The organism is Mesorhizobium sp. M2A.F.Ca.ET.043.02.1.1 (assembly GCF_003952405.1).
GTDB lineage: Bacteria > Pseudomonadota > Alphaproteobacteria > Rhizobiales > Rhizobiaceae > Mesorhizobium.
This window is the reverse complement of the sequence record NZ_CP034445.1, coordinates 2,592,873-2,650,543: the sequence shown is the minus strand read 5'-3', so window position 1 is coordinate 2,650,543 and position 57,671 is coordinate 2,592,873. Positions and strand designations below refer to the sequence as shown.

General features: G+C 58.7%; 42 protein-coding genes and 12 pseudogenes (1 of these 54 only partly in view). 35 read left to right on the top strand and 19 right to left on the bottom strand.

What is annotated here, in order from left to right:
- Positions 1–1,219: 1,219 nt before the first annotated feature.
- Positions 1,220–1,420, top strand: a pseudogene (locus EJ068_RS12605) (SMC-Scp complex subunit ScpB); the annotation flags it as partial.
- A gap of 117 nt (positions 1,421–1,537) precedes the next feature.
- Here the strand turns inward: EJ068_RS12605 and EJ068_RS32585 are convergent.
- On the bottom strand, positions 1,538–1,819 hold the full coding sequence (locus tag EJ068_RS32585; RefSeq protein WP_164748801.1) for a hypothetical protein: 282 nt from the start codon (positions 1,817–1,819) through the stop codon (positions 1,538–1,540).
- Positions 1,820–1,991: 172 nt separating this feature from the next.
- Between EJ068_RS32585 and EJ068_RS32940 the strand changes: the two genes are divergently transcribed.
- Both EJ068_RS32940 and EJ068_RS33650 read left to right on the top strand, forming a co-directional pair.
- Complete coding sequence (locus EJ068_RS32940; protein ID WP_095488156.1) at positions 1,992–2,210, top strand: hypothetical protein; 219 nt, start codon at positions 1,992–1,994, stop codon at positions 2,208–2,210.
- 134 nt (positions 2,211–2,344) lie between these two features.
- On the top strand, positions 2,345–2,470 hold the full coding sequence (locus EJ068_RS33650) for a hypothetical protein (RefSeq protein ID WP_281059020.1): 126 nt from the start codon (positions 2,345–2,347) through the stop codon (positions 2,468–2,470).
- 123 nt (positions 2,471–2,593) lie between these two features.
- On the opposite strand, the pseudogene EJ068_RS12590 reads toward EJ068_RS33650, so the two are convergent.
- The 4 genes and pseudogenes from EJ068_RS12590 to EJ068_RS12575 form a co-directional block, all read right to left on the bottom strand.
- A pseudogene (locus EJ068_RS12590) lies at positions 2,594–3,588 on the bottom strand (tyrosine-type recombinase/integrase); the annotation flags it as partial.
- Between the two features lie 219 nt (positions 3,589–3,807).
- A complete protein-coding gene (locus EJ068_RS12585) occupies positions 3,808–7,341 on the bottom strand; it encodes an autotransporter domain-containing protein (RefSeq protein ID WP_129554562.1) in 3,534 nt (1,177 codons plus the stop codon).
- A gap of 704 nt (positions 7,342–8,045) precedes the next feature.
- Positions 8,046–8,672, bottom strand: a complete 627-nt coding sequence (locus EJ068_RS12580) for a hypothetical protein (RefSeq protein ID WP_129554561.1) — start codon at positions 8,670–8,672, stop codon at positions 8,046–8,048.
- The gene (locus tag EJ068_RS12575; RefSeq protein ID WP_129554560.1) at positions 8,666–8,947 is read right to left on the bottom strand and encodes an AlpA family phage regulatory protein; all 282 of its coding nucleotides are present in this window, start codon (positions 8,945–8,947) and stop codon (positions 8,666–8,668) included. The genes EJ068_RS12580 and EJ068_RS12575 overlap by 7 nt, the downstream gene beginning before the upstream one ends.
- Before the next feature lie 972 nt (positions 8,948–9,919).
- Here EJ068_RS12575 and EJ068_RS12570 point away from each other — a divergent pair.
- From EJ068_RS12570 to EJ068_RS12540, 7 genes are all read left to right on the top strand, one after another.
- Positions 9,920–11,839 carry a potassium transporter Kup gene (locus EJ068_RS12570; protein WP_129554559.1) on the top strand — a complete coding sequence of 640 codons (1,920 nt, stop codon included), beginning with the start codon at positions 9,920–9,922 and terminating at the stop codon, positions 11,837–11,839.
- A gap of 194 nt (positions 11,840–12,033) precedes the next feature.
- Positions 12,034–12,567, top strand: coding sequence for a DNA polymerase-like protein (locus EJ068_RS12565; protein ID WP_189512617.1), 534 nt, complete (start codon positions 12,034–12,036; stop codon positions 12,565–12,567).
- A 780-nt stretch (positions 12,568–13,347) separates the two neighbouring features.
- A complete protein-coding gene (locus EJ068_RS12560; RefSeq protein WP_129554558.1) occupies positions 13,348–14,022 on the top strand; it encodes a helix-turn-helix domain-containing protein in 675 nt (224 codons plus the stop codon).
- Entirely contained in the window at positions 14,012–14,419 is a 408-nt protein-coding gene (locus tag EJ068_RS12555; RefSeq protein ID WP_129554557.1) for a UvrD-helicase domain-containing protein, read from the top strand. Before EJ068_RS12560 ends, EJ068_RS12555 begins: the two co-directional genes overlap by 11 nt.
- 339 nt (positions 14,420–14,758) lie before the next feature.
- A complete protein-coding gene (locus EJ068_RS12550; protein ID WP_129554556.1) occupies positions 14,759–16,114 on the top strand; it encodes an NAD(P)-dependent oxidoreductase in 1,356 nt (451 codons plus the stop codon).
- Positions 16,111–16,818, top strand: a complete 708-nt coding sequence (locus tag EJ068_RS12545) for a class I SAM-dependent methyltransferase (RefSeq protein WP_129554542.1) — start codon at positions 16,111–16,113, stop codon at positions 16,816–16,818. The genes EJ068_RS12550 and EJ068_RS12545 overlap by 4 nt, the downstream gene beginning before the upstream one ends.
- Complete coding sequence (locus EJ068_RS12540; protein ID WP_127295856.1) at positions 16,815–17,744, top strand: 2-oxoglutarate and iron-dependent oxygenase domain-containing protein; 930 nt, start codon at positions 16,815–16,817, stop codon at positions 17,742–17,744. Before EJ068_RS12545 ends, EJ068_RS12540 begins: the two co-directional genes overlap by 4 nt.
- Positions 17,745–18,167: 423 nt before the next feature.
- On the opposite strand, the gene EJ068_RS12535 is transcribed toward EJ068_RS12540, so the two are convergent.
- The 6 genes from EJ068_RS12535 to EJ068_RS12510 form a co-directional block, all read right to left on the bottom strand.
- Complete coding sequence (locus EJ068_RS12535) at positions 18,168–18,512, bottom strand: SMR family transporter (RefSeq protein ID WP_129554555.1); 345 nt, start codon at positions 18,510–18,512, stop codon at positions 18,168–18,170.
- A gap of 136 nt (positions 18,513–18,648) precedes the next feature.
- A complete protein-coding gene (locus EJ068_RS12530; RefSeq protein ID WP_210212046.1) occupies positions 18,649–19,704 on the bottom strand; it encodes a betaine/proline/choline family ABC transporter ATP-binding protein in 1,056 nt (351 codons plus the stop codon).
- On the bottom strand, positions 19,701–20,660 hold the full coding sequence (locus tag EJ068_RS12525) for an ABC transporter permease subunit (protein ID WP_245463406.1): 960 nt from the start codon (positions 20,658–20,660) through the stop codon (positions 19,701–19,703). The genes EJ068_RS12530 and EJ068_RS12525 overlap by 4 nt, the downstream gene beginning before the upstream one ends.
- Before the next feature lie 230 nt (positions 20,661–20,890).
- Positions 20,891–21,862, bottom strand: coding sequence for a glycine betaine ABC transporter substrate-binding protein (locus tag EJ068_RS12520; RefSeq protein WP_129554552.1), 972 nt, complete (start codon positions 21,860–21,862; stop codon positions 20,891–20,893).
- Between the two features lie 153 nt (positions 21,863–22,015).
- The gene (locus EJ068_RS12515; RefSeq protein ID WP_129554551.1) at positions 22,016–23,101 is read right to left on the bottom strand and encodes a mandelate racemase/muconate lactonizing enzyme family protein; all 1,086 of its coding nucleotides are present in this window, start codon (positions 23,099–23,101) and stop codon (positions 22,016–22,018) included.
- 27 nt (positions 23,102–23,128) lie between these two features.
- Positions 23,129–23,989: a LysR family transcriptional regulator gene (locus EJ068_RS12510; RefSeq protein WP_050580551.1), complete on the bottom strand. Its 861-nt coding sequence runs from the start codon at positions 23,987–23,989 to the stop codon at positions 23,129–23,131.
- 143 nt (positions 23,990–24,132) lie between these two features.
- On the opposite strand from EJ068_RS12510, the gene EJ068_RS12505 reads away from it, so the two are divergent.
- From EJ068_RS12505 to EJ068_RS12495, 3 genes are all read left to right on the top strand, one after another.
- Positions 24,133–25,041, top strand: a complete 909-nt coding sequence (locus EJ068_RS12505; RefSeq protein ID WP_127295375.1) for an NAD(P)-dependent oxidoreductase — start codon at positions 24,133–24,135, stop codon at positions 25,039–25,041.
- Between the two features lie 25 nt (positions 25,042–25,066).
- Positions 25,067–25,840 (top strand): class II aldolase/adducin family protein, encoded by a 774-nt coding sequence (locus EJ068_RS12500; RefSeq protein WP_127295373.1) that lies wholly within the window; start codon positions 25,067–25,069, stop codon positions 25,838–25,840.
- Positions 25,841–25,976: 136 nt separating this feature from the next.
- A complete protein-coding gene (locus EJ068_RS12495) occupies positions 25,977–26,903 on the top strand; it encodes a glyoxylate/hydroxypyruvate reductase A (RefSeq protein ID WP_129554550.1) in 927 nt (308 codons plus the stop codon).
- Between the two features lie 80 nt (positions 26,904–26,983).
- Here the strand turns inward: EJ068_RS12495 and EJ068_RS12490 are convergent, their stop codons facing one another.
- The gene (locus EJ068_RS12490; RefSeq protein WP_129554549.1) at positions 26,984–28,015 is read right to left on the bottom strand and encodes a GlxA family transcriptional regulator; all 1,032 of its coding nucleotides are present in this window, start codon (positions 28,013–28,015) and stop codon (positions 26,984–26,986) included.
- Positions 28,016–28,188: 173 nt separating this feature from the next.
- Here EJ068_RS12490 and EJ068_RS12485 point away from each other — a divergent pair, with 173 nt between their 5' ends.
- The 14 genes and pseudogenes from EJ068_RS12485 to EJ068_RS12425 all read left to right on the top strand — a co-directional run bounded on the left by EJ068_RS12485 (position 28,189) and on the right by EJ068_RS12425 (position 40,616).
- Positions 28,189–29,169: a GlxA family transcriptional regulator gene (locus EJ068_RS12485; protein ID WP_245265426.1), complete on the top strand. Its 981-nt coding sequence runs from the start codon at positions 28,189–28,191 to the stop codon at positions 29,167–29,169.
- A 704-nt stretch (positions 29,170–29,873) separates the two neighbouring features.
- Positions 29,874–31,460 carry an ABC transporter substrate-binding protein gene (locus EJ068_RS12480; protein WP_129554548.1) on the top strand — a complete coding sequence of 529 codons (1,587 nt, stop codon included), beginning with the start codon at positions 29,874–29,876 and terminating at the stop codon, positions 31,458–31,460.
- A 20-nt stretch (positions 31,461–31,480) separates the two neighbouring features.
- Positions 31,481–32,419 carry an ABC transporter permease gene (locus EJ068_RS12475; protein WP_129554547.1) on the top strand — a complete coding sequence of 313 codons (939 nt, stop codon included), beginning with the start codon at positions 31,481–31,483 and terminating at the stop codon, positions 32,417–32,419.
- A 1-nt stretch (position 32,420) separates the two neighbouring features.
- Positions 32,421–33,314, top strand: a complete 894-nt coding sequence (locus tag EJ068_RS12470; RefSeq protein WP_210212045.1) for an ABC transporter permease — start codon at positions 32,421–32,423, stop codon at positions 33,312–33,314.
- Positions 33,311–34,330, top strand: a complete 1,020-nt coding sequence (locus tag EJ068_RS12465) for an ABC transporter ATP-binding protein (RefSeq protein ID WP_129554546.1) — start codon at positions 33,311–33,313, stop codon at positions 34,328–34,330. The genes EJ068_RS12470 and EJ068_RS12465 overlap by 4 nt, the downstream gene beginning before the upstream one ends.
- Positions 34,327–35,370 (top strand): ABC transporter ATP-binding protein, encoded by a 1,044-nt coding sequence (locus EJ068_RS12460; RefSeq protein WP_129554545.1) that lies wholly within the window; start codon positions 34,327–34,329, stop codon positions 35,368–35,370. Before EJ068_RS12465 ends, EJ068_RS12460 begins: the two co-directional genes overlap by 4 nt.
- A gap of 117 nt (positions 35,371–35,487) precedes the next feature.
- Complete coding sequence (locus EJ068_RS12455) at positions 35,488–36,618, top strand: serine hydrolase (RefSeq protein WP_024505677.1); 1,131 nt, start codon at positions 35,488–35,490, stop codon at positions 36,616–36,618.
- Between the two features lie 273 nt (positions 36,619–36,891).
- Positions 36,892–38,220, top strand: coding sequence for an FAD-binding oxidoreductase (locus tag EJ068_RS12450; protein WP_128244157.1), 1,329 nt, complete (start codon positions 36,892–36,894; stop codon positions 38,218–38,220).
- 221 nt (positions 38,221–38,441) lie between these two features.
- A pseudogene (locus EJ068_RS33245) lies at positions 38,442–38,940 on the top strand (DDE-type integrase/transposase/recombinase); the annotation flags it as partial.
- The gene (locus tag EJ068_RS33830; RefSeq protein ID WP_024505894.1) at positions 38,917–39,222 is read left to right on the top strand and encodes a transposase; all 306 of its coding nucleotides are present in this window, start codon (positions 38,917–38,919) and stop codon (positions 39,220–39,222) included. The pseudogene EJ068_RS33245 and the gene EJ068_RS33830, both read left to right, overlap by 24 nt.
- Before the next feature lie 31 nt (positions 39,223–39,253).
- Positions 39,254–39,634 (top strand): annotated as a pseudogene (locus tag EJ068_RS12440) (ATP-binding cassette domain-containing protein); the annotation flags it as partial.
- Positions 39,559–40,127 (top strand): annotated as a pseudogene (locus EJ068_RS33235) (helix-turn-helix domain-containing protein); the annotation flags it as partial. The pseudogenes EJ068_RS12440 and EJ068_RS33235, both read left to right, overlap by 76 nt.
- Positions 40,128–40,155: 28 nt before the next feature.
- A pseudogene (locus tag EJ068_RS12430) lies at positions 40,156–40,396 on the top strand (transposase domain-containing protein); the annotation flags it as partial.
- On the top strand, positions 40,383–40,616 hold the full coding sequence (locus EJ068_RS12425; protein WP_129554544.1) for a hypothetical protein: 234 nt from the start codon (positions 40,383–40,385) through the stop codon (positions 40,614–40,616). The pseudogene EJ068_RS12430 and the gene EJ068_RS12425, both read left to right, overlap by 14 nt.
- Positions 40,617–40,633: 17 nt before the next feature.
- Here EJ068_RS12425 and EJ068_RS12420 read toward each other — a convergent pair.
- Positions 40,634–42,287, bottom strand: a pseudogene (locus EJ068_RS12420) (MFS transporter).
- Positions 42,288–42,518: 231 nt separating this feature from the next.
- On the opposite strand from EJ068_RS12420, the pseudogene EJ068_RS33230 reads away from it, so the two are divergent.
- Positions 42,519–43,069, top strand: a pseudogene (locus EJ068_RS33230) (DDE-type integrase/transposase/recombinase); the annotation flags it as partial.
- 105 nt (positions 43,070–43,174) lie between these two features.
- Here the strand turns inward: EJ068_RS33230 and EJ068_RS12415 are convergent.
- The 4 genes from EJ068_RS12415 to EJ068_RS12400 all read right to left on the bottom strand — a co-directional run bounded on the left by EJ068_RS12415 (position 43,175) and on the right by EJ068_RS12400 (position 48,446).
- A complete protein-coding gene (locus EJ068_RS12415) occupies positions 43,175–44,371 on the bottom strand; it encodes a hypothetical protein (protein ID WP_189512611.1) in 1,197 nt (398 codons plus the stop codon).
- A 716-nt stretch (positions 44,372–45,087) separates the two neighbouring features.
- The gene (locus EJ068_RS12410) at positions 45,088–46,191 is read right to left on the bottom strand and encodes an enolase C-terminal domain-like protein (RefSeq protein ID WP_127295381.1); all 1,104 of its coding nucleotides are present in this window, start codon (positions 46,189–46,191) and stop codon (positions 45,088–45,090) included.
- 621 nt (positions 46,192–46,812) lie between these two features.
- Entirely contained in the window at positions 46,813–47,742 is a 930-nt protein-coding gene (locus tag EJ068_RS12405) for a 2-oxoglutarate and iron-dependent oxygenase domain-containing protein (RefSeq protein WP_127295856.1), read from the bottom strand.
- The gene (locus tag EJ068_RS12400) at positions 47,739–48,446 is read right to left on the bottom strand and encodes a class I SAM-dependent methyltransferase (RefSeq protein ID WP_129554542.1); all 708 of its coding nucleotides are present in this window, start codon (positions 48,444–48,446) and stop codon (positions 47,739–47,741) included. The genes EJ068_RS12405 and EJ068_RS12400 overlap by 4 nt, the downstream gene beginning before the upstream one ends.
- A gap of 769 nt (positions 48,447–49,215) precedes the next feature.
- Between EJ068_RS12400 and EJ068_RS12395 the strand changes: the two genes are divergently transcribed.
- The 3 genes and pseudogenes from EJ068_RS12395 to EJ068_RS12385 all read left to right on the top strand — a co-directional run bounded on the left by EJ068_RS12395 (position 49,216) and on the right by EJ068_RS12385 (position 52,928).
- The gene (locus tag EJ068_RS12395) at positions 49,216–50,454 is read left to right on the top strand and encodes an acetyl-CoA carboxylase biotin carboxylase subunit family protein (RefSeq protein WP_127294575.1); all 1,239 of its coding nucleotides are present in this window, start codon (positions 49,216–49,218) and stop codon (positions 50,452–50,454) included.
- 162 nt (positions 50,455–50,616) lie between these two features.
- Positions 50,617–51,368: pseudogene (locus EJ068_RS12390) on the top strand (IS5 family transposase).
- A gap of 217 nt (positions 51,369–51,585) precedes the next feature.
- Positions 51,586–52,928: pseudogene (locus tag EJ068_RS12385) on the top strand (IS5 family transposase).
- Positions 52,929–52,988: 60 nt separating this feature from the next.
- On the opposite strand, the gene EJ068_RS33225 reads toward EJ068_RS12385, so the two are convergent.
- Complete coding sequence (locus tag EJ068_RS33225) at positions 52,989–53,216, bottom strand: hypothetical protein (RefSeq protein WP_245463519.1); 228 nt, start codon at positions 53,214–53,216, stop codon at positions 52,989–52,991.
- A gap of 622 nt (positions 53,217–53,838) precedes the next feature.
- Between EJ068_RS33225 and EJ068_RS12375 the strand changes: the two genes are divergently transcribed.
- Positions 53,839–54,177, top strand: a complete 339-nt coding sequence (locus EJ068_RS12375; RefSeq protein WP_024505831.1) for a helix-turn-helix transcriptional regulator — start codon at positions 53,839–53,841, stop codon at positions 54,175–54,177.
- On the top strand, positions 54,167–55,483 hold the full coding sequence (locus EJ068_RS12370; RefSeq protein ID WP_128364392.1) for a HipA domain-containing protein: 1,317 nt from the start codon (positions 54,167–54,169) through the stop codon (positions 55,481–55,483). The genes EJ068_RS12375 and EJ068_RS12370 overlap by 11 nt, the downstream gene beginning before the upstream one ends.
- A gap of 582 nt (positions 55,484–56,065) precedes the next feature.
- Here the strand turns inward: EJ068_RS12370 and EJ068_RS12365 are convergent.
- Positions 56,066–56,338 carry a hypothetical protein gene (locus EJ068_RS12365; RefSeq protein WP_095486041.1) on the bottom strand — a complete coding sequence of 91 codons (273 nt, stop codon included), beginning with the start codon at positions 56,336–56,338 and terminating at the stop codon, positions 56,066–56,068.
- Positions 56,339–56,924: 586 nt separating this feature from the next.
- On the opposite strand from EJ068_RS12365, the pseudogene EJ068_RS33220 reads away from it, so the two are divergent.
- Positions 56,925–57,458, top strand: a pseudogene (locus tag EJ068_RS33220) (IS21 family transposase); the annotation flags it as partial.
- A 10-nt stretch (positions 57,459–57,468) separates the two neighbouring features.
- A pseudogene (locus EJ068_RS12355) lies at positions 57,469–57,671 on the top strand (ATP-binding protein); its annotated part runs 111 nt beyond the window's last position; the annotation flags it as partial.

Genomic DNA, 57,671 nt, shown 5'->3' with positions numbered 1-57,671 from the left:
AGGGGAGCTCGGGCTCGGTAGTATCTCAGCGAGACGGCTAATGGTCGACGAAGTCTTCCTGACGCCACGCATTGGTATGCCGCAGCAACAGGGGCAGTGCGGGCGCAAGTCTGGTCGTGAAATCGGCTGCTACAGGGGCATGCCGCGCTTCATCTCCATACCGTCCGCGAAGAAAGCGCGGCGCGAGCATCACCAAAGAGAAGCGGCGCGCCGTTCGTTTTGCGGTCCACTGACCAGTCGGCTTCACCTGTACAATACGGGCTGGCATAGCGTGAAACTTAGCCTCCAATGGCGGAAATTTCCCCCAGGAGACCTAGATGACTAAGCTTATAGCACCCGGGCTACGACAACCTGCCCACAACCAGCGTCGAAGCCACCGCCACGCCACCAGGTCTTCAGGGAACGTCCTGAACGGAACCCAGCCGGGCACTCCTATCAAAGCGACTCCCTTCGCATGCTCAGGCCGCGCTTGCTGTCGCTGCGCGGGACCGACAGCCTGCTTCTGCCCTGCACAGTGCCGACGACACATGCTTCGACGAAATGGTGTCGTCGAGGTCGGGTGGCTTCGGCGCCGGTGCTTTGCAAAATTGCATGATGTTTGGACGTCCGTGGGGGCGGGCAAGGGGGCACAGTCGTGCCTGCAGTTCTCGTGACTGGCGCGGTCGAGGCTGATTGGCGGGATGAACGATCATATGACTGCACCACTGGTATGACGCCGCGCGAAAGGGCATGGGAGTTTTTGCGCCGCAATCCAGCATTCCAGCGTGAGGTGACCGCTGCAAGCCAGCAGGCCAATAGCTGGTCTTACCAACCCTTGCTTGACCTGGTCGCGTCGGCCGGCGACCTGTTACGCTGGGGTGTTCTGTTTCGCCGAGTCTTATGGGCTAAATTCGATCGTTTCTGGTTCCGCTCTGGTGCGTCCATGTGTTGCCAGTCATTGCAGAACATCTGCCAGCATCGTCGGAGACAACGCCGTGCGAACTCTTGGCATTGCCATGTCGTGCGACGGTCCTGCCTGGCGCCCGGCAAAGGCCAACATGTTCTTCTTCGCAATGCCGAGCATACGCTCCAGCTCGCCGTCTCTGGCGTGGATATCTTGAGCCTGTCTGTCTCCGAACCGAGGCGATCTGGCCCGCGAGCTTTTGAGGCACCGCCTGAGGGCGGCTCGAGTGCCTCAATGCTCTAAGTGTGGGTCAACGTCTGCCTGCCCGCTGAATCTGGCACGCCTTACACCTACGTCACGACCAAGACCTTCCTGTTGCACTTCGGCCTCGACACACTGCGGGATTTGCCCGATTTCGAGGCGATTGAGGTTGCCGCGCTGCTCAGCAAGGAGAAGCTGCTGGCGGGCGATACTCCCATCGGGCTGGTGAGTGGTGGAGGAGGTGAGGAGCGACACTCCAAGGCCAGGACGGGCTAGCGCAGCAGATACATGGAAGTAATCGCTTGATATGAGCGGTTGAGAGTCGAATCAGGGAACTATGCGATCACTATCGATAAGAGGTGGCAATATCGATCGTGATTGTATCGGGCCACTCTACGGCGAAGGAGGCGGCAACTTGTGTCTCCGACCCGAAACGATTACCTTGCGGCCATTATGAGCAAGCATTTGGCATCCGTCTTGACGACCGTGAACGCGCCCTGCAGCGTACAGCTGGACGACGCGGCGCTGGCCGATTGCTTTGCGGATCTCGATTTGGCCAAGCAGCATCCCGCTCATGTCAGCGCCTTTCTCGGCGAGGTCCCTCTCGCCCAGCAAGTCGAGTTCGCAACCGCGCACCACATTCGCGGTCGACGAGATGAAGGCTTTTGCCGCCAAGTTCTCTGCCTGGTCCGGCGAAAGCTATCCGCTCGCCCCGTAATGGCTGGACATGATAGCCGACGCCCGTCCGAATGGCGGCGGCTTTTTCGTATTATATCGACCTTATCGACCAGCTTCGCGGGAATGCCGGGGCTACGACTTTGAATGGTCATTTGGCGGCGGAACGGCTATGATGATCCAGATCGGCCATCGCGAAAGCCACGACATCGATATTTTCCTCGACGACCCTCAATTGCTCGGTCATCGACCATCCAAAAGCCACCTGCACTTTGAAACGATGCCGTCCGACTATTTGGGGGACGGGCTTCGGTTCCAGAAATTCGCCTTCGAAGACGTTGGCGAAATCGACTTCATCGTTGCCGGAGCGCTAACAACGAAGCCGTTCTAGACCCGCGTGGTGGAAGGCAGGACCGTGCGGCTCGAGACCATCCCGGAAATCATCGCCAAGAAGGTCTATTACCGGGGATTTCGGAAGCCAACCCGCGCGACATCTTCGACATCGCCGCCGCAGCCCGGTCGCAATTGGACGAGGTCGTCAACGCTCTGCGTGCGCTCCCAGAACAGGTCGCTCGAACCAGACAGCGGATGGAAAAACTCAACAATGAATTCCTCGGCCGCGCCATTGCACAGCTGATGATCATGCCCTGACTACGAAGCGTCGGCCGCCGACAGTCTGGACGCAGCGTTCGCTGCGCTCGACGAGGTGTTGTCATCACTCAAAGAACCTGACCCCCACGACCTAGCGCCCAACCGAGGGAGGGGAGGGGTTTCTCAGAGCCCGGACGCCTTGGTGAGGTTGGTCCGGTATCTGCCGCGCCTCCGCTGATATTTGCGGGTCATCTCGGCCGAGGCATGGCCGAGCTGCTTCTGCACGTAACGCTCCTCGACGTCGGCCGACGAGGCAAGTCCGGCGCGCAGCGAGTGGCCCGAGAACAGCAGCGCCCGTTACCCTTCCGGGAGATCGGAGGGGACGCCGGCGGCGATCGTCACCTGCTTGACCAGGCGGGCGACGTGCTTGTCGGAGAGCCGTTCGACGTCGACGGTCTTGTTGTCCTTGAAGATGCGGCGAACAGGGGTCCACGTGCGATGCGGCCAAAGCGGATCCAGCTCTCGAGCGCGACTACGGGGTAGGTGTGGTCGCTGGAGCCGCAGCCGACCTCGACCTCGCGCCAGCCGGTCTTGCCGCGCAGGGTGACCAGCAGCCCTTGCCGTCAAAAATCTCGATCCAGCCGGCGCCATCGCTGTTGTCGTCGCGCATGACGTCGAGACCGACGATCTCGGAGCGCCGCAGGCCGCCGCCACAGCCCAGGAGCAAAATAGCGCGGTCGCGCAGGCCCTGAGGTCGTGGCCGAGCGTGGCGATCATCGCCAGCAGATCGTCGCCAGGACCGCCTCTTTCTGCCGCGGTGGCTTTGCGTGCTTGCGGCGAATGCCGGCAAGAACCGTATAGATATGCCGCTCCGCGCGGTCCAACGGCCGGCCGCGCTGGGTAAAGTTCCAGGCGAGGCCGGAAAGCCGCCGCTCGATGGTCGCAACCGAAAGGGCAGGGGCGCCACGCTTCGGATCGCCGGCGGCGGTGCCCGAGGCACAGGCGCTGATATTGAGCCCGATCACCTTCGAGCCCGGAGGCAGGGGATCGAAGCCAGCGCGCCGGCACCAGGAGGAAAAATGCCGCCAATCCTTGGGGTAGGCGTCGCGCGTGTTCTCCGAGGTGGCGTTGTAGCCCCTCGCGGTCTCGACCAGTTCCTGGACATGCGCCGGGACTCTTTGAGCCGGGTCTCCATCTCCTTGTAGAGCTTGTCAAGCTCGCCATCGACTGGCTTCAGGTCGTCGATTGAACATTGCGTCATCATAGGCTTTGTGCCTTGTTGTAGCAGGCATCGTCCGTTCGCGCGGCGGACACAGACATCACCGTCGCTGAGCCGAGAACGACGGTAAAAGAAAATGCACTCACTGACTTCATAACCAATCTCTTTTGCGGGTGATTTAGAAACGGACGCCGAGCTTGGCGCTGAACCCGTGTGTCTGGGCATCCGAGGCGATCTGTCCCTGATAGGCGATGCCGAACGTCGCGTTCTCGGTGATGTTTACGTCCAGCCCAGCTTCGAGCAGAGCTGCGTTCTTTGCGATCGGCACGCCCTTGATGGCGAAGGAGGAACCGCCAGCAAAGGCAAGAGCGGTATCCGGCCTGACGTCGCCGAAGGCGTGGCGCCAGCCAAGACCGCCGCGCGCGGTAGCAGTCACGGTGCCGAGGGTCAGTACCGTCGACGCACGCAGACCTAGCGTGGTAAACGCCGTGTCGCTCGAGCGATCCCCGCTCGACAAGGCGGCTGCGCCGCCCTTCTCGGTGAAGCCATCGGCGTCAAAATTCACATAAGCGAGATTAGCGTAGGGCTCGAAGGAAGCCGAAGCCGTATTGATACGGTAGCCGAGCTCGCCAAAGGCCTGGAACGTGCCGGCGTCGTAATCGGCCGAAAGGCTGTCGGCGAAGCCTGGAAAGACCACGGACCTGCCGGTCTCGATGCTGTGCCAGGTATAGGCAAGGCCGGAACGAAAACCGAGATTGCCGTTCTGCGTGCCGGCAAAAAGACCGAGATGGTAATTCTCGCTCGAGCCCGACGAAGCGCGATCGTCCGCCTCCAAGGAGGTATGGCTGTAGCCGCTGATGAGGCCGAGCCGCCAGCTTTCGCCGACAGCCGCGTCACCGCCAGCCAGAAAGCCGCCTGTCGAGTGATCGAGACCGGCGGCATTGCCGTCGCTGTCGAGATGACCCCAGGCGCCGAAGCCACGGCCCCATACGGCGAAATTCTCACTCGTTGCCGGGGCCAGTTCCAGACCACCCAGCCCATAAGTCATCACCGGAACGCTGGAGGCACCGACGCCGTCGAACGCCGCACGGATCCGTTCGCTCGCGGCATCGCGTACAGAATGACTGTCCTCGATGAGGCCGCTATGAATGGAAGCATGAACCTCGCCTGATAGCATATCGAAAGCGTTGCGGGCTTCCGGCGCCGTCAGGAACAGGATGTTGTCCTGGATCGGATTACCGCTTCCAAGCGCCTGAGCCGCTGCGGCGACCGAGCGTTGATTGAAGGTGCTGGCTACATCGGCAAACGCCGTCGATGTGCGGCTGATATCGAGATAGACATTGTTGGCATCGTAGACGAGCTGGAAATCGACGAAGGGCGTCGCGTCTGTCGCCAGAGCCCCCGTCAGCCCGCCATAGGTGCCGCTTACGCCCCCTGCTGCGGAGAGCAGAGTATATCGGGCATCGACCGATAGCGTTCCCTGCCGCAGGAGCTCGATCTGCGCGCCGCTGTCGATCGCCGCTGCTCCGCCAACATCGATGAGATCGGACGACCTTGCGAGGTCGACCTGATAGATCGATCCGGACTGCTGCGCGAAATCGCCCGTGACAGTCAGTGTGGTGACGATCCTGCTCGGATCGGTCGCACTGCCAGGAGCGACCGTGCCGCCCTCGGAAATGGTGACCGCACCGTAGGTGCCGCCGCCTGCGACGACACCGCCGCTGTTTGCGATAGCCGTGCCCCCGATCTGCCCGTCATTCCCGAGAAAGCCGGACGTGGTCGCATCATGGGAAAGCACACCTGTATCGGCAAGCAGCAATCCCGCGCCGGAACCGACCGTCGTCATGCCGGAAAAATTGTTCTTTCCGCTCAGCGTTTGCACGCCACCGGCAACGAATAGTTTGCCGCCCATATTATTGTTATCAACGTCGAGGTCGTTGATGCTGCCGGCGAAAGTGTCGTTCGAAGCCGTTAGCACCAGGGTACGCTTGCCCAGTTCGACCGTTCCGCTGCCACTCAGGCTACGAATACGGGCATCGTTGTAGGCGTCGGAGATTCCCCAATAGTCGCTGCCATTTCCATGTTCGGAGATATCGAGCGTGCCGTCTGCAACGACTTTCGCTGACCGTTGGATGTTGCCGAGCCCCGCAAGCGAGAGATAGGCATCCTGAGCAATATTCGTCTCGCCGGTGTAGGTGTTGACATTCGTCATCCGGACCACCGTCTTTGTATCAAGCGTCAGCGATCCGGAGCCGGAGACGACACCCGCTATGCCGAACCCGCCCTCATTCCCCATGCTCGTCGTGATCCTGCTCAGACCGGTCCCTTCGGGTGCGGATGAATCGGTAGAGAAGTTGCTGGCAGTGACGAAATGTGACGTATAAGCGGTATACTTCTTCTCCAGATCGAAAATGACCGATCTGTTTTTGAAGAAGTCAAGACCGGCAACAAAACTGGTCTGGTCGTTGGGTTGTTCCGTCGTGCCGCTGGTGTAGGTGAAGTCGATATTGTCCAGCCTTACCGGATCGCCATCCGTTCCTGCGATTGTAACGCTCGGGATGTTGCCCGATGCGCTTACGATCTCGCGCTGCTCATTTCTCCGAACATTTTTAAGTTCGACGCCCGCATCCTGAAATTGCTTCAGCATCGCATCACTGATCTCCAGACTGCCACCGCCCGGTGTGCCGGTGTCGAGCAATACCGCGGTCTTGTTGGGGTCGGTGATTGGTGGGGCTCCATCCTTAACCGTGTACTGCAGATTGTAGCTGCCTTCGTATTCGGTCGAGGCATTGGCGCCAGAGCCAGGAAAATTCTGATAAGAATCCTGATCTTTTTCCTCGGGTTCTCCCCATGGCATGGCATTAGTATATTGGGCCCGGAGGCTTGGATTGAGGTTGACAATCGTGCAGGGGGAACAGCCAGGCGTTTGATCGCTCTCGGAATCCGGATTCACATTGGCGGAGACCACGTAGCCAGACCTGGTGACACTGCCCATCATGCCCCAGACACTTGTCTTGCCAAGAAAATCGCCGGCCCCGAATGTACCTGCGAAATCGCCGCCTTCGTCTGCCATCTTGCCAGCGGTCATTTTCGCCCGCTGCTCCTTATCGGCGTGATAAGGTTCTTGGAGATCCTGACCATACATATCTTTAAGTCCATCCGTCACGGATTCCGGCGTGCACTTAAGATTGTTGTACTCGCAATACGCATGCGTATAGACAAAATCGAGAATGCGAGCAGCCCGGTATTTCTTATCGCTTACAGACGGCCCGTCGATCGTTATCTTTTGATCTGGATCGACATATGTAAATTTATCAATTTCCACGTTCTGAAGCTTATTACCATACGTTCCGTCCCCGTACGTATATACGTAAGGCGTGTCGGCAATCGGGCGGACCCCGGTCACCTCTGACCCGATCTGCGTGTTGAGCTGGTCCGAGCCCGTGTCGAATACGTATCGCTGCGCGTTGCCATTGTTGATCTTGGCCCAGATGCCCAGGCGGTCATGGCCTTCCCCGACATACTCCAGCGGGATCGAAATCGGGTCGTCGGCCAACGCTTCTCCAGTTGGAAATGCTACCAGACCCACCCCGAGAGACACAGCCGGCAGGAATACCGTCGTCATCGCGGTGGTTGCCGCCAGAAAGTTCTTTGTCCTGAAACAAGCCTGCATACCTGGTCCTCGAAAAAGTCTCGCAAACTGATTGATCATTGGAACGGCCTCCTGAATGTTGTTTAACGAGACCCTTTATGGCGGCCCTGGCTGACAACAGCCTGAAAGCTGCAAGCGGCCTGCGAGAATGGGGCGATCCTGAATGACGACAGATGCTGTCAACAATGGATGAGTGCTCGGCCTGAAAGCTGAGCACGCGTTATGCTCAGGCTGCTGACAAGGCCAAAGCAGCGTAAGTGCGGAGTGAAATCCAGGGTCCACATGGGTCGTCGCGCTTCCCGTGCGCCTGGGAAGGCGCCGGCCCGGCCAAGCTTTCCCAGATCGTCCGGATGGCGCACAAGATACCGGTTCAGGTCGATCGAGATGGAGGCCGAGGCGTATGCCAAGGCGGTCGACTGCCTGAGAAAGATCAGAATGCGTCGCTGGCGCTCTACGATTTCCGCCGGCAGCGAGCTCAGTCTCCTGCCGGGCATCCGTGTTTACTGGCGACGAGACACAAGATGTGCCCAAATTGCCACCAGACCGTCACCTGCGATGAGTTTCGGCAACTGATTTTGTCCTTTCAATCGTCGCCACTTCCTGGCCGCGGCCAACATGGGCCACTCGAAGGCAGCAGACTGGCGGCTATATGGACGGGCTGTGAGCCCGAACCGGAGACATTGGCGAAATCTACAATCTCTATAGCAACGTCAAGGAGAAGCGCGAGGTGTTGCAGATGTGGTCAAATCACATCGAATGGCTGATCAAGCAGGCTGCGGATGACGCTCTGGCGGCGTAGCTGCTGGCATGGGCGGAAGATGCGGCGCAACAATCGTCAGAGCCTCATCGAATTGGAGATCATGCTTGACCAGCAAATGCGCGGCCAATGCTTCGATGGCTGACCAGTGATCGAGTACTAGCCGCGCCGTGCGATCTTCGATCCGCCCCCAATCGGGGCGGCGCGGCATCAGGAACCGCAACTCACCATAGATTCGCTTGGCATCCGCGTAGTCGCTGCTCCCCTCATTCCCATCGGACGCATTCATCGCCATATCGCGCGGGTCCAGATAGCCTTCGAATGCGGATTCTGCAAAAGGACCTGCCAGACACGCAACTATCTCTTGGATCGCTTCATCGCGTTGGAAATGTCGATCCATATCGTTCTCGAAAATCGGCTTTCGCTCCGAGGTGAATCCTTGCGCTGAATAGAAAACCGTGCCTTCGACAAAACCACCGCACTCTCCGTCACCGGCGTCGGGGTAAATACTAACACTTGAGAAAGCAGGGAGTTCACGGTCGTCGTCGAACATCTGACGGTGCAAAACGATGGCGGCCACCGCGTGCCCGGCTTCGTGATGCGCCACAAGCGGCAGATATTGGGAGGCTACCATGCGGTGCGGCTCTCAGATCTAGTTTCCATCCAAGCCCTGATATCGGATTCAAGACATGCGACTCGGCCGGGGGAGATGCGACGCCGCTTAGGGAACAGGCCTGCCTTCAGAGTCGCGCGGTCGCGCTCGAACTGCGTTCCACTGAAGTGCTTCAGGGTCTTTGCCGACTGGCCGGCGGCCCAGGCAAGTGCCCGCTCGCCTTCCACATCTTCAAGCCAAAGATAGAGATCGTCGTCGGGAGCATCCAGCGTTGGACGGACATCAAATGCGTTCATGTCCGGACAGCCTTCAGAAAGAAGGGATAGAGGCTTCCGTTTGATCGGGAACGCTTAGTGTTGGTAGCGGCGCCCACATGTTCGAAAAGCGTGATCATTGATGAGTTCTTCCAGTCGGTGCGGCATCGCAGTGCTTTTGCGCATAGGACCGCAATTGTCGTGCCAACTGGGAAAATCGTTTCGGAACAATGCGATCGCTCTGGCAGCGTTGTGTCAGATGTCCGACATCGTCGAGAATCCGACAACGAGTGCTCCTCCTAATCACCGGATCAACCTCCGGCGCCAGTCGGTGACACCGCATTCCTCTGTCTTTCCAGGAGACGGCGTGGACATCAATGCCGTTCCTCACCGAACCCGCCTCCTAGCCCTTCGCCCATACGTCACGGCCGCCCCCCGGTTTGGCTTCAACCTGAAGGATTACGGCGTCCTCTTCGCAGAGAAGACCGGGTTGTTCGTGGCGCGCGCAGCGGAGCCGAAGGAGCTTTTCTGGGTTGCGGATACTGGCATGTCGATATTACGACCGTGTGTCCTTCGACAAGCTTGGTGGCTTCTTCAACCAGAATCTCGCCGCGGAGATCGAATCGTTATCTGCGCCGCAAAGTGCGGCCGGTGAGCGGCGTGGCCCTGCGTTCCAGTTGGCCACGGTCCTCGCTGGGACGAGCAAGTAAATGGCTTGCGCAGCAATGGTGCGATCACACCTGGAGCACGGCGTCATCAGGAAAGCGCCATCCTTGTGCGCCCACGAGACCCTGGTCGCCATCGGCCGCATCGCGGGGGGCACTGTGGGCGATAACCATTCATTGATCTGGGCGATTGAGGGTTCTGCCGGGGCTATTGCTGCTGGGTAGGGCTGCGGGCTGGCGAGTCTACCAAGGCGAGCAACGACAGGCGAGACGGCAGACATTACGTGACGGAACTTGATATTGCAGTGCAGCAAGCGTAGAGCACCGCGCGCTTATCGGAGTGTCGTCCATGGCCCTTACCAATGCTGGTAACGAGGCAGAACCTGTCCAACAATCGAGCCATTCTGAGGTCGAGCAGCACAGCACCAAGGCGCTGATGTTGGGCGCACTAGGTGTCGTTTATGGCGATATCGGCACCAGCCCGATCTATGCATTTCGCGAGGCGTTGCACGCATCGGCCGGTGGCAACGTCGCCAACCGTGGCGACATCCTCGGCGTACTCTCGCTGATCATCTGGTCGCTGACGATCACCGTCACCATCAAATACATCATGTTCGTGCTCCGTGCCGACAATCGCGGCGAGGGCGGGGTGCTGTCGCTGATGGCGTTGGCGCGCAACAGTTTCCCGACCCGCTCGGCGGTGATCCTCGGCATCGGCATCGTCGGCGCGGCGCTTTTTTTTGGCGACGCCGTCATTACGCCGGCAATCTCGGTACTGTCGGCGGTCGAAGGTATGAATGTCGTCACGCCGACGTTCCAGCCCTATGTGGTGCCGCTGACACTGGCCATCCTGGCGATCGTGTTTGCGGTACAGCGGTTTGGCACCGGCGGCGTAGGATTGGTGTTCGGACCCGTTACCGCGCTGTGGTTCCTGGCCATCGGCCTTTTCGGGCTCAACCACATCATGGACGACCCGGAAATCCTGCTGGCAATCAGCCCGCATTACATCGTGTCGTTCCTGGTCAACTCGCCTGACGTTGCCTTCGTTACGGTTGGTGCAGTCTTCCTCGCCGTCACCGGAGCCGAGGCGCTCTACGCCGACCTCGGCCATTTCGGCCGCAAGCCGATCGTGCTCGCCTGGCTGGCGATCGTGTTCCCTTGTCTGTTGCTCAATTATGTCGGGCAAGGCGCCTTCGTGCTGGCAAATGGCGGCGTTGTCGGTCATCCGTTCTTCGAGATGAACCAGGGCTGGACCCTTATTCCGATGGTCGTGCTTGCCACGGCGGCGACCGTGATCGCCTGCCAGGCGGTGATCTCCGGCGCCTATTCGCTGACCAGGCAAGCGGTACAGCTCAACATGCTGCCGCGCCTGGAAATCCTGCATACGTCGGAAAGACAATCCGGCCAGATCTATATGCCGCGCGTCAACATGCTACTGGCGCTCGTGGTGATGCTGCTGGTGGTCGGCTTTGGCGAATCCAGCAAGCTTGCCTCGGCCTACGGCGTTTCGGTGACAGGCAACATGCTGGTGACGAACATACTGCTTTATGTCGTCATGACGCGCATCTGGAAATGGCCGCTCGGCGTCGCGATCGCCTTAATGGCGGTGTTCGTCTTGATCGATACCGGCTTCTTTGCAGCTAATATCGTCAAGGTATTCGAAGGCGGCTGGGCCTCGCTTGCCATTGCCGCAGTGATCGTGATGACCATGTGGACTTGGATAAGAGGCAGCAGGTATCTATTCGACAAGACGCGCAGGAACGAGATTCCGCTCGATTTCCTTGCGGGCAATCTGTTGAAGAAGAAACCGCAGCTGGTGTCCGGTACGGCCGTGTTCCTGACCAGCGATCCCGCCAGTGCGCCGACCGCGTTGATGCACAGCCTGAAGCACTACAAGGCGCTGCACGAACAGAACGTCATCCTCTCTGTGGTGACGGCGCAGCAGCCCCTGGTGCCCGACAGCGAGCGGATCAAGATGGAAACGATCAACGAGCTGTTCATGCGGGTGACACTGACCTTCGGCTACATGGAACAACCTAACATTCCGCGTGCGCTCGCGATCTGCCGCAAGCAGGGTTGGAGGTTCGACATCATGACGACGTCCTTCTTCCTGTCGCGTCGCTCGCTCAAGGCGTCACCCAACTCCGGCATGCCGGTGTGGCAGGACAAGCTGTTCATCGGCTTGGCGCGCACGGCCGCCGACGCGACGGAGTATTTCCAGATCCCGACCGGACGTGTGGTCGAGATCGGAACGCAAGTGGCCGTTTAGGCATGCCCGCTCAAGCAGAATCAATTGGCATTTCGCGAGCCGGTGAATGCCTAACCGGGCGGAGGCCACGATGCTGGCGCCAAACTGGGGTCCGGTTCCAGGCCCGAAGCTTTCCGCATTGTCTCGCCGACCCACCAGTCGAGATGCGCTGAAACGACCTCGCCGGGCAGCAACTTATCATTTGAACGTAATCGATGTGCCGCAAGTCCGACCTTCATTCTTTCAGTTCACAGGCTAGCGTTGCCAAAATCGGCGTGCCGCCTAACCGGCGCCGCACCGTGACCTGTCAGGATGCTATGCAGGCGCGAGGCAGAAGCTGGCTCGAGGCCGCCGGCCTGGTGCTGGTCCGGCAGCGGCCGGGCTCGGCCAAAGGCTTCATGTTCCTCTGGAGGATGAGACGGGGTGCGGCAAACGTCGTCGTCTGGGTCAAGATCTTCGAGAAATTCCGGCGCGTGCTTCTTGCGTCGGCCATGCTCGGCGTCCGCGGACGCGTCCGGCGGGAAGAGGAGGTGGTGCACCTCGTCGCCCACGAGCTGACCGATCTGTCGGCTGGGCTGGCCAGCGTGGGAAACCGCAAGACGCAGTTTCCGTTGCCGCACGGCCGAGGGACGAGGCTCATCACGGCGGATCGGGCATCGATCCTCGCGGCATGCCGAAGGGGCGCGACATCGTCGATGCAGTATGACCATATCGACCCTATCAAGTTCAAGACGCGTAACTTCTGGTAGCGCTTCCGGAGGCCACTTCAGCAGCATGTTGTGCACACTTTTGTCGGGCCCTGTTAACTGCCGATTGGCAGCAGGTCACCCCGTGCCGGATCCCAAACGTCGTCGCTCTCAAGCGCAACGACTGCCCGCACCTTTTTAAGTCAGCGAGCACCTCCACCGCCGGATGCCGCCCCGTTTCCTGAGCCGCGGCGTAACGGGTGTATTTGTGACTGTCCGGCTCAAACCACTTCAACGATTCCAAAGTAGCCATGGCGTCGCCCTTGCGGCTGCGCGTGATGCGAATGATCGTGATCCCATCCTCAGCGCTGGCGTCGAATGGAGACACGCTGCCAACGCTTCATCTGCTCTACCCCATCTTTGTTCCAAGGCGGTCGGATCATCTCGATGAGCGCTGCCTCGGGGCCGGCGGCCGTTGGCCGGGAGGCCGTTTCACCCCAGCGTCGACGAAACGGCGATGTAAACCTCGAAGTGGTCCCGGCGCCCACCTTCTCGGCGGTGATCTCGTTCAGCCAGCCTACCACGCATAACACACTAAGGCTCGCAAGGGGTTGTGAACACTCTCGAACCACTTGCTCACCTCCAAGCGGTGTCTATCAACTCACAACCAATATGACATGTAGGACCGCAGCCTGACGATGTTCTGAGACACAATGGAAGCAGCTCACTGACTGGCGTAGGCTGGGTGTGCAGGTCCAGACAGATGTGAGACGGATGGCTTGAGAAAAGTTCGGGGGTCTCCGAAGCTGAAGTTGCGAAGATCAAACTTCAGGAGAACCCCCGATGCAGGTTTTTGGCCTGCCGCGTCATGTTATCAGAGCCGGTGCTCTGGCGTCACGGATCGCGGCGAAATCCCTATCGAATGAAGCCGCGATCCGTGTGGACGCCGTCAGGCGCTGGCAAAGCGCACGCGCCGCCGGCCTGTCGGCCGGTGACGCGGCCAAAGCCGTTGGTGCCTCGCGCGCCTCCCTCTACCGCTGGGCCAAACAGCCCGAACTCAGGTCGCGGCGGCCGCGCCGGGTTCGCCGGCCGCAATGGAGCCCGGCGCTGGTGCAAGCCGTCGAGGAGTTGCGCGGCGACAACCCGATGTGGGGCAAGCGAAAGCTGGCCTGGCTGATCCGCCGCGAAGGCGTTGCGGTCTCAATCTCCACCATCGGCCGCATCCTCACCAGCCTGATGCGGCGCGGTCTGGTCATGCCGGTCCCGACCTTGCGCCGCAAGCCCGGTGGCCGTCGCTTCCGCCTTGTCGGCAAGCGCTACGCCAGACGCCTGCCCAAGGGCCTCAAGCCGAAATGGCCCGGCCAGATCGTCCAGATCGATACCGTCTTCGTCAATCTCGCCCCCGGCAAGGCCGTCAAGCACTTCACCGCCTACGATCCGGTCGCCAAATGGACCGTCGCCGGCATCGCCGGCCGGGCTCAAGGCGTCCCTTCCGGCTTCGTTCGCCATGCTGACTGACCCGGGCGTTCGCCACGCCTACAATGAAGCGTTCGTTGCCGCGGAGGTGCGCAAAATCCAGCCATTTTTCGACTCCTTTTTCGATCAGCAACGCGAGGCATGTATCCGCCTGGAGGACAACAATCTGCTCGTCGCCTCGGCCGGGTCGGGCAAATCCGCGACCAGGGTCTGCAAGGTGGCCAATGTCCTGGAAAGGCAGCTCTACCGGCCCGATGAGATCCTGCTTCTGGCCTTCAATAAGAGCGCAGCAGATGAACTCAAGACCAGGATCGCACGACAGCTACATCGAGGAAAGCGCGCTGGAGTCCCGCGTCACGACGTTTCACCGCTTGGACGGGGCATCATTAAGGAGGTCGAAGGACGCCCGCCCCAGCTTGCAGAAGTTCCACACATTTGAGAAGCGATGTACCCAGCGCTGTCGAATCACATCGGAGCGCCGACTCAGCGTGAATTTCATCACTCTTGGCGACCTTTAAGGGCCAAACCGGCGCTTGGACGCCCACCAGACTCACGTCATGGCTCGGTGCGCAAGATGCGAGCGATCCGTTGCCCTTCCCGTACGCTTATACGATACACAATTGCGAACGTTCCGCCAACAAAGTGAAGTAACGGCGAAATAAAAATGTAAATTGTTTTCACATATCTTCCCCTTGCTTCTACCGTAAGCCCGGTGTTTTATTGCCTTGATAAGGTCCGCTTTTGGCACGCAAACCAATAAAATAGCGCGACTGTACTTATGAAAGGAACCCAAGTGTGTGCCGCAGAGGCTGTAAAGGCCGCTCATTTCCGCAACGTTGAACGCGTAGGATTCATTGGTACGGGCAGCATGGGGCGACCAATGATCGCAAAGCTCCTGCATGCGGGCTATCAGGTGGACGTCTACGACATCGATCCCGCGGCTGCGAAAGACGTGGTCGAAAAGGGAGCACGGTGGCATGACGCACCACGCGACGCGGCGCGCGATTGCGAGATCGTCATTACCTGCCTGCCGCTGCCACACGACGTCTTTGACAACATGACTGGCGAGCAAGGCGCTTTGGCCGGAATGGCACCGGGGAGCGTATGGATCGATACGTCCACTACCGACTACCACAATACGATCGAGATCGCCCGCCGGGCGGCAGCAATTGGCGTGCATTCGCTGGAAGCGCCCGTGAGCAACCTGTCCCACATGGGAGTCGATTTCGCCAATGTCAGCTTCTTCGTCGGCGGGCCACCGGAGGCCTATGAGCGTTGCGGGAAGGTGTTGCAAATCATGGGAGCCATCTCCTTCCATGTCGGAGACATCGGTCAGGGCCAATCAGTCAAATTACTGACGAATCTACTCTTTTACGCTGCGGCTGTTGCAAGCGGCCATGCGCTCTGCCGAAGTGTGCGCGAGGGCGTTCCAGCGCAGCAGGCGTGGCGTAAGTTTGTCGCGTCGCCCGCAAACTCCGTTGCAGTCGAGCAGTTCGTCCCATTTCTCCTGGATGGCAGCTACGATCGCTCTTGCACTTTGAAGATCACGGTGAAGGACATGGGCTTGACCGTCCAGCTGGCGGACGAACTCGGCGTGGGATTGCCGATCGGGCGCGCGGTCGAAAGGCGCTATTGCGAGGCGGGACGGAAGTTCGACCGATACGACAGCCATCTGCGTGTCGTGGAACTGGCGGAGGTGGTCTTCGGCGTTCGACTAAAAGTGCCGGGCTACCGCGCGCCATCCAAATACGGTGCCGACTCCGCGCATCCGCCGGACCAGGAATTCCTTACCGATCCCGTCGGACGGATCAAACCGAAGCGTGAGCACGTGTTTCCGCTCGGCGACGTCCCACTCAGTGACATCCAGATTCGTTTGCTCAGGTCGCTGGTCGGCGAACTCACCCACGTCAATCGCCTGATCCTTGACGAGGCGTTTGATCTTGGGCGCGGCATGGGCCTGAGCGATGCTCTGATCTGCGACGTTATTACCTGGAGCGTAGGCGCCTCCGCATTGTCGGATACCCATGCTCAGCAATACAGCAACGAACCGCTTATAAAACCAGCCGCGGCAATTGCGCCGCCGATGAGAACTGTACCGCACCTAATTTGCCCCTATACGGAGGAATTGACATGAATACCCTCGATCAGGGGACCGCACTGGAGCAAGCCGCACGCAAACGCATCAAGGATTCCCATGCGCTCGACGGCGACGTCGATCGCTTGGCACGCTTTTATCGTGAATGGGCAAGTTCCTACGAGTTGGATGTCGGCCGGGATGAATACTGCGGGCCGGCGATTGTTGCGGAACTGGCGGGCACGGTGCAGACAGCCTATTTGGCCAATAAGCGAGCAGCCATCGCAATCCTGGACGCCGGCTGCGGAACGGGCCTCGTCGGCGTGGAACTGGAACGCCTCGGCTTCCGGTTGATCGACGGGATCGACCTCTCCGAGGAGATGGCCGAACAGGCCCGGAAAACCCGCGCATACCGGCATGTCCGAGGCGATGTCGACCTTAACGGGCCGCTCTCCGGCTACTCCACCGCGAGCTATGACATTACGGTCTGCTGCGGCGTCTTCACGCTCGGGCACATCCGACCGGACGCACTGCGCGAACTGGCTCGCGTGACGCGCCCCAACGGATTCATCATCGCAAGCACCCGCAAGAGCTATGCGGAGACCACATCCTTTGGGGATGAAGTGCGGCGTCTACAGGATACGGGCGTGCTTGTGACGGCCCAATGTCTCAACGACGGAAAATACATCGCGGAGGAGGGCGCGCATTACTGGGTTTTCCAGGTGACCGATAAAGCCAACGCACCAATGAAGGAGCAACAATGATCACGCTACCGCAAATCTCACTGGCGAAACTGTCATCCGATGCAACGCGACACGAAGAGCGCGATCGCCTTCGCCTGGCCTGCGAGGTGTACGGGTTCTTCTACCTTGAGCACGGAATCCCGAAAGAACAGATCTCCGAAGCGATCAAGGCTTGCCGGCGGTTCTTCGCGTTGCCACAGTCGGCAAAGGAACGCTTCGGTCACTCCGCACAAAACGTGTACCCTGCTACCGCTCGTGGGTACAGTCCATTGCACGGGGAGGTGCTACATCCCGACGCCGGCCCCGATCCGAAGGAAATGTTCGACCTCGGTATCGAGAATGAAGGTGACCGGCGTCCGTTTGCTGGTCGCACACGCCTTCCGGATGACGCGTTAGCTCCTGGTTTCGCTCGAAGCCTGCTTGCTCTGCAGGCTACCGTGGTCAACGAGGTTGTGCCGCAGCTCGGGACCGCGCTGGCCGACCTGCTCGATATGGAAGAGGGCTGGTTCCCACGCCATTTCAGCCCGCCGACGGTCCTTCAACGCGTGATCCGATATCCATCTACTGGCGGCACAGCTGGAAAGCATACCGACAACGGGTTCTTCACGCTGCTGCTGCAGGAGGAACTCCCCACGCGCTCCTTGCAGGTGTGGTTCGGCGGGCGTTGGATGCCGGCGCCGAGCCTCCCCGACAGTCTCGTGGTCAATCTGGGCGACATGCTTCAGGCCCTAAGCGACGACCGCTTCAGGAGCACGCCGCATCGGGTCGTACACAGTGGTCCGGCCGAACGAATTTCCCTTCCTTTCTTTATCTATCCTGACATCGACGCTCGCCTAACTTCCCGGCAAGGAAAGCACACCTTCAGCGTCGCGGAAGTGATGCTACGCAACTTCGAGTCAATCTGGGAAACCAGGAATGGCGCCGGACGCGCGCGAGAGTTGCAGTAAGCCGTTCGGTTTTCTCGAGCTTGCGCAAATATGGTGAGGACGCACCGCTCAGGTTCGGCAGCGGAAAACACCGCTCCCGAATCTCGCGGCGTAAGCCTGATCGGTAGATCCACGCTGTGCGAGCTAGACTAGCGTGCTGCGCGTAAATCCCACGCCATCGTCGGTGGCTTCGGCCCGTTCGGCTGGCAGTCCGTCTTCTGTGGGCGTCGTCTTTCAGATCCTCGAACGCCACCGCCAACTGGTCGATCTACCGCGATGAACGCTCCGAACCGTCGGCAGTGGATCTGGCGTTCGAACTTAGCAATTCGTATCTGCCGGCCAATCAGCGCGCATTCTCCGACGCCTTCGCACCGTGACCGTGAGGTCGGCCGATTTCCAAACCTTCGCACGCTCGACCGCCAGGGCGATCAACGAAACTCGCTATCAGTGAGCAACAGTCTTGGAGAAAATGTTGATCACCACGACACCGCAAATAATCAGAATGATCCCCAATATCGCAGGCAGGTCAAGCGGCGACCTATAGACGTGAACGCTCACCATAGCCGTCAGCACCATGCCGACACCGCACCAGATTGCGTACGTGACACCCAGGGGGATCAATTTGAGGGCGTGGGAGAGAAAGAACAACGCGACAATAAAGCTGGCGATGGCAGCTGCAGTAGGTCCAAGCTTCGTGAACTGCTGTGTTCTGGGCAACAGCGATGAACCGATGATTTCCGACACAATGCCCAATACTAGGGCGCCGTAAGCTGTGACCAGAGGGTTCATACAGTCATTTTCCCGGGCGACGCCTGAAAAGCCTTAGCACAAAGATGTGCAGCCATGGGGTACGGCATTTTCTCGGCAACAGCGAGGTCCATTCGATTGGGGAGCGCCATGGGAATCCCATTGTCGTGGTCCTAACTCACAAGTCGCTATGGCTCCGCCCGGTCGCCACCGCGGGTACAAGCGCCTTCAGAACATCAGTCATGTTGAGCGTACCCACCCGAACTCCGTCCGAGTGTACCGCGAAGGATTTGTCGGCGACGCCATGGGATCGCAGGATCGCCCGCTCCAAGGTCTCGTCCCCGTCCAGGACTTCATAGCCGTCGTCCTCGGTGATCGTCTTCTCCATTACCGATCGGACGCGAAGGACGCGTGCGCGGTTGATATCGCTGACGAAGTCTTCAATGTAAGAGTCGGCGGGGTTGAGGAGAATGTATTGCGGCTCCCCCTGCTGCACGATCTCGCCGTCCTTTAAGATCACCAGGTGGTCCGCAAGCTTGAGAGCCTCATCGAGGTCATGTGTGATGAATACGACGGTCTTCTGGAGGTCCTTCTGCAGTTCGAGGAGAAGGTCCTGCATGCTCGACCGGATGAGTGGGTCCAGCGCTGAATAGGCTTCATCCATGAGCATGAGCTCGGAGTTCGACGTCAGAGCCCGGGCGAGGCCGACGCGCTGCTGCATGCCCCCCGAGAGTTGGTGGGGATACAGCGCCTCCGAGCCCGCCAGACCGACCCTGTTGAGCCACTTGCGGGCCGTCTCGTCGGTCTTTGCCCGTCCGTCGCCGCGCACCGAGCACGGCATACCGGCATTCCTTAGGACTGTCTCATGCGGCAGCAGCGCAAACTTCTGAAAGACCATCGACATCTGAGTGCGGCGCAGCTGCCGGAGCCTCGCCCGATCGAGTTTCATGATGTCCGTCCCGTTGACTATGACCTCACCCGCCGTGGGGTCGATAAGGCGGTTGAGGTGACGGATCAGGGTCGATTTTCCAGAGCCCGAGAGGCCCATGATCACCGTGATCTCGCCTTTTTTGATCTCAACATTAATGTCGCGCAGCCCGAGCACATGGCCGTGGGCCTGCAGCATGTCTTTCTTATGCATCCCCGACTTCGCGTAAGACACCATGGCCGGCGCATTGTTGCCGAAGATCTTATAGAGGTTGCGGATTGATACGAAACTCTCGGTCATACTCATGTCCGCGACTGGTGCATCTTGTTGACGCGCTGGAGGGCAGCCCGGCTGACCCGGTCGAGCACAATGGCGAGGAGAACAATGCCGAGGCCTGCGACGAGGCCGACGCCGAGTTCAAGTTTGTTGATACCTCGCAGGACAAGGGTTCCCAAGCCAGGCGCAGACACCAGCGAAGCGATCACGACCATGGATAAAGATAGCATGATGGTCTGGTTGATCCCCGCCATGATGTTCGGCAACGCGAGCGGCAACTGGACGCGATAGAGCTTTTGCCAAGAGGTCATGCCAAACGCCTCCCCCGCTTCCAGAACGTCCTTGTCCACCAGCCGAATGCCCAGGTTAGTGAGCCTGATAGATGGCACCACGGCGTAGAGAATGATTGCTATGCCGTAGAGCTTCGGCTCCGTGACACTGAACAGAAATATTAGCGGGATAAGATAGACGAAGGTGGGCAACGTCTGCAGCAGGTCTAGAAAAGGCGTCAGCCAACGCTCCAACCGATTACTGCGTGACATCGCAATGCCGATAGGCACACCGAACAGGACGCAGATGAACGTACAGACCATTATGATGGCGAGCGTCTGCATCGCGTAGCCAAAATGGTCAATGAACGCCAACCCAAGGAACGCCACCAGCACGAACATCGTCACGCCGATGCGACGCCCGGCAAAATGGGCGATGGCGACCAGGATCAGGATCGCGGCCCACCACGGAAGCATTTGCATGATGTCGATGGCGTTACGCAAGGCCCAACTCAATGGCTGCGTAACCGGATCCAGAACGACTTTGATGGGATCTTTCACATTCAGGAACAGGCGTTCCAACCCGGCAGTCATGTCGCGGGTGCGAGGGATGGCGCCGCAGGCCTTGTGAAGGGCGTCCAGGGATGGAAACGGGAAAGATTCGGTTCGGTCGGTCCCCGCGGCGCCAGTCTTTGCAAGTAGATCGTCCATCGACATGGGACCACCGATGGCGCCGACGTCGCACCACGACCGCAGTCCCAGCGAGTCAAAAGCTCTTTCGTACGCTGCCATGTGTCGCCTTAAATCGCGGTACTCCGGCAGCCGGGCTCATCAGCGCGTGGCACCGGAATTGGACGAGAGGTGCTTGTCGACGTGCTTGAGGTTGCCAAATCAGTGAACAGCCCGTCACGTCCATTAGGTGCGGAGTCCAAGTGAAATGATGGATCTCACTTCAGGACTGCCGCAAGCTTTTCCTTGGCTTCGGGGCTGAGCCAGTCCGCCCAAATCGTTTTGTAGGTGGTCAGAAAGTGAACCGCAGACTCATCGGCCGAAGCCTTCTTGCTATCCTGCCAAGCCAGGGTTTCGCTCATCTGCTCATTTGTGAAGTTCACCTTGGACATAAGCGCTGCAATCTCCGGCTCGCGCTTCTCGAAATCCGTCGTGGCCGCGGTAACGACCTCTGCCGGCGGATAATCTGACTTGCCCGGGGTCTTGCATGTCTCGACAGCATTACAGGCGTGGATATCAGCCACGTACGGCCCGATATCGACCTTGACCATCTTGTACTTGCCGAGAACAGACGTCGGGCCCCAATAATACCCAAACCAGGGCTGCTTGTTCTCGTTGGCTGCGGCGATGGCCGCGGCCAGGGTCTCGCCGGAACCGTGGTTGAAGACTTCGATGCCATTGCCCTTGAAATCAAAAGCTTCGGCCAGATGGTCGTTCGTGATCTTGCAGCCCCAGCCTTCCGGGCAGTTATGGAATTTGCCGCCGACCCAGTCGGGATGAGCCAGGATACCGTCGATTTTCGCAAGCTCGGGATGCTCGTCAACCAGGTACTGCGGGACCCACCATGCATCGATGCCGCCGGGTGTCAGGACATGGCCCAATGTTTTGACCTTGCCGGCGGCCACCAGGTCTGGATATGCCGGCGCACCGTTGAGCCAGAGCTCAGTGACGATGTCGGGACGGCCGGTCTCTGCGACCGAGGTGACCGCGGTAGCCGTAGCCGAAGGGACAACCGTGACCTTGCAGCCGTAGCCCTGCTCCATCAGGAATTTGGAGACTGCCGTGACGATCGAGCCCGAGGCCCAGTTCATTTCTGTAATGGTGACGTCGCCGCATTTTGCTTCGGCCGCCGTGGCGGCAAGGGTGGCGACGAAGGCAGCAGCAGTAAATTTAACCGTGCGCGAGAGCATTGTTTTCTCCTGTTGGTGTTCCAATTCCAGGCGATGTCCCCGGTAGTCAGAGTCTACCAGCGGTTCCCCGCATCAGAAATTATCGAAACATTCGACAATTAACTAATGAATATAATTCGACCCTAACATCGAGTTGTTCGATGCAAAAATTCGTCAGTCTATGGCAAAACGTTTCACCGCAGCCTCATTGAACGTGAAACCGGTGCCTGGACGGCCAGGAATGAGGATGTCGCCGTCGACGATCTCCATTTCTTCATGAAACAGCGGGGCATACCAGGGCATGTGTTCCACGGAGATGCAATTGGCTGCAGAGCCGGCGATACTCAAGCTGTGCTCGGTAAAAATATGGGTAGAAATCGGCAGTGAGTAAGCTTCCGCCAAGGCCGCAACACGGCGCATTTCGGTGAGGCCGCCGATCCTCTGGAGATCCGGCATCAATACGTCCGCCGCGCGCGCCTCGATTGTGTTGCGAATGCCGAAGCGTGTCCACTCGGTCTCACCTGAAGCAATCGCCATGTCGAGCGCATTCCGGACCTCGGCCTGACCAACGAGGTCATGGACTGTGACCGGCTCTTCAAGCCAGCCGATGTCGAGCTCCTCAAGCATCCTGCCAAGACGGATGGCCTGCTTTGGCGTGAGCGCTTGGTTGGCGTCCGTCAGGAGTTCGATAGAGGGCCCGACCGCCTCCCGGACTGCCCTGACACGCTCGAAATCTTTTCGTGGGTCCGGATTGCCGACGCGCACCTTCATCGCACGGAAACCCTGGTCCAGAAAGATCGCTGCCTCATTAACCAGTTCGTCGATGTTCTGGGAAAGCCAGAGGCCGCCGCTGGCATATGTGCGAATGCGATCCCTGCAGGCCCCGAACAGATGATGGAGCGGCCGGTCCGCACTTTTGCCGATCAGATCCCAGCAGGCCGTGTCAAGTGCGGAGAGCGCCGAGATCGTGACGCCTGCATAACCGGTCGCGTTAATTTCGGACCAGATCGCAGAATTGATCGCCGTCACATAGTGAGGATCCTGGCCCACGATGCGATGCGAGAAGCCGCGCACCATCTCGTCGAAGGCTTTAAGCCGGACGGCATTCAATGTGAAGATATAACTCTGGCCCACCAGCCCTACATCGGTTTCTAGATACACGAGCAGGCACCCGACGGAGCGCATATTATGAATGGCCGTGGTGATCGGATTGGCAAAAGGCACGTCCGTCAGTCGGGTCTTCAACGTGGTGATTTTCATGTCATCTCTCTGGCTTTGGACCGGAATTCAGGCGATCGTATCGCGCAAGGCTTGCACAGCGGTTTCGATAAATTCGGGCGCAATGACGTCAATACGAACGGCGACGAAGACTGTTCGTTGAAAGCGCGGAGCTCCCTCGACCAGATGCAGGCGGCCACATTTGACGTGCTGGGTCACGGACTCGGCCAGGAAATACCCGGAGCCGCCGTTAGCCAGGATATGATCCATTGCTACCGCTGAACTGCGGATAGTAAGCTTGTGGCTAAACACGCCAGGAAAATGCATGCTGTGCTGGGCTCGGAACGTTTCACCCCAATCCACGAAGACGTAGCCAGGAACAACGCCGCTTTGAACCGCACGTGGCTTGGTCGAAACCATCACGAGTTCTTCGCTGATGAGTGGCTCGATCCGTGCCTCCGCGCAATGACGTGGGTCGTAAAGCACAGCAATGTCGAGCAGTCCGGCTCGCAGTCTCTCCATAAGAATATCCGAGCGCTCGCTGATCGCGCTTGCGACGCCGTCCGGCAATGCCTTGGCCATGCATTCCAACCAGCCCGGCACGACGCGGGGCCAATGGTTATCCTCGACGCCCAAGGTGACGAAGGCATTAAGGCCTTCCGGCAGGGTGGCCACCTGCTGCCCGCGCTCCCAAGCGCGTACGATATTCACGGCGCTCGCATGGAACTGATGACCGCCCGTCGTAAGCGCCACTCCGTTGCGCTTACGGTGAAACAGTTGGCGGTTCAGCCTGCGTTCGAGCGCCTTTATCCTCGCACTAATGGTCGACTGGGTGACGTTAAGCTGGTCGGCAGCATGCTGGAAGCTACCGGCCGCGCCGACTTCTAGGAAAGCCCTGATGTGCTCGATGTTCAAGAAAATGACTTTCAAATCGAATTCTTCGATGTGACTCCGTAATTATATTCGTTTGCCACGTCAATCAGGGTGAGAAAGACTGCCTGGCCGAAACCAGTCACAACAGCGCCTGCTCAGACATGCCAAAAACGGGCTGGCTGGCCACAACGGAGATATCTATGCGGATTGCATTCATTGGGTTGGGCAATATGGGCGGGCCAATGGCCAGCAACCTGGCACGCGCCGGTTACGAGCTTGCCCTGTTCGACCTCGATTCAAATAAGGTTGATGCCGTGCGGGCGACGGGAGCAGCGGCCGGCAACCATGCAATCTCGTCGGCCACCACCGCTGCCGAGGCGGCCTCCGGCGCCGATATCGCGTTCACATCGCTGCCAAACCCGAAGATCATCGAGGCCGTGGCGCTGTCCGAACAAGGCATTCTCGCCGGGCTGCCGAAAGCCTCCGTCTGGATCGACCTTTCGACCAACAACTTGGAGTGCGAGCGACGCATCCGCGCCGCTGCCACCGACCGGGAGATTGCGTTTCTCGATGCACCGGTTACTGGCGGGATTGAAGGAGCAGCTGCCGGAACCCTGATGATCATGGTCGGCGGCGACAAGCATGTGTTTGCGCGGTGCAAGCCGGTTCTGGAAAAGATTGGGAACCGGATCATGCATCTTGGCCCTCACGGAGCTGGCTACGTGGCCAAGATTTCGCAGGTCGTGCTTTGCTACCTAAACTCGGTGGCGCTGAGTGAGGCGCTGATGCTAGGAGTAATGGGTGGGGTTCCTGCTGCGACCATGCTCGGAATCATCCAAGGCAGCACCGGAGCGAGCTATGTCGCGGACCGCTACGGCCCGGCTATTCTTGACGGAAGTTACGATCCCGGCTTCGCGCTCGGCCTTGCACACAAAGATTTGGTCCTGACCCTGGAGCTGGCACGAACTGTCGGCGCCACGTTGCCCATGTGCGAACAGGTTGAGGCGATCTACAAAAAAGCCGTCGATCAGTACGGTTTTGACCAGAACCACCTCATGGCGGTGAAGCTCTTGGAAGAGCAGAATGGCACATTTCTCCGCTCCATTTGACAATAACCGATCGAAAGGAAAACCAATGGCACATGAGATGAAAGCCGAGGACTTCAGCGTCCAGGGCGGCCATGCGAACATCTCCAAGGAAGAGTGGGAAGCGCGAGTCGACCTCGCTGCCCTGTACCGTCTGGCGAATATTTACGGCTATGACGACCTGATCTGGAATCACATCACGATGCGGGTGCCAGGCACCGATCACCAGTTCCTGCTGAACCGCTTCGGCCTGCTTTACAACGAGGTCACGGCGTCGAACCTGATCAAGGTCGACGAGCAGGGTAAGGTTCTATACGGCCCGCCAGACGTCAATACCGCCGGTTTCGTCATCCATTCAGCAATTCACAACACCCATCACGACATGAAGGTGGTGTTCCACAGCCACGCGCCGGCCGGCCTCGCCATCACTGCGCTGCAGGATGGCCTTGAGTTCCTTACCCAGGATGGCTCGATGCTTTGGGGCGACATCGGTTATCATGATTGGGAAGGACTGTCCCTCACACTCGAGGAGCGGGACCGCCTCGCTAAGAACATCGAGGGCAAAAAATGCCTGATCATGAAGAACCATGGATTCCTCGCGGTGGGTGCTACCGCCGGTGAAGCCTTCATGAATCTTTATTACACGGTCCGTGCCTGCCGCGTGTTAATTGATGCCTATTCTACGGGGCTCAAGCTCGACAAGAGCCGTGAGGACATCTGGCGCCTGGCGCACCGCCAATATGACGATTTCCCGCTCGGCAAATATGAATGGCCCGCCCTGTTGCGCCAGTGCGACCGGGTTGATCCCTCGTACCGTTATTAATCGAACAGCTTGAATCCCCGGCAGGCACTGGCCGGGGTTTCCAGCGCCTACTCGTCTGCAGAAGCCTTGCACGGAGGTCGCATGGCCAGCCCTTGCATCCGCGCGAGCCTATTCTCCTCCCAGGGGCGCCAAAACCATGACCATCCTGTTAAACAACCATGGCTACGACAATGAAAGCTGGCGAAGGGAACTTTGCCGCCAGCTTCCTGAATTGCCTGTCAAAGTGTTCGGTGAACCGATTGATCCCAATGAGGTCGTCTATGCGATGGTCTGGAACCACCCCGCAGGTGACCTTAACCGGTATCCGAATCTCAAGGCAATTTTCTCACTCGGCGCCGGGGCGGAGCACTTCGTGGCAGATCCTACCCTACCCGACGTTCCCGTGATCTTGCTCGCGGATCCGGCCGTCGCCCGCGACATGGCGGCACACGCCCTCTATTGGGTACTGACATTTCACAGGCGTTATGCGGACTATCGATCACAGCAGAAGGACCGGATCTGGCATCGTAAGCAGATCGTCCCCACGAGAGAGTTCCGGGCGGGCGTGTTCGGTTTGGGTCGCATCGGCACGGAAGTCGCTAGCCGCATTCGCGATTTTGGATACGCTGTCAGCGGGTGGGACCGCAGCGCGCGACAGATCGAAGGGGTCAACTGCTATTTCGGAACGGATTCCCTCCCAGAGTTCCTGAGCCGCATCGATATCGTTATCAACGCCCTCCCACTGTCCCCGAAGACGCGGCACTTTCTCGATGAGAAAATATTCTCGGCCATGCCCCCGGGCAGCTTTTTTGTTAACATCAGCCGCGGCGCGGTCGTCTATGACGAGTCCCTGCTTGACGCTCTCGACCGCGGCCATCTCGCCGGCGCCGCGTTAGATGCATTCGCCCAGGAACCGCTTCCTCTGGAGCATCGCTATTGGACTCACCCGCAAGTGTACATCACGCCGCATGTGTCGGGGGCCACATTTGCATCGAGCGCAGTTGATGTAATCGCCAACAACGTGCGCCGTCTTGAGCGCGGTCTTGACGTCGTTCCGCTGTTCAACCGGGAGGCCGGCTATTAATACTATCGGAATAACGCCATGCCCTTGTTTAGGAGCGAAACCGTGTCAGGGCGTGTGTCGCCGGCGTTAGGTCGTGGCGTTTATACACCGAGATACCTTCCGGCCGAAAGATTGCGCGCTTCATGAGGCGCTATCTGATGCGTCTCGCGGAAACACCTCGAAAAATGGGAGGCAGACACGAAACCGCAAGACACCGCAATTTCCAAAACCGGCATCGACGACTGGGCAAGCAGGAGCTTCGCGTGTTCCAACCGCAATTCCCGAAAGTAGCGGCAGGGCGAGCGACCGAGGTCATTGCGGAACAGACGTTCAACCTGGCGCCGCGACAGCCCCGCAGCCGCCGCGAGGTCAGCCATGGTAAGCGGGGTAGCCAAGTTTCTCTGCATCAATTCGATGAGTTTCACGACCGTGGGGTTGATCCTGCCATGCTGACGCAGCAGCGGCAGTCGCTGACGTTCATCGCCAGTTCGGACACGCCCAGCCACAGCAAGCTCCCCAACATTGACTGCGACAGGCTCACCGCAATTCAGTTTTACAAGCTCGACCAACATATCGAAGGCTGCCGTGCCGCCAGCACAGGTCCAGATATCATTGTCGACCTCATAGACGGTCGCCGCCGCCTCTACGCGCATGAACCGCTCCTTGAAGGCCGGCAATTCCTCCCAATGGATGGCGCATTTGCGGTCATTAAGCATACCAGCTTTCGCCAAAGCAGCGACACCGCTTCCAAACCCGCCTATGGCGATCCTGCGCTGCCTGCATTCGCGCAGCCATGCGCTCAGCACTTTGGTTTCACGACCTTCATCAGGCTCATCCCCGCAGACCAGTGCCAGTGCGGGTCGTTCAAGCTGCTGCAGATATCTGCGTTCTTGGGCCAGGTCGGCGTCAGCCGCGACAACAATACCGCAACTGGCCCGCACGGCTTCGCCCCAGTGGGAAACCGTACGCCATCGAAAGGCTTCCCGTGCGGCCGCTTTGTTGGCGAGGCGAAAGACGTCCAGAGCAGACGACAGAGCGAGCAGTTCGAACCCGTGCGCCAAGTAAACGGCGACGGTAACTGGCTCATTGGCGCGAACGGACGCCCAAGCATCGCGGGACCAGTGGTGGACCATGTCAGACTCTCCGCCATGTTCTATCAGCGACACGGCATAACCGGCTCGCGCCCTATTTGAGCGATTGGGAACATCAGCGAAAGGACGTTTGCGTCGGCATGACAGTAGAGTTGCGACAAGGCCCCGGTTCACCCACGAATCAGGCATCAAGGCTTGCACGGGACTCTGCCCCCTTGTCTGTCGGGTTCCTCCTGCTCCATCGGTTTACCCTCGGCGCATTTGCCAACTTCGTCGATGTGCTACGCTTGGCTGCAGACGACGGAGACCGGAGCCGCCCAATCCGCTGCCAGTGGCGCATCATTTCACCCGACATGTCGCCGATCCTGTCCAGCTGCGGCGTTGCAATCTCACCCCATGAAAGGATTGGAGACCTTCGCCGCTTCGACTACCTGGTGGTTGTCGGCGGGGTTCTCGAAGAAGAAACCCTCCTGGTCGACACGCGCTTCGACGACCATCTTCGACACGCTGCCGAGGCAGGCATACCACTCGTAGGGCTGTGTACGGGCTCATTCGTTTTGCGCCGCGCCGGCCTGATGAACGGTTACAAGTGTTGCGTTAGCTGGTTCCACAACTCAGATTTCCTGCGACTTTTTGATGGCCTACAGGCCGTTTCCGACCAAATCTACGTCGTTGATCGAGACCGGCTGACCTGTTCGGGCGGCGCGAGCGCCGCGCATCTCGCCGCCTTTCTCGTCGAGAGGCATCTCGGCAAAGCCCTGGCCGCCAAAAGCTTGCGAATTATGATGTTCAACGAGGCGGCCAAGGGTGAGACGGCGCAACCGACCGGACGCCTTGAGGTTGTCGTTCGTGACGAAGTCCTGAAACGGGCTGTGCTGCTGATGCAACACCACCTGGAGGTCCCCCTGACCATCGCTCGCCTCGCCGGCAAGCTCAAGCTCAGCAGACGGCTGATCGAGCGCCGCTTCCGGTCAGAACTCCGTACCTCTCCACAGGCGATCTACACGCAAATACGGCTCGATCATGCACGTCATCTTTTGCAGAGAACGCCCAAGTCGATTTCCATTATCGCAGTGGAGTGCGGCTTCTGTGATGGGTCGCACCTTAGCCGGGTATTTCGCAGTTACTACCACAAGACGCCTCAAGATTTCCGGTCCGGGAATGGCGTATCGGCGTTATCCCAGGACATCTGCTAGGCATCGCCGATTGGGATAGCATCGAAGGCGTCACAGATCGGGACTTGCTTGTGACAAGGGGTATGAGCCTAAGGGATAGTCGTCGACAAAACCTCGCGACGCGCATCGTCTGACACATCAAGGATCACCGCATTGAGATCGAGATTGATGGCCTTTTATGCAGGCGATTGCGGCTCGACCAGCTCGGTTGAGCCTGATATGTCCCGTCCGCACCAGATTCGCTTGCTCGATCATATCCATTGCGGTGGCGGAAATCCTGGCTGAGGCGGGCAGCCCGGCACGGCTGATGCGCGTCGGCAAACGAGCCTGAGAGCGCCGGATCGCTCAGCCCACGCCACATCTAGCAGACAGCGGTTTCGCAGGACAGGTGTTGCCCGGGCAAACCCGCTCTGGCGAGCTAGCAATTCCCGGATCGCGTTGGATTCTTCACGATTAGTTTACATCGCACGATCGTTCCTCTGGATCCTGGTCTCGTCTGTGAAGGTGCATCATCGAGAAAGCCGATGTTAGACCGTAATTATATTCGTTAGTTAATGATCCGCTGGTGCGATATTCCTTGTTTTCGGTGCCTGCCTGCTCGGCGGCGAGAGAGCAGATGGCGGTCCGTGTCGAAAGTGCGGCTCGCGCCGACGTGCCGGATCAACCAAGGGGAAAGCGGCCCCGCTGCAAAGGGAAACCGCTCAAAGGAAAGGGAGGAACAGATCATGAATGATACCACAGCCAATGTGAGCCGAAGGGCCTTTCTCAAGACCGGCGCGGCCCTCGGCGGCGGAGTTATCGGCGGGATGTCTTTGTCGCAAGCCATCTGGGCGGCCGAGGGCAAAGTGCTCAAGGTGCGTTACCCTGGTGATATCAGCAAGCTAGATCCGGCTTTCTACACGGGTCCAGGCGACGTGAACGTGGCGAACTGCATTTATTCAAAGCTCACATGTTACAAGCCGGGCTCTGAATGGGGCTGGGAACTAGAAGCGGCTGAAAAGATTGAGCAGGTCGATCCCACGCATATCCGCTTCACGTTGAAAAAAGGCATCAAATTCACCGGCGGCTACGGTGAGCTGACCACTAAGGATGTCAAGTTCTCTTTCGAGCGCGTGATCAAGCACGATTCACCGGTCAAGACTGATTGGGGTTCCTTTGACCATGTTGAGATCGAGGATGACTATACTGGCGTGATCGTGCTCAAATCCCCCTTTGTGCCGCTCTGGTACACCGCGCTGCCCTTTGGAGTTGGTGCCATCGTATCCGAAGAAGCCGTGATGAAAGCAACGAAGGACGGCGGTGATTTCGGCATGAAGCCGCCGGCTTTCTCCGGTCCCTATGTGCTCGCCGACTGGAAGCCGAACCAGTATCTGCTTCTGACCCGCAATCCGGATTGGTCAGGCGCAAAGCCCGGATTTGACGAAATCCGAATCATTCCGATTGATGACGACAAGTCGGCGGAACGAGCCTATCAGGCTGGTGACATCGATTTCACGCGTGTCAGTCTGGATTCACTTGCGACGTTCAAAAACAATCCGCCCGCCGACACCGAGATCGAAGATCATACTTCGCTCTACTACGCCTGGATCGGCATGAACATGGATCACCCTAAGCTGAAGGACATTAATGTCCGCAAAGCAATCCAATGGGCAATCAATGTGCCACAGATTCTAGAAGCCGCGTACGCAGGACAGGCGGCGGTCGCGACAGGCGTCGTTCCTCCAGGTATCGTTGGGAACCGCGACAAGGCCCTCGTCCCACCGGAAGGGGACCTCGCCAAGGCCAAGGCGTTCCTGGAAAAGGCGGGTATCAGTGACCTTACACTGACAATCGACTATTTAAACAATAGCACTCAGTCGACCATAGCCCAAACGGTACAAGCGCAACTGTCGCAGATCGGTATCACGGTTGAGGTCAATGCGCAGGATTCTGGCTCGTTCTGGACACTCGGCATGGAATCGGAAGGTGCGCGGTGGAAGGACGTACAACTCATAGTCAATGGTTTCTACAGTTTACCAGACCCGTATTACCCGGCGTCCTGGTTTGTGCAAAGTCAAGTAGGTGTGTGGAATTGGGAGCGCTTCCGAAGCGTGCGTTTTGACGAGCTTAGCGGTAAGGCGGTCACCATCAGCGACCCCAACGAGCGGGCGAAGCTTTACTATGAGATGCAGGATCTCATGGAAGACTCCGGCGCCTACCGGTTCCTGACCCATGGGGCCAATCCAGTCATGTTCCGCATCACACAAATGCAGGCTGCAACCACCCCTGATGGGAACCCGCTATACATCAATTTCAAACCAGTTTCGGCTTGAGTTGCGGGTCGGGCGTAGGTATGTGGTTTTATCTCTGTCGGAGGCTGGTCCTGGCGATCGCAATCATTGCGATCGCGGTGACGCTATTGTTCTTGATGATCCGAGCGGTGCCCGGCGATCCTGCCGCGGTTCTACTCGGCCCGCGGGCGACGCCCGAGATGAAGGCGCTGTTGCATCAGCAGATGGGGCTCGACAAGCCGCTTGTCGTGCAGATCGCTACCTTCTTCGGCGGGCTGCTTCATGGCGATCTCGGCTTCGACGTATTCAGCCAGAGGCCTGTTGCCGACATTGTCTTCGAGCAACTGCCTTATACGATCCAACTGATCCTAGTCTCGATCTCATGGGCGGTTGCGATAGCCGTCCCGCTCGGTTGCTACTCGGCCCTGCGGCGCAACTCCCTGTTCGACCAGGTGACCGGCGTCGTGACGGTCGCCACGATCGCCATTCCTTCCTTCGTGATGGCGGTTTACGCGATGTTGATTTTTTCGGTAACGCTGCGCTGGTTGCCGGCGATCGGAGCCGGTAGCGGCTTATGGAATGGACTCATCCATCTCATCCTTCCGGGCTTCGCCATCGGAATAGGCTGGGTCGGCTACATTTCCCGGCTGGTACGCGCATCCATGCTTGAGGTTCTCGGGGAAAACCATGTGCGCATGGCTCGCTCTTTCGGAATTTCGGAATGGCGCATCGTCGCGCGCTACGCGCTGCCTCTCGCGATCCTGCCGACCGTGACCATACTCGGGGTAGGGATAGCGTGGCTTCTTTCGTCGGCTGTTTTCATCGAGGTGGTTTTCGCGAGACCTGGCATCGGGGCTTTGATTGTGAACGCGGTCAATACGCGCAACTACCCGATTGTGATGGGCGTCGTGCTGGTCAGCACGTTCCTTATTGTTTCCGCTACGACGCTCTCGGATGTAGTCAACGCGTTCCTCGATCCGCGAACCCGGGAAAAGCTCTGACATGGCGATTGTTGAAAGCATTCTTCCCGAAACCAACGATGCAATGGCTGCCGAAAGCTCTCGCACCTTTTTGCGGCAGTTTCGAAAAAACCGACTTGGCATGCTCGGAGCAGTGCTTGTCATATTTATCGCAGCAACTGTGATCTTCGCTCCGCTTATGATCACGCATGATCCGATCAGAATCATGGTTGGGCCGCGTCTTGGGGGCCCTTCACTCGATTTTCTGCTGGGCACAGATCAACTGGGCCGTGATACATTCTCCCGCGTAATTATGGGCGGCCGCATCCCGCTCCTCGTTGCCTTCGCCTCACTGGGCAGTTCACTGGCGGTGGGCTTGGTCCTTGGTCTCATCGCAGGGTTTGGGCCCCGATGGCTCGACAATTTGCTTCTGCTTTGCTTTGATACGATACGTTCCTTCCCTAGTATCATTTTCGCGTTAGCGATGATCGCCCTTCTGGGACCAAGCTTAGCGAGTGTCATCTTCGTCATCGCGATAACGTCCATGCCCATTTACGCGCGTGTAGTGCGGACCCAGGCAGAAGCGCTGCGTAACAGTGAACATATTGCGGCAGCGCGCAGCATGGGGGCCGGCACAACGCGCATTCTCTTCGTGCACGTACTGCCCAATGTCCTCGGCCCGCTCCTCATTTTGGTGAGTATGGACGTGCCGGCCGTTATCGCCGTAGAGGCGGGTCTCAGCTTTCTCGGCATGGGCGTGCGGCCACCGACGCCCGATTGGGGAGCCATCCTCAACGACGGTTATAGCTACATCAACCAGACCCCTTGGCTGGTGATAGCTAGCGGCATCCCGATCGTCCTCGCGACGCTTGGTTTCACGTTTCTGGGCGAAGCGTTGCGCGATATATTCGATCCGAAGTTGCGGAAAGACATATGAGACGCGAAGATCCGAAAACGCCGCTCTCGTCAAGCCGCCCGCTTCTTGAGATCCGTGATCTAAATCTCGATTTCGGCACACCGCGGGGGCGCGTCCATGCCCTGCGCAGTGTGTCGCTCGATGTGCCAACCGGACAGGTGGTTGGCATCGTCGGAGAAAGTGGATCTGGAAAGTCGACACTCGCTTATACAGTAATGGGCCTACTCCCAGAGAATGCAGATGTGACATCCGGCAGTATCCTGTTCGAGGGTAAAGACCTGCTCAAAATGCCCGCTCAGGCGCGTCGGGGACTGCTTGGCGATCATCTTTCGATGGTTTTCCAAGACCCGATGACCGCACTCAATCCCGTGCGGACCATCGAGAGCCAGATGATCGATATCCAGCACCAAGAACACGGAAGCCGGCGCGAGAAACGCGCTCGTGCCATCAACATGCTTCAACGGGTCGGAATTCCCGATCCGCAAAGCCTTATCGGCGCCTATCCGCACCACTTCTCAGGTGGCATGCGTCAGCGCGTTTGCATTGCCATGGCGCTTCTTGTGAAACCGACGCTCCTCGTCGCCGACGAGCCAACCACTGCGCTCGATGCAACACTGGAAGTGCAGATCATTCATTTGCTCAAGGATTTGCAAAAAGAGATCGGTTGCTCTGTGCTGTTCGTTTCCCATCATCTCGGCGCGGTCGCTGAGCTGTGCGACCGGGTCGCCGTGATGTATGCTGGGGAAGTGGTGGAGCAGGGAGCTGTCCGGGACATCTTCCACAATCCTGCTCACCCATACACGCGCGCGCTGCTTGAGTGCGATCCCGGGCGTATCAAAAAAAGCACGCGCACTTTGCCGACCATTCCGGGCGAGGTGCCCAGTCTCCTGGGCACCAAGGTAGGATGTATCTTTCGCACACGTTGCCGGCAAGCGTTCGATCGCTGTGGGCAAGAGAACCCGGTCGAGTACCGCATCGGCGTAGACCAAGTCGCCCGATGCCATCTCCTCGACAAAGAACTGTTGGTTTCGGTATGAGCGCGCTGCTCCGGGTTGAGGACCTGCGGGTACGTTTCCGCACTATGGGTCCGCTTAAGGCGCTCGCAACCGGGACGAGAGCCCCTTTCATTGACGCGGTATGTGGTGTGTCCCTTGAAATCCGCAAGGGCGAGACGCTGGCCCTTGTCGGTGAAAGCGGCTCGGGCAAATCCACTATCGCGCGCACGATCATCGGCCTGCAGCGGGCTGTGAGCGGCAGGATCTACTTCGATGGACAGGAAATTGAGAAACTCACCGCGGCAGAACGCAAGCCCTATTTGCGGCGCATGGCGATGATGTTCCAGGATCCTATCGGCTCACTCTCGCCGAGGCTGACAGTGCGATCGCTTCTCACAGAGCCCTTTCGCATCCATGGGCTAAAGGATCGCGATGCCGAAGGCGAAGCGGAGCGACTGCTTCGAATGGTCGGCTTGTCGGCGGAATTTGCTCGTCGCTACCCCCATCAGCTTTCCGGTGGTCAGGCCAGGCGCGTTGGTATCGCGCGTGCTCTTGCGCTAAGTCCGGACTTGCTTATTGCCGATGAGCCGACCGCAGGCCTCGATGTTTCGGTGCAGGGCGAGGTGCTCAATCTTCTCGCGAGGCTTCAAACCGAACTTGGCATGGCGATCCTGATCATCACTCACAATCTCAATGTCGTACGCCACATGACCGATCGCATGGCGATCATGTATCTCGGCCGCTTTATTGAGGTCGGCGCGACCGAGCGTATTTTCGATCATCCGCGACATCCCTACACCGAGGCGCTGCTTGCGGCCAATCCTGAGCCTGACCCAGATGCGGTGCTCAACAGGATCGAGCTCAAAGGTGAGGTGCCGAGCCTCATGAGGCGGCCATCCGGCTGCGAGTTCCACACCCGTTGTCGTTACGCGCAGGATATCTGCAGCCGCGTCTTCCCCGAACCTTCAGCGGGCCAAGAGGATAAGAAGCACAGCTTCAGATGTCATTTTCCGATTGCGGGGGACATCCTCCCGACCTCGGAACGTCCCAAGCTCTCTATAGGCAAAACGCGCTTCCGCTAGCGCGCCCATTTGTCTCTGCCATCGGTGATCTGAAGATAGCAACCAGAACGCTGACGAAGTGACTCGTACACTTCCAAGGCCCTCCCGCGAACTTACACCAACTGAAAGGCCGACTGAATGTTGCTTGCGTCAATCCCAAATCCCGACCTCTTTACTGGTAGCGACAACAAGCCACGTTGGGCCTCGCCCGACCACCGCCGCCATGGCTGGCACAACCTCCACAGGCTCGCCCGCTACAGTCTTTCCTTCCGCGCACCATCGGTCTTTCCATTGTTAAAGCAGCTTGATTGGGCGATCGGGGCTCGGCCCGAGGTCGCGCGTTTCCTCGCGATGCAGCATTTCTCCGCCTTCGTCGTGGTCAAGGGCAACCACGTCCTATATGAGGCCTATGCCCCCGACTTTGGTCCCGATAGGACGCAAAGCATTCAGTCAGTGACGAAGACCACGCTGAACCTTATGCTCGGCCGCGCAGTCGCCGATGGCTTGGTGGATCTCGACGAGCGGATTGGCACTTACTTGCCGGAGATCGGCACGGGCTACGCGGAGGCGACTGTCAGGGCAACAGCCGATATGAATGTCGTCAATGACTTTACCGAGGACCTCAGCGATCCCAATACGAAGTGGTGGTCCATGGAACGCGCCATGGGCTGGCGACTGCCGCCGGAGGGCGAGAAGGAGGGTACAATCCGCTCCTTCCTCTGTGGGATCACCAGCGACGATGTTGTGAACCGCACCGGACAGTCGCTCTACAAGTCGACCAACAGTGAGATCATCGGCTGGGTAATTGAGCGTGCTAGCGGCCGGCCGCTGCGCGAGTGGTTGATCGAAAACGTCGAGGCAGCCGGTCTTGAGGGATGCTTGCACATTACCTGCGATCGCGAGGGCGTGCCGCTGCTCGACGGCGGTGCTTGTCTCTCTGCTCGCGATCTGGCGCGCCATGGTCTGCTCTTCGCCCGCAAAGGCGAGGGTGTTGACGGTCGCCGCGTAGGCAATGCCGACTTCATTGAAGACACCCGTCACAATCCTGGGCCTTCTTACGGACAGAAGTCACTTCGCTATAGTCGCCAAATGGTAACCGACGGCACCTGGCTCGGCCACGGCGGTTGGGGCGGTCAGTACATGGTTGCGAATCCAGATACCGGAACTGCCGTTGTCTACTTAAGTGTGCTCGAGAACTGGAGCGCCTGGGACTGCAACTTCGCTGACCAGCTCACGGCAATGATGGCTGATCTTGCTGCAGAGTTGTGAGCTGCTCGGCATCTCGCACTGAAGGGCGGAGGTTTCACGTTCGACGCCCAACGGAATAACCTTCGCGGGATTCAGCGGCGGACGTAGGAAAACCGAGAGTGTGTTCAAAACTGGGCGGATTTGCCCCAATGCACAAAAAACGAACATCGGTAGGGCTGTATCTGTACGCCGGCAACTTGGCTCAGTCGAGCAAGATTCGGCGATTAGGCTTCGATGTTGTGAGCTGGTCAAATTCATGGAGGCGTTGGTACCGAGGATGGGAGAGTAATTGAGATGGGCCTGTTTGTCGAACCGCTTCCAAGCGAAAACCGGCTGCCGTCGAAAGTTGACGTAGTTGTTGTCGGTGGCGGGATCGTTGGCGCGAGTGCGGCGCTCTTTCTGGCGAAGCGTGGCGTTAAGGTGGCGTTATGCGAGAAAGGGAATATTGCAGGGGAGCAGTCCAGTCGCAACTGGGGCTGGGTAAGGCAGGGTCAGCGTGACCCTCGAGAATTCCCTCTGATGATCGAAAGTCTGCGTCTCTGGGAACGCATGAATGAAGATCTGGAGTCTGAGTCGGGATTCCGCCGAGCCGGTATTCTATTCGCGTCCGATAGCGATGAGAACATTGCCCAAAATGAGGCATGGCTCGATGAGGCGCGTCAGCATCAAATCGACGCTCGTATGGTTTCTGGCTCAGAGCTTCAGCGACTTACACCCGGAGCGGACAAACGCTGGAAAGCCGGGCTTTTTTGCGCAACCGATGGGCGGGCCGAACCGCACCTGGCTACGACCGCGATCGCATTAGCTGCCCGCCGCAGTGGAGCTTCGGTGCTCACTAATTGTGCTGTGCGTGGATTGGAGTTGAGCGCCGGCAGTGTGTCTGCCGTCATCACCGAACATGGCCGAATTTGTTGCTCAACTGTCGTAGTAGCGGCGGGTGCGTGGTCTCGTCGCTTTCTCAAGGATCTCGATATAACGTTGCCTCAGTTGAAAGTCTTAGGAAGTGTGATGCGCACATCTCCGGTCGAGGGCGGCCCTGAAGCGGCGCTCTGGAGCACCGAGTTTGCGTTGCGCAAACGCATTGACGGCGGCTACACTATTGCCAATGGACACGCCAGCGTCGTCTCGATTGTCCCCGACAGTTTTAGATTCTTCGCCAACTTCTGGCCAGCCTTGCGATCGGATTTTAAGAACTTGAGGTTGCGCGTCGATGATCGATTCATAAAGGAATGTTCGGAATCGCACCATACACCGCCCGACCGAATTTCGCCATATGAGAGGACCCGCGTCCTCGATCCAGCGCCAGATAAAGCAAGTCTGCGTAGAACGTTCGAGCGATTGAAGAAGGCGTTTCCGGTCTTTGCTTCAGCCACGGTTGTTCAGCAATGGGCGGGGTTGATTGATGTGACCCCTGACGCAATCCCAGTCATCTCACAGGTTGATGCTGTCCCGGGTCTCATAGTCGCGACAGGATTTTCTGGCCATGGTTTCGGCATAGCTCCGGGCGCGGGGCGCTTGGCTGCTGATCTCGTCAGAGGCACTCCCCCCGTCGTTGATCCCACGGACTTTCGTTTTTCTCGGTTTACCGATGGGACGCGTGTGAGACCGCTAACGGGCGTTTGAAGGGAAGACATAAAATCGGGAAGGTGCTCGCGCAGAAACGGGCTGCTTCATCTTGCAGAAGCAGAACTCTAACGACGCAATACGGAGGAGGCCTCAAGGAGGGAACGATCAAAGTTGCAATTTGTTCTACGACATTTCCGGCGCTTCTGTGCGTCGCGCCGAAAAGATGAAGCGACACTGCCGAGCAAAAGATCTTTCAAAGGCCGTCATTTCGACCGAGCCTGCGCGATCTGGAGGAGATGATGGCCGAACGCGGCCTGAACGTCGACCATTCGACCGTGCACCGCTGGTCGTTCACTTCTCGCCCTAGCTTCTGGAGCGCTTCAACGGGCGCAAGCGCGCCCTCACCGGCAAGTGGCACATGGACGAGACATGCATCAAGATAAGCGGCGAACGGATGTATCTCTATCGTGCCGCTTCTTCCAGAAAGCCCTGGAGCGCCACGGCAGACCGGATCGCATCTTCATCGACGGTAGCCCGACCAATCATGAGGCGATCATTTCCTGCGACGCCGAACTACCGTCTGCGGAATCGATCGCGACGAGCGCTGAAGCCGATCCGCTCCGCAACAGCAAGTACCTCAACAATCGAGACCGAGCAGACCATCGGCACATCAGCGCCGCGCTGGGTCAACGCTCGGCTTCAAGTCGATGGCCGGTGCCTATGCCGTCCTTTCCGCGTCTCGAGATGGTTCACATGATGCGCAAACGGCAGGCAAGGGGCGATATCGTCGCCGAGTTAAGCGGCGCCGCGGCGGCCGAAGATCTTGCAGCGGTGCCCGGGCGCGCGCGGCAACGAAGGCTGTGGAGTTGCACCGAGAAGCGCTCGTTGGTCGACATGGCGGATGCGGCGGGGTCATCGGTGACCGAGGTCGCGGAAGCATTCGGCGTAGCTCCGTCACAGCTCTATGCATGGCGCAAGCAGATGGCCGGCGGCGAGCTTGATGCCGATCGGGCGATGGCGATCTTCGCACGGATCGACGTGAGCGATCGCCAGGTGTAGAACGCCCCGTCGCCGATTGCCCGAACCCAGCCTTGCCGAATTCGCCGATGCTTTTCCGAGGCAGCTTTCCGGCGGCATGGCGCATCGCGTCGGCATTGCCCGGGCACTCACCGTCCAGCCCGAAATCCTTGTGCTCGACGAGCCGCTGGGGGGCGCTGGACGCCATGACCAAGATCGCATGCAGGAGGAACTGGCGCGCATCTGGAGAGAGGAGAACGTCACCATGGTGATGGTCACCCATGACCTGGAAGAAGCGATCTATCTAGTCGACCGGGCGCTGATCCTGCCCAAGGACAAAGGCGGCGCGGCGCGATTGATCGACATCGACATGCCTCGCGATGCCGTCAGCAACTCCTGCGCGCGCTCATCAAGGACGTCGTGGCGGACGTCGATGACGAAGCGCGCGATGTGATACTGACCATCTACTGGCATGGAGCCCAGCACTTGCAGGTGCGTGTGCGCAAGCCCAAATCCGGCGAGCATGGGCAGCATACGCCCGAAGAAGCCCTGGCGATCATGCGAACCATGGCAACGCGATGGTCCGACGCCGATATTGCCGCACCCTCAACCGCATGGGCATGCAGACGGGCCAGGGAAAGACCTGGACCGCCGGCCGCGTCCGGTCGCTTGCGCACGGTGCACAAGATCAGCGGCTACCGATCTTCCGGCAAGAATGGCGGGTGGCTCACCATGTCGGATGCGGCCGGGAAGCTCGGCGTGTCGCACGTGAAAATCCGCCGTTCATCAGGGATGGCCTCTTGCCGGCCGAGCAGGTCAAACGCGGCGCGCCCTACCAGATCCGCGCCAGCGACCTCGAAGACGAACGGATCAAGGCCGATTTGGCGCGCAATACTCCGCGTCGCATCGACTACGACAACCAGGAATCGCTGTTTTCCGCCATTTGAAGAGGGGGTGCATAATGGATCAGTTTTCGCTCTCGGAAGAAAGTCCTGGCTGTTCTGCGGTTCCGATCGCGGCGGACAGCGCGCTGCCGTTCTCTACAGCCTGATCGTCAGCGCCAAGATGAACGATATCCCCGCAGGCCTGGCTCGCCGACGTCCTCGCCCGACTGCCCGCCTATCCGGTACATCGGATCGATGATTTGTTGCCGTGGAATTGGAGATCCGCAAAACTGCGACCCAACCAGCTGCGGCCTGATCATGCAGCGCAATAAGGTGCATCACGTCTACACCGTCGAACGTATCGCCTGGGAACTCGGCGTCAGCGAAGCGCTCATCCACGAACTGCCCCTCGCTGCCGAGCCCGAGGACGGCGTCATCTGGGTGTACGGCGCCAATGATGACAACGGGATCTTGGCCTTCACCGATGAAGGCATCGAGGAGCTCAAACTCCTCCTCGAAGAATATCATCGCGTCTCCCCATCGAAAGCTTGACCCCAGCACTCCGGTGCTCAGGTCCTCATGGCCGCCGGATACGCACGTCTGCGGTCTTCAGCGGATGCGTACGTTGCGTCTGTCGTTCGCTGAATGGAAAGAACTGTCTGCGGAGGCACATCTCCATCATGCAGGGCCAGAAGATGATCGCCGACCTCCTTGTCCGCCGACGTGAGCCGATGATTTAGGCGGAGAAAATCCATCCATGTCGGCGTGCGGAATGTCTCCGTCCAAAGCGAGGGCGTTTGAAGGTTTCGCTGAAGCGTCCAGTTTCGAGCACCGGCACGGCTCTGAACATGACGCCGGGTCCGCATGTAGCCCAGAAAGGCGTCAATGTTCTCCTCAGGTATGGAATACTCGGTTTTGGCAACGATAGGGCCACTTCTCGGTTTCAGATCGAGTGCCAGTTCCGGCGGATGGAAGCCGGAACTCTCTTGATCCGTTTCTTCCCGGGGTCCCACCGGCAACACTATTCCCGCAACTGCCACCAGCAACAGGGCTAGTGCGGCGCCCTCCAAAGCCCATGTCAACGAGTAATTCTGCGCGACAGAACCCCAGATCCAGCTGCCGGCTGCCATACCGCCGGCGCTCAAGGCGTAGTAGATCGAGAGCGTGCGGCCAACAACCCACCTAGGGCTTGCCAGCTGCACCGACAAGTCAATGCCCGTCCAAGTGACTAGCCAACCCGCCCCACCGAGCGCTAACGAAATGGCCGCCGCGGCAATCGAAGAAGTAACTGCAAGGCAAAGGCAACATGCTGCACAAGCGACGGACGCGAACGCCACCAGCCTGTTTTGAGACGTGATACGCCTTAGGTAGCTGTTGCTCATGCCAGCGATGAAAGCACCCATGCCGAAACTGGCTAATAGGACGCCATAGGCGATTGGGCCGCACTTCAACTGATCCCGGACGACGAGAGGGAGCAGCGCAAAGATCGCTATACTGGTCACCCCGAAAAGAGCTGCTCGGGCGATCGCCGCCCTGATCTCCAAGGACATCGCCGTGAAGCGCACGCCGTCATGAATTGCCGTCGTCATCCTCTCGCGAGGGAGAGGAGAGGAGCGGACTTGCCATTTGGTGCGCCATATTGCGCTTAGAGGGATTAGATCACTGAGCGCAGCCAAGGCGAAAGCGGCCAGAGGTCCGAAGAAGGCCATGATCACGCCGCCAAAGCCGGTGCGATGCTGCGCACGATGTTGTACCCGACCGACACAAGCGTCACCGCGGCGGGAATGTCGCGCTTATCGAGGATATCGCCGACGGAAGCATGCCAAGCCGGATCGGTTAGCGCAAAGCCGCAGCCGGCCAGGAAACTCAGTCCGAGTATGAACCAGGGGCTGACAAACCCCAGCCCGACAGAAATCATCAGCGTCGTCGATGCCGATGCTATGAGGCAGTGGCCCGCAAACATCACCCACCGCGGCTGAAATTGTCGGCGATGGCTCCGGCAAGGATCGAGAGGAAGAACACCGGCAATGTCGAGGCAGCCTGAACAATCGCAACCATCAGATCGGAAGCCGAAGTAGTTGCCATCAGCCAGCTGACGGCAACCGTTTGCACGAGCCAACCCAGGCTGGATATTTGTGTGGCCGTCCAGATCGTGCGAAACACCGGGTTCCGAAATGGAGCGAGCGTTGCTGAAATAGGCAGCTGGTGATCTTCGCGCTGCATGATGTCTGACTGCCTTCGACTAAGCGTTCACTTCGGTAACGGTTGCTGGAGTAATGTGACAAACAAGCTGAAATTGAGAGTGCGGTCGCGTCCAAAGACTTCAATTGTTGATGGCAACCACAGCTGAGGGTTCTGTCGCAAAACGGAATGGCAACCCATATCTGGCACGAAGGCCTCTCTTTTTTCGGGGAGCTCGCTTGCTATGTTCAAAGGCCGTCATTTCGACCGAGCCTGCGCGATCTGAAGGAGATGATGGCCGAACGTGGCCTGAACGTCGACCATTCGACCGTGCACCGCTGGTCGTTCACTTCTCGCCCCAGCTTCTGGAGCGCTTCAACGGGCGCAAGCGCGCCCTCACCGGCAAGTGGCACATGGACGAGACATGCATCAAGATACGCGGCCAACGGATGTATCTCTATCGTGCCGCTTCTTCCAGAAAGCCCTGGAGCGCCACGGCAGACCGGATCGCATCTTCATCGACGGTAGCCCGACCAATCATGAGGCGATCATTTCCTGCGACGCCGAACTACCGTCTGCGAAATCCATCGCGACGAGCGCTGAAGCCGATCCGCTCCGCAACAGCAAGTACCTCAACAATCGAGACCGAGCAGACCATCGGCACATCAGCGCCGCGCTGTGTCAATGCTCGGCTTCAAGTCGATGGCCGGTGCCGATGCCGTCCTTTCCGCGTCGAGATAGTTCACATGATGCGCAAACGGCAGGCGCGGTTCGCCTATTCACGCCCCTCGATCGCCGAGCAGTTCGAAATCCTTGCAGCATGATCATCGGCGCGAAAGCGTCCCCTTGTGACCAAAAGCACGATTTGCGACAGAACCATGTAAACTGTTGCGCACTTTACCCCCGTCAATTTGGACTATTCTCAGCGCCTACATGGGAAGTGAAATCGTTTTAATAACGTCGCTCAGCGGCCGATATGGCAAGCCTTTTTTTTCTGCCGACAGAGCATGGGTCAGGTGGCCACCATAGCAACAGACTCCGTCACACAGGCTTTCATCGTCAGTAATGGTCTGCACGGATTTGAGACTGGCGATGTAACGGATGTAAGGGAAAGTTCGCGCTGTGAGCAGCCGCGTAGCGGTGTTGGCCACCATTGATGGAATGTGATCGCAGTTGTAATGCACGACATTTTCTTCGCGATACGAGTGGTAGAGCGATGCAGAAGAAGTACAGGTTTCGATCAATTCGCGATCACAGGCTGTACAGTCGCACAGTATGCTGCCTCTCTGCATGGCTCCAACCATGCTGCGGTCGATCAGGTACTCCATTTTTCGCTTCGGAAGATCGGAGCGACGCACCGCACAGTTGAGGACGATGTCCATGTCCGACAGTGCCGCCGCAATCGTGTCCTGAGTGCGTGAAGGATCTTTGTTATTCATGACGATCAGGTTGGTGTCGGTTGCGCCGATGTAGTCGACGCCTTCGGTTTCGAAGCGCGCGTTGGCTTTGCAATTGAAATCCTCACGCCCTCGAGTGACAACTACGGTCAAGGCAATCCCTAGGTCCGACAAGTATTTGAATGCGGACAGACCGATATTGCCGCATCCGATGATCAGAGCCCGCCCTCCGGGAAGACCGCTCTCATTTCGCGGGCAGAACACTCCTTTTTCCTTGGAGCACAACTCCAACGCCCGCTGAGCGAAGAGATAGCCAGTCAGTTGGCTCATCGGCTCAAGCAATGGATACCGGCTAGCTTTTCCCACCCACTCGTAAGCGATTCCCAGAAAGCCTCTACTGATGAGTTCAGAGACGTCCCGAGGATCAACGTTGTTCTCATCAAAATGCAGATACGTGAATAAGATGTGATGCGGAGCATAGTCAGAATATTCTGAGCGCAGCGGTTCCTTAACCTTGAGGAGGAGCCGCGCCCGGGCGAGGACCTCATCTTTCATCGCAAGCTTCCCTCCGCAGACCTGATAATCCGCGTCCGAGAATCCGGCCCCTTCCCCGGCACCGATTTCAACATAAATGTGGTGACCGAGGCGCGAAAGAGCTTGCGCCTGGATCGGCTGGAGTGCGACACGTCGCTCGTCTTCTTTGATTTCCTTCAAAACACCGATGTTCATCGTTGAAACTACCTTTGCAGTCTTCGGCCACGCTGCTATCCAATCCGCTGTCATTCCGTACGCACCGTTTTAGTGTGGCACTTTGTGTAGCGGTCTGGCTCGGGGGTGTCGGTTCCAGTGTCAGACAATACGCCGAGCCGCCGCTGAGCAGGGAGGAGAACACGAGGTCACTGATGCGAAATAGCCCCGGTCCGTGAGTTGTCGCTGGAGCCGTGGGGCTGCAGCTAGAGAGGTCAGTCTCCTTCCAATTCCAATCCGGTTGAGGCAGGCGCTATAGAAAAGATTTCTGCTGCGTTCTGTGCTCCGGCGGGGCTCCAAGCATTGGCATCAATTTTTTCAAACATGCCTTATCAGATCCCAGGCGGAACATACCTCGTGTTCGGATTGGCGGCTGCGAATTTTCTGTTAACTCGATTTGCTTTTTTGTTACAAAAAGCTGGAATGCAACGAGTGGATTGTAGGCGAACCTCGCCTGCCGTTTGCGCATCATGTGAACCATCTCGACGCGGAAAGGACGGCACGGCTATAATCATGCCGTCCTTGCTTCAGTCGTAGGTGAGCGCCTGCAATCTCATCTCGGTATCAAGAGCCCGGGTCAGGAAAACGGTCTGCCGTCAGATGGTAAAGGCGTCCTGCGACCGAGCCTGTCCTCCAGCTTGTCGAGCACGGCTGCAACCTCATGTCGCTTCAAACGCTACTCTAACTTTAAAGCTGCTCTAACTTATAATGGCAGCCGGCTGGCCAAGCCTTTCAGCATCTGGATTTACGCCGATGCCTGGGGCTTCCGGCGGCGCGATATGGCCACTGTTGCGATTTGGGGCGTGTGTATCGAGCCGCGGAGTAACGTAGCCCGATAGATCGCACGTATTCATGATCCGGCTTGACGGGGTCGACGCCGCCAAGTGGAGGATTGCGCCCGTGGTAACATCCGATCCCCAAGTGTCCTCGATGCACATCTGGGGGCCGAGGTGCAGACACAGATCGCGAAGTCGCCGAACGGCACTAAGCCCTCCCGATTTGGAGAGCTTTAGGGCTACGGCATCCATACAGCCAAGATCATAAGCCCGAAGCAGCGAAGCCGTATCGTGCGCGTTTTCATCGATCTTCATCGGCAGCCCGGTTGCCGCGCGAACAGCGGCACACTCCTCAAGAGTTGCACAGGGTTGCTCCAGCATGATGTCGTATGCTGCGACAGCCTTGCCAACGCGTGTCGCATCCAAGCGAGAAGCCGCGCAGTTCCAGTCGCCATAGACGAGGGGACCCATGCCAACAGCCTCTCGTACAAGACGTAGCCGAGCGACGTCGGCTTCCCAGTTGATATCGGCACCTAACTTGACCTGAAACTGCGTCATACCGTCTGCCTGTGCCTCTCTAGCGATGACGGCCATTTCATCGGGCGCGATACAGGTGATCGAGTGGTAGAGCGGTATGCGAGCCATCTGGCGTCCACCGAGAAGCGCATAAAGAGGTAGCTTCGCGACTTTGCCTGTGATGTCCCAAAGAGCCAGGTCAAGGGCGGATTTTGCGTAGGCATGCCCCTGTAGCCAACTGTCAACCCGGCTCATTAACGCTTCCGGGCCGATCGGATCAGCTCCGATGATGACAGGCGCAAGATATTCCAGCGCGGGGCGCACGCCTTCAGCATAGGCAGGTAGATAGTGGGGAATCGGACAAACCTCACCCCAGCCAGAGATACCTTCCGACGTATCTACGCGGAGCAATATTGAGGTGACAGTATCGCAGGTTTTTCTATCTGCCATGTGATAAGGAACATAGCTGGTCAATGGCACTTGCCAAACTACTAGTCGTGTAATTCTCATTGCTGTCGCCGCTCCTTCGTTTGCGATGCTCTCGAATAATTGCATATGTGTCTGCTAACCGGATCCGGATCGCACCGCTGGCTGGCGCGCAATGGTCGGCCTCATGTTAAAGTTCGTAGTGATGCTTACCGTTTTGCGTGACGGTGATTTCTTTCGAAGAATCCTCCCTTTGGCGGTCCATAAGGCGCTGGATTCAGGCGGGCCGAGTGGGCGAACTTGCCGGTGTCGCGCCCCAATAGTGGCCGCGGGTGCAGGTTACCCTAGCGATGACTAGTTCGACTGGTTCGTTAAGAACGCCGGTCGCCCGCAGTTGGGGACGGAAAACAACCGCGCCGACAGCGTCGGCCCCTCGCGACGGACAAATTCTTTCGCCAGATTCGGTCCAATCATGCTAGCTGCAGGGCCACTTCTTTTGTGACGTTTCGCATGGCCAACCCGGTCGGTGTTGTCGAGGCGGTACAATTCAGCATGAACCTAATTGCGTCAGAATCCATTTTGCCGATCCAGAGTGCTGCCTCCGGCGATTGTTATTGAAACCGTCCTAATCCGCGTTCCCGCCTCGTTGCGGAAATCGCTCGCCCTAGGATCTCCTGATATGCGTCATCGAGAAAACCGAACGGCTTACTGCAACTCTCGCGCGCGTCCGGCGCCATTCCTGGTTTCCCAGATTGACTCGAAGTTGCGTAGCATCACTTCCGCGACGCTGAAGGTGTGCTTTCCTTGCCGGGAAGTTAGGCGAGCGTCGATGTCAGGATAGATAAAGAAAGGAAGGGAAATTCGTTCGGCCGGACCACTGTGTACGACCCGATGCGGCGTGCTCCTGAAGCGGTCGTCGCTTAGGGCCTGAAGCATGTCGCCCAGATTGACCACGAGACTGTCGGGGAGGCTCGGCGCCGGCATCCAACGCCCGCCGAACCACACCTGCAAGGAGCGCGTGGGGAGTTCCTCCTGCAGCAGCAGCGTGAAGAACCCGTTGTCGGTATGCTTTCCAGCTGTGCCGCCAGTAGATGGATATCGGATCACGCGTTGGAGGACCGTCGGCGGGCTGAAATGGCGTGGGAACCAGCCCTCTTCCATATCGAGCAGGTCGGCCAGCGCGGTCCCGAGCTGCGGCACAACCTCGTTGACCACGGTAGCCTGCAGAGCAAGCAGGCTTCGAGCGAAACCAGGAGCTAACGCGTCATCCGGAAGGCGTGTGCGACCAGCAAACGGACGCCGGTCACCTTCATTCTCGATACCGAGGTCGAACATTTCCTTCGGATCGGGGCCGGCGTCGGGATGTAGCACCTCCCCGTGCAATGGACTGTACCCACGAGCGGTAGCAGGGTACACGTTTTGTGCGGAGTGACCGAAGCGTTCCTTTGCCGACTGTGGCAACGCGAAGAACCGCCGGCAAGCCTTGATCGCTTCGGAGATCTGTTCTTTCGGGATTCCGTGCTCAAGGTAGAAGAACCCGTACACCTCGCAGGCCAGGCGAAGGCGATCGCGCTCTTCGTGTCGCGTTGCATCGGATGACAGTTTCGCCAGTGAGATTTGCGGTAGCGTGATCATTGTTGCTCCTTCATTGGTGCGTTGGCTTTATCGGTCACCTGGAAAACCCAGTAATGCGCGCCCTCCTCCGCGATGTATTTTCCGTCGTTGAGACATTGGGCCGTCACAAGCACGCCCGTATCCTGTAGACGCCGCACTTCATCCCCAAAGGATGTGGTCTCCGCATAGCTCTTGCGGGTGCTTGCGATGATGAATCCGTTGGGGCGCGTCACGCGAGCCAGTTCGCGCAGTGCGTCCGGTCGGATGTGCCCGAGCGTGAAGACGCCGCAGCAGACCGTAATGTCATAGCTCGCGGTGGAGTAGCCGGAGAGCGGCCCGTTAAGGTCGACATCGCCTCGGACATGCCGGTATGCGCGGGTTTTCCGGGCCTGTTCGGCCATCTCCTCGGAGAGGTCGATCCCGTCGATCAACCGGAAGCCGAGGCGTTCCAGTTCCACGCCGACGAGGCCCGTTCCGCAGCCGGCGTCCAGGATTGCGATGGCTGCTCGCTTATTGGCCAAATAGGCTGTCTGCACCGTGCCCGCCAGTTCCGCAACAATCGCCGGCCCGCAGTATTCATCCCGGCCGACATCCAACTCGTAGGAACTTGCCCATTCACGATAAAAGCGTGCCAAGCGATCGACGTCGCCGTCGAGCGCATGGGAATCCTTGATGCGTTTGCGTGCGGCTTGCTCCAGTGCGGTCCCCTGATCGAGGGTATTCATGTCAATTCCTCCGTATAGGGGCAAATTAGGTGCGGTACAGTTCTCATCGGCGGCGCAATTGCCGCGAACCTTGCGATCATTGGTCGCCCCATGCTGCCCGTACCAATGAATCCTACGCGTTCGGCGCTACGGAAACAGCCCGCTCTTAAAGTCGCTACATTAGACTTCCGAAAGCATTAATTTGCTTCGAAAGGTTATGTTTCTCTTCCCCATATTTGACGTCAGAATAGGGACCAAACTCGTCCTGACGACAAGCTAAAATATGTTAAAAAAGTATGTGAATTCTGTAAGGCGACTTTATAATTAGCTCTAAAAAACTCGAATACAATCGAGAGCTGTTCGACAAAAGACGGAATGCGCGGAACCCGTGGAAATTCGCGTTGGTGGGCGTTACGGAACCGTGGGAGACCAGGAACTTCCGATCCTGACAATCTCTCCGTCGAAAGCGCGCCAGCAGCCAAAGGTCGTATCCACGCTTTCAAGCTTCCAAAAGAAGCTTCGAATCAGAACGTAGTCTTAACGATTTTACGGCCTTAGGCTGATCCTACCCCGGCCAATTCGTCAGTCTCACTGCCTGACCACCACTCGCCAATTCGCGCGCGGACATTGCAACAGATCTTTCAAGTAACTTTGCACAATCTTTACGACCGCAAATCGCTGAAAATGGTACGTTCACGACAATGATAGGAGGTCAGTCCGAAAATCAATGCCTATGCAAACTGATGTATGCTCAGACGGCCGAATAGCAAGCGACATGAGGGCAGCAGCCATGACAAGAAGAGCGCTCATATTAATCGAAATCTATCCATGGGACGTTGGTCCGCTCTACGTCCAAGCGGCCCTGCGTCTTGGTCTTCACCCAATTATCCTTTCGGCTGATCCAGCTCGGTACAACCGTCTGACGCCGCAAAGCATCGTCATTCGTGTCGATACAGACAACCTCGACGCGCTGATCCACGAATGTCTTCAGCTACGTGCGAACTATGACATTGCTGGGATTACAAGCACCGGTGACTCATTCTATGCGACAGTTGGAAAGCTCTGCCGGCATTTCGATTTACCCGGACCCGACCCCGAATCCGTTGAACGGTGCTGCGACAAATTAGTTCAACGTCAACTCCTCGCGGAGGCGGGCGTCCCAATACCTGCTTATCGTTTAGCAGCGAACGCGACGGACATAGAACGCTCTGCCACAGAGATTGGCCTACCAGTGATTCTTAAGCCGGCCGAAGGGAGTTTTAGCTGCGGAGTCCGCTTGTGCCGCACCGTCGATGAGTTATTCGAACATTCGACCTATCTGTTGGGCGGGAAGCATAAATGGCAGTCTTCGCCGAGGATACTGGTCGAAGAATTCGCACAAGGCCCGTATTTTAGTGCGGAGATAATGGGGAATGACATCATTGGGATCGGGACCGCTGACTTGGGCGATCTTCCATACTTCGTATTTCGAGAGTGCGCCTTCCCGGCCGCGCTGGCCTATGACCAGCGTAAGTGCATCGCCGAAGTTTCGCTGAACTGTTTGCGAGCTCTCGGCCTTGGCTGGGGGCCAACAGGCATTGAGTTCCGGTGGACGATGCGTGGCCCAGTCGTCATCGAAGTCAATCCACGTCTTCCTTGCACACCAACTCCCCAACTGATTCGGCTGGCTTACGGCATCGATCTTGTCACCGAGCACATCAAGCTGGCGATCGGCGAGGCATGGGATTTGCAAAAAAGGCAATCCCACACTGCAGCCGCGCGGCTACTTGTTCCAGACCGCGATGGCATAATTGATTCGATCGTTGGCGAGAGTCGGGCGGTCGCACTATCCGGTGTCGCCGAGGTAAATTTCCGCGTTGAACCCAAGACGCCGATTCTCAGGAAAGGCGATTCCCGAGACTGGATTGGCTATGTCATAGCCGCTTCACCTAGCCTTGCGCGGACGGAGGAGATACTTGAGGGTGCCGTCAGCTTGATCGATTGGTCGATCACACCATTTTCGACCCGCGGCGAAACAGGAACAACTTGAGGCCCTTCGCCGCGGAGGGGGGCGCAGACCAAAAAATTTCACTTGGATGTCGGCGACATGATGGAGCCCGAAGACGAACTAGAGCGTGTCTTCAGTTAGGGGATTCCCAAATCAGTGTTTGAGTGCTTCATAGGTGGTCGGTTTGATTTGGGGAACCGACCGATGCGGCGATACGGACTTCGCGACGACCAGTGGGATCGGGTCAAGGATTTCCTGCCCGGCCGTGAGGGCCATGTGGGCGGAACGGCGCAGGACAACCGGCTGTTTGTCGAAGCGGTGCTCTACCGCTACCGGGCGGGTATTCCCTGGCGCGACCTGCCACCACGTTTCGGGGACTGGAAGATTGTCTGGCAACGCTTCGACCGGTGGGCCAAGAGTGGCGTTTTTGACCGATCTTCAAGACTTTGGCCAGTGATCACGACAACGAGTACATGTCGCTGGACGCAACCATCGTGCGGGCTCACCAACACAGCGCCGGCGCCCAAAAAAAGCGGGCGAAAACCAAGCCATCGGACGCTCCCGAGGCGGACTGATCACCAAGATCCACGCCGTGGTCGACGCCTTGGGCAACCCCGTCGGCTTCTCTTTGACCCCCGGCCAAGCCTCCGATCTTAGCCAACTGGGCCGCTGCTCGACCAAGTCGACCCGCAAGCCCTTCTTGGGGACAAGGCCTACGACGCCGACGCCCTCATCCAGACCCACAAGGACCGCCGAATCACCCCGGTCATCCCACCCAAGGCCAACCGCCTCATCCCGCACCAGACCGATTTCGCACTCTACCGCGAGCGCAATCTCGTCGAGCGGTTCTTCAACAAGCTCAACACTTCCGCGCCATCGCCACGCGTTATGACAAGACCGCGCGCAATTTCCTTGCCGTCGTCCAACTCGTCGCCATAACTTTCCTCCTCAACTGAGGACACGCCCTAGTAGTCGTCCCTGAAGAACCCACTTGCTAGTCGACCGTGAACTAATCCGCAAGCCATTGATCTGGCCTGGGAAGCGGATAGCGTCTTTTGAATTGCAGGATTAGCGGTATTTGGACGCTGTTTTCCTGCAATTCGGTTTTCGATTCCCTTGTGCTGCGGAGCGTGATTCACTCGGTTCGGCGGCGGCGAATCGAGGGGACGGCGAATGTCCAGGCCACGCGAGAAGCGCGAGACGGGAGAGCAGGACCTGTTCCGCTCCAGGCTCGATCAGATCATCAACATGAAGCACGAACTGGTGCGGCTGGCGCAGGCGATCGACTGGCCGGTGCTGGAGGAGCGTTTCGGCGCCGTCTATTCGGACGGCCCCGGCATGCCGCCGCTGCCGACCCGGCTGATGGCGGGGCTGGCGATCCTCAAGCACACCTTCAACCTGTCGGATGAGGTGCTGTGCGAGCGCTGGGTGGAGAACCCTTACTTCCAGTATCTCACCGGCGAGACGTTCTTTTGCCATACGCTGCCGTTCGACCGCTCCTCGATGACGCGTTGGCGCAGCCGTATGGGCGAGGAGCGGATCATGGTGCTGTTGCAGGAGAGCCTCAGCCTCGCGGTCAAGACCGGGCGATGAAACCGGCCGACACGCGCCAGGTGATCGTCGACACCACCGTGCAGCCGAAGAACGTCATGTTCCCGACCGACGCCAAGCTCATCCATCGGGCACGCGAACGGCTGGTGCGGCTGGCCAAGAGGACGGGGCTCCATTTGCGCCAGAGTTATGTGCGGGTCGGCAAGCTGGCGCTGATCAGCCACCAGCGCTATGCCCACGCCAAGCAGTTCAAGCGGGCCAACAAGGCGCTACGCAAGCTCAAGACCTATCTCGGCCGGACCATTCGCGACATTGGTCGCCAGATCGCCGGCGATGCGGGGCTGGACGCGCTCTTCAAATGGCCGCTGTACCAGCCTGCCACCGTTCTCGAGCAACGTCAGCGCCAGCGCGGCCGCAAGATCTACAGCCTGCACGCGCACGAGGTGGAATGCATCGGCAAGGGCAAGGCACATATGCCCTACGAGTTCGGGGTAAAGGTGTCGGTGGCCACCACGCTGAAGCGCTCCAGGGGTGGCCAGTTCGCCCTGCATGCAAAGCACTGCCCGGCAATCCCTATGACGGCCACACGCTGGCAAGCGTCATCCCCGACATGGAAAAGACCATCGGCAACGAGATCGGCCGCATCCTCGCCGACGCCGGCTATCGCGGCCATAACGCACCGCAGAGCCACAAGCTCAGGGTCTTCACCGCCGGCCAGAAACGCCGCGTCACCCCAGCCAAAGCGCCAGATGCGGCGGCGCTCGGCGGTCGAGCCCGTCATCGGCCACATCAAGAGCGAACACCGCATGGGCCGCAACTACCTCGCCGGCCAGCAGGGCGACGCCCTCAACGCCATTCTGGCCGCCGTCGGATACAGCTTCTCCCTCCTGCTCAGGTGGCTGAAGGGATTTTTGTGGCTTCTCATCGCAGCCCTACAAAGTCAGCCGAAAGAGCTCGAAGCCTGATCCCTCTCATTGTTCACGGCCGACTTGCTATGCTGCCGGCTTGCGCATCTCGGAGGCGGTTCAGCTGAAGCCCACGTGCGCCTGCCAAAGGGCGTCGCAGACGATCGCCCTGGTGACGCCGCCGAAGAAGGCGAGCGCCCGCACCTGGCCCTCGATCCAGTCCGGCAGCTTCTGGCTGGACCTGGCAAAGGCGAAGGTCAGATTGGAGGCGCCCAGCACCGCGACAACTTTTCGGCAAAGCGCCGACGCAATGTGCCCCGTGTTGGGCGTTGCACCAAGGTAAGGCAATTCCTTGTTCTAAATCCTCTCGCTGGCCAGTAGCACTATCCGCGCCCTCGCGGCAGGCCTTGCGCCGTGCCTCGACGCCGGACCAGACCCTCCAGTTCCCTCCGCTCTGCTGCGGAGCCAGCGCCTTGAGCAGCGGCCAACCTGGACTCGTCCCGTCCTCCAGAAGCAAAATGTTACGCAGATGCTTGTCCACCCTGACCCGAGCCATCCTCCTGCACGCTGTCGCCGTTGCGCGCGACGAAGACCGCAACGCTTCATCGCGCTTGGCGTAGTGGCACTGGGACCGCCCATGGAATGACTCATGCGAGGCGTCTCAAGGCTGTCCGCGATCCAGCGCCAGATCTCTGCCTGGCCCGAGGCGCGCAGAGCTGGCCGGTTGTGCAGGAGCCGTCGGCAATATCCGCCTTCCTCGTTCGGATGGGTAACGCTGGCGTCTCCCGTCGCATTCTATCTCGCTTTCCGAACGTAGCCGTGATGCGAACTCTTGCTGCATATAAAGTCGAATCAGGGGGATTAGGGTCATACGATACGGAGTCTTGACTTTGGCAGTCGCTCTGTGACATTACCTATATAAGGGCCGAAAGAAGGCGATATGGATCATGTATAGGTCACAGAGACCCGAATGACGGCAACGCATAAACGCACCTATTCGCGCTACGCGATGGAAGCGCTTGGCCTTTTCGGTAAGACCGTCCGGCTTGGCCGGATGCAGCACCGGTTAACCGCACAGGAGTTAGCCGAGAGAATCGGTGTTTCACGCAGCACCCTGCAGCGCATCGAGAAGGGCGATCCCAAAGTCGAAATCGGACTGATGTTCGAAGCTGCTGCCATTGTCGGTGTGAAGCTGTTCGATGCCGACGGCAATGGCATCACAGCCCTCACAGGCCGCATGGACGATCGCATCGCGCTGCTGCCGAAGCACGTCTACAAGGCCGGCAAGCAGATCGTCGATGAGTTCTAAGGTCCCTAAGTACGACGAAGCCTATGTCTGGGTCTGGCTGCCGGGCGAGACCGCGCCGGTTGTCGCCGGGCGGCTATATGCCCATGACGGACTCGTCAGCTTCAACTATGGCAGGAGCTTTCGTGAACTGGGCAGCGCGATCCCGCTTTATCTCCCGGAACTGCCCCTGAAGGCAGGCGAATTGCCTTTGCTTCCTGGCCTAACCATGCCGGGATGCATCCGCGATGCTGCCCCTGATGCCTGGGGACGACGGGTTATCCTAAACCGCAAATTCGGTGTGAAGGGCGATGAAATCGCGCGGCTCGATATTTCAGAACTGACGTTCTTGCTGGAATCAGGCTCGGACCGCATCGGCGCGCTCGATTTTCAGTTTTCGCCCATGCATTACGAGCCGCGCGCACTGGCCAATGCCACTCTCGAAGAGCTTGTCCAATCGGCGGAGCGGGTAGAGAAAGGTTTTCCGCTCACCCCCGAATTAGATCAGGCGCTGCATCACGGCAGCTCGATCGGCGGCGCAAGGCCAAAGGCGCTGATCGAGGATGACGCCGTCAAGCATGTCGCGAAATTTTCCTCGTCTGCCGACCTTTACAGCGTCGTCAAAGGAGAATTCATAGCCATGCGGCTTGCCGCCTTGTGCGGCATCAGAGCGGCATCCGTCTCGCTCGTTCGCGCCGCAGGCAACGACGTGTTGCTCGTCGAGCGATTCGACCGGATCAAGGTCACGGGCGGCTGGCAACGCAAATCCATGGTCTCAGCGCTGACGATGCTCGCGCTCGATGAGATGATGGCGCGTTACGCCAGCTACCAGGATTTGGCGGAGATCATTCGCCACCGATTCACCGCGCCGTCGGAAACTCTGCGCGAGTTGTTCAGCCGCATTGTCTTCAACATACTTTGCGGCAACACCGACGATCATGCCCGCAACCATGCGGCATTCTGGGACGGGGCTAGGCTCACCCTCACGCCTGCGTACGATATTTGTCCGCAGGCCCGCAGTGGCCAGGAGGCCAGCCAGGCCATGCTCATCAGCGGCAATAACCGCATGAGCCGGATAGCGTCCTGCCTTGAAGCCGCGCATCACTTCCTGCTCAGCGCGCCGGAAGCTCTTGCGATTGTTGAAGGCCAGCTCCGATGCATTGCCGAGAATTGGCCGCGTGTCAGCGAGGAAGCTACGCTATCCGGCATAGATCGCAATCTGTTCTGGGGCCGACAGTTCCTCAATCCCTACGCTTTTACGGCGCTGGAAGGAAGCGCCGACGTTCTCCGCGCTCTGGCTGACGAACTACGCAACAGTGTTCACGCCTGATCCGGCGCTGGATTTCGGACAAGCTCGGCAAGCGCAAGACGCCCACAATATGGACAACCCTTGCCGTGCCAGGACGAAGATTGAACAAACGGCTCTTCAACAGTGACAACGTGCACTGCGGAGAGATGTGGAGCTGACACCGCAAAAGCCCAAGACGCGCGACTTCCCGCGATACAACTCCACATAACTGAGCGTCTACAAGCGGTGCAGCCAGCCAAACATCCAGCCATCAAAGCGATGATCGTCTGATCTTTTGCCGATGACATCACGTCGGGGAAGACTTGTTCGAGCGCTTGCCGATTCATATCGATACCGGCCTGGGCGTAGCGCATCGTTAGTTCAGCCCGAGTGGCCTGGCCATCGACTGATGGTGGCGATGTCAACACCCGCCTTAACGAGGTGGATGCCGTCGTGTCCCGCAAAGGGCGATGATGGATGCTTTTTTCAGCCAGGGTGGTTCCTTCGCCCGCAGCCATGTGTGCGCAGCAAGTATCGAACACCGAACCGGGTGAGCAGTGTGGGGCGGTCGTTGCTTTGCTCGGCGGGACAGGGCGATACCAGACGAAGGTCACAATAGAAGATTCAGGATCCCTGAACTCGTGCATCCGTATTGAACATCAGCGAAAACAGAGCGTAATCCCGCTGTCCAGAAGGCGTGCGGCGGTCGATACGCGCCAGGACGCTCTTGATTTCCGGGCTCATCGAGATGTTCGACAGGTGCCACCCACGCGCCCTCTTGAAGGGAAGTGTCACCACCAGTTGCAGCGTATCCATATATTCGGGGTGCTCCGAAATCAGGAACCGCGCAAAGGCATGCATCGCCGCCAGCCTTGCATTGCGGGTCGCAACTGCCACGCTCGACCTCAAGTGATGTGAGAAAGCTGCCCATCCTGTCGGTATTGATGTCGGAGACCGCTTCTTTCAAGAATATATTCCCGCTCTCCCGCGGCATGAGCCCGTGGCATGCTTCGGCCCAATGCTGTGGATTGATGTTTCTTCATGCCACAACCTCGCTGACGAGACCGCCGAAAGCCCCTTCAAAGCGGTCGGTGGCGATCTCTCGCAGCTGCGGAAGGTAGTGCATTGATTTTTCGTGGAATGGGGACCCTGTTTAAAGGGTGATTTTCGTCCAAACGGGACCCTTTAACGATGGGGTCATCAAGATGCCTCCGGCTTGATCGGAGGCATTTGTGTTTTGGATGTTGGTTTTAGAGACGATTGCAAAGATACGTCGGCTGTCGCTGGTCCAGCGGAAGTCGATCAAAGCGATCTGCCGTGAGCTGAAGATCTCGCGCAAGGTGGTGCGCAAGGTCCTGCGTTCTGAGGAGACGCAGTTCCGCTACGAGCGCAAGCACCAGCCCTATCCCCGCATGGGAGCTCGGCGTGAGACGCTGGACCGGCTTCTGTCGGCGAATGCGGCCAAGCCGCAGCGGCAGCGGCTGCCGGTCGCTTCGACGGCTTCCATTGCATTCCCCCGTCGGTGTCGAAGACCTGCACGGTGCGCTTCGACAACAACAAATACTCGGTGCTGTCGAGTGCCGTCGGTCGGCCCGTCGAGATCCATGCTTGTGTCGATCGGATCGCATCCGCCAGAGGATGGCGTGGTCGTGGGAGAACACGTTCGCTCCTTTGGCCGCAACGAGGCCGTCTACGATCCCTGGCACACGGCGCGCGCCGTTCCTTGGCTGGGTCCTGCGGTCGGCAATGGAGAAGGTGCGGCGCAGCTCAAGGCGGTTGATGACGTCGACCGGCAGATGGTGTTGATCCTCACCTGGGTGCTGACCGACGGATTGAGCGCGGTCGAGGCCGCCTGTCAGGAAGCCATCGAGCACGGTGCATCGTCGGCGCCGGTGATCCTCAACATCCTGGCCCGCAGCCGCGATCCGGCGCCGGGCACGATCCTTTCCATTCCCCAGGCGCTGGAGCTAGCTCACGAGCGGTCGCCGACTGCGCCCGCTATGACAGTCTCAGGAGGACAAACAGCCATGGAACGCACCGAGGTACTGGAACTGATGGGAGCGCTGAAGCTCTACGGAATGCGCAGAGCCTATGACGAGATCATGGGCGCGTCGCCATCAAGCGACGGCACGAGCCGCCCAGGATTGTCGGTGATCTCTTGCAGGCCGAGATATCGGAGAAGCAGGCCCGCTCCATCAAATACCAGTTCGCTGTCGCCAAGTTGCCGCTG

What these genes read in the sequence shown, in the direction of transcription:
- EJ068_RS32940 (WP_095488156.1), top strand. Translation starts at nt 1,992, where the DNA reads ATGATGATCCAGATCGGCCATCGCGAAAGCCACGACATCGATATTTTC.
- EJ068_RS12585 (WP_129554562.1), bottom strand. Translation starts at nt 7,341, where the DNA reads ATGATCAATCAGTTTGCGAGACTTTTTCGAGGACCAGGTATGCAGGCT.
- EJ068_RS12580 (WP_129554561.1), bottom strand. Translation starts at nt 8,672, where the DNA reads ATGGTAGCCTCCCAATATCTGCCGCTTGTGGCGCATCACGAAGCCGGG.
- EJ068_RS12575 (WP_129554560.1), bottom strand. Translation starts at nt 8,947, where the DNA reads ATGAACGCATTTGATGTCCGTCCAACGCTGGATGCTCCCGACGACGAT.
- EJ068_RS12570 (WP_129554559.1), top strand. Translation starts at nt 9,920, where the DNA reads ATGGCCCTTACCAATGCTGGTAACGAGGCAGAACCTGTCCAACAATCG.
- EJ068_RS12565 (WP_189512617.1), top strand. Translation starts at nt 12,034, where the DNA reads ATGTGCCGCAAGTCCGACCTTCATTCTTTCAGTTCACAGGCTAGCGTT.
- EJ068_RS12560 (WP_129554558.1), top strand. Translation starts at nt 13,348, where the DNA reads ATGCAGGTTTTTGGCCTGCCGCGTCATGTTATCAGAGCCGGTGCTCTG.
- EJ068_RS12555 (WP_129554557.1), top strand. Translation starts at nt 14,012, where the DNA reads ATGCTGACTGACCCGGGCGTTCGCCACGCCTACAATGAAGCGTTCGTT.
- EJ068_RS12550 (WP_129554556.1), top strand. Translation starts at nt 14,759, where the DNA reads ATGAAAGGAACCCAAGTGTGTGCCGCAGAGGCTGTAAAGGCCGCTCAT.
- EJ068_RS12545 (WP_129554542.1), top strand. Translation starts at nt 16,111, where the DNA reads ATGAATACCCTCGATCAGGGGACCGCACTGGAGCAAGCCGCACGCAAA.
- EJ068_RS12540 (WP_127295856.1), top strand. Translation starts at nt 16,815, where the DNA reads ATGATCACGCTACCGCAAATCTCACTGGCGAAACTGTCATCCGATGCA.
- EJ068_RS12535 (WP_129554555.1), bottom strand. Translation starts at nt 18,512, where the DNA reads ATGAACCCTCTGGTCACAGCTTACGGCGCCCTAGTATTGGGCATTGTG.
- EJ068_RS12530 (WP_210212046.1), bottom strand. Translation starts at nt 19,704, where the DNA reads ATGAGTATGACCGAGAGTTTCGTATCAATCCGCAACCTCTATAAGATC.
- EJ068_RS12525 (WP_245463406.1), bottom strand. Translation starts at nt 20,660, where the DNA reads ATGTCGATGGACGATCTACTTGCAAAGACTGGCGCCGCGGGGACCGAC.
- EJ068_RS12520 (WP_129554552.1), bottom strand. Translation starts at nt 21,862, where the DNA reads ATGCTCTCGCGCACGGTTAAATTTACTGCTGCTGCCTTCGTCGCCACC.
- EJ068_RS12515 (WP_129554551.1), bottom strand. Translation starts at nt 23,101, where the DNA reads ATGAAAATCACCACGTTGAAGACCCGACTGACGGACGTGCCTTTTGCC.
- EJ068_RS12505 (WP_127295375.1), top strand. Translation starts at nt 24,133, where the DNA reads ATGCGGATTGCATTCATTGGGTTGGGCAATATGGGCGGGCCAATGGCC.
- EJ068_RS12500 (WP_127295373.1), top strand. Translation starts at nt 25,067, where the DNA reads ATGGCACATGAGATGAAAGCCGAGGACTTCAGCGTCCAGGGCGGCCAT.
- EJ068_RS12495 (WP_129554550.1), top strand. Translation starts at nt 25,977, where the DNA reads ATGACCATCCTGTTAAACAACCATGGCTACGACAATGAAAGCTGGCGA.
- EJ068_RS12490 (WP_129554549.1), bottom strand. Translation starts at nt 28,015, where the DNA reads ATGGTCCACCACTGGTCCCGCGATGCTTGGGCGTCCGTTCGCGCCAAT.
- EJ068_RS12480 (WP_129554548.1), top strand. Translation starts at nt 29,874, where the DNA reads ATGAATGATACCACAGCCAATGTGAGCCGAAGGGCCTTTCTCAAGACC.
- EJ068_RS12475 (WP_129554547.1), top strand. Translation starts at nt 31,481, where the DNA reads ATGTGGTTTTATCTCTGTCGGAGGCTGGTCCTGGCGATCGCAATCATT.
- EJ068_RS12470 (WP_210212045.1), top strand. Translation starts at nt 32,421, where the DNA reads ATGGCGATTGTTGAAAGCATTCTTCCCGAAACCAACGATGCAATGGCT.
- EJ068_RS12465 (WP_129554546.1), top strand. Translation starts at nt 33,311, where the DNA reads ATGAGACGCGAAGATCCGAAAACGCCGCTCTCGTCAAGCCGCCCGCTT.
- EJ068_RS12460 (WP_129554545.1), top strand. Translation starts at nt 34,327, where the DNA reads ATGAGCGCGCTGCTCCGGGTTGAGGACCTGCGGGTACGTTTCCGCACT.
- EJ068_RS12455 (WP_024505677.1), top strand. Translation starts at nt 35,488, where the DNA reads ATGTTGCTTGCGTCAATCCCAAATCCCGACCTCTTTACTGGTAGCGAC.
- EJ068_RS12450 (WP_128244157.1), top strand. Translation starts at nt 36,892, where the DNA reads ATGGGCCTGTTTGTCGAACCGCTTCCAAGCGAAAACCGGCTGCCGTCG.
- EJ068_RS33830 (WP_024505894.1), top strand. Translation starts at nt 38,917, where the DNA reads ATGATGCGCAAACGGCAGGCAAGGGGCGATATCGTCGCCGAGTTAAGC.
- EJ068_RS12425 (WP_129554544.1), top strand. Translation starts at nt 40,383, where the DNA reads ATGCAGCGCAATAAGGTGCATCACGTCTACACCGTCGAACGTATCGCC.
- EJ068_RS12415 (WP_189512611.1), bottom strand. Translation starts at nt 44,371, where the DNA reads ATGAACATCGGTGTTTTGAAGGAAATCAAAGAAGACGAGCGACGTGTC.
- EJ068_RS12410 (WP_127295381.1), bottom strand. Translation starts at nt 46,191, where the DNA reads ATGAGAATTACACGACTAGTAGTTTGGCAAGTGCCATTGACCAGCTAT.
- EJ068_RS12405 (WP_127295856.1), bottom strand. Translation starts at nt 47,742, where the DNA reads ATGATCACGCTACCGCAAATCTCACTGGCGAAACTGTCATCCGATGCA.
- EJ068_RS12400 (WP_129554542.1), bottom strand. Translation starts at nt 48,446, where the DNA reads ATGAATACCCTCGATCAGGGGACCGCACTGGAGCAAGCCGCACGCAAA.
- EJ068_RS12395 (WP_127294575.1), top strand. Translation starts at nt 49,216, where the DNA reads ATGACAAGAAGAGCGCTCATATTAATCGAAATCTATCCATGGGACGTT.
- EJ068_RS12375 (WP_024505831.1), top strand. Translation starts at nt 53,839, where the DNA reads ATGACGGCAACGCATAAACGCACCTATTCGCGCTACGCGATGGAAGCG.
- EJ068_RS12370 (WP_128364392.1), top strand. Translation starts at nt 54,167, where the DNA reads ATGAGTTCTAAGGTCCCTAAGTACGACGAAGCCTATGTCTGGGTCTGG.